56 protein-coding genes and 2 tRNA genes (1 of these 58 running past the window's edge) are annotated in these 57,671 nt (G+C 35.6%); 45 read left to right on the top strand and 13 right to left on the bottom strand.

Annotation, left to right across the window (positions count from 1 at the left end):
• Positions 1 to 215: the end of a saccharopine dehydrogenase family protein gene (locus Q0Y61_RS03725; RefSeq protein WP_297811558.1), read on the top strand. Its footprint begins 1,369 nt before the window's first position; the window shows 215 of its 1,584 coding nt (coding positions 1,370-1,584); its start codon lies beyond the left edge, outside the window; the stop codon is at positions 213 to 215.
• Positions 216 to 369: 154 nt separating this feature from the next.
• Here Q0Y61_RS03725 and Q0Y61_RS03720 read toward each other — a convergent pair whose 3' ends face one another.
• A complete protein-coding gene (locus tag Q0Y61_RS03720; RefSeq protein WP_297811555.1) occupies positions 370 to 540 on the bottom strand; it encodes a S24 family peptidase in 171 nt (56 codons plus the stop codon).
• 334 nt (positions 541 to 874) lie between these two features.
• Between Q0Y61_RS03720 and guaA the strand changes: the two genes are divergently transcribed.
• From guaA to Q0Y61_RS03680, 8 genes are all read left to right on the top strand, one after another.
• Positions 875 to 5,005 carry a glutamine-hydrolyzing GMP synthase gene (gene guaA / locus Q0Y61_RS03715; protein WP_297811551.1) on the top strand — a complete coding sequence of 1,377 codons (4,131 nt, stop codon included), beginning with the start codon at positions 875 to 877 and terminating at the stop codon, positions 5,003 to 5,005.
• 28 nt (positions 5,006 to 5,033) lie between these two features.
• A complete protein-coding gene (locus Q0Y61_RS03710) occupies positions 5,034 to 5,978 on the top strand; it encodes an HTH domain-containing protein (protein ID WP_297811547.1) in 945 nt (314 codons plus the stop codon).
• Between the two features lie 429 nt (positions 5,979 to 6,407).
• Positions 6,408 to 6,590 carry a hypothetical protein gene (locus Q0Y61_RS03705; protein ID WP_297811544.1) on the top strand — a complete coding sequence of 61 codons (183 nt, stop codon included), beginning with the start codon at positions 6,408 to 6,410 and terminating at the stop codon, positions 6,588 to 6,590.
• Between the two features lie 295 nt (positions 6,591 to 6,885).
• Positions 6,886 to 8,295, top strand: a complete 1,410-nt coding sequence (gene cysS, locus Q0Y61_RS03700) for a cysteine--tRNA ligase (RefSeq protein WP_297811618.1) — start codon at positions 6,886 to 6,888, stop codon at positions 8,293 to 8,295.
• A gap of 52 nt (positions 8,296 to 8,347) precedes the next feature.
• Complete coding sequence (locus tag Q0Y61_RS03695; RefSeq protein ID WP_297811541.1) at positions 8,348 to 9,175, top strand: sulfite exporter TauE/SafE family protein; 828 nt, start codon at positions 8,348 to 8,350, stop codon at positions 9,173 to 9,175.
• A 134-nt stretch (positions 9,176 to 9,309) separates the two neighbouring features.
• Complete coding sequence (locus Q0Y61_RS03690; RefSeq protein ID WP_297811539.1) at positions 9,310 to 10,362, top strand: hypothetical protein; 1,053 nt, start codon at positions 9,310 to 9,312, stop codon at positions 10,360 to 10,362.
• Positions 10,359 to 10,877 carry a hypothetical protein gene (locus tag Q0Y61_RS03685; protein WP_297811536.1) on the top strand — a complete coding sequence of 173 codons (519 nt, stop codon included), beginning with the start codon at positions 10,359 to 10,361 and terminating at the stop codon, positions 10,875 to 10,877. Before Q0Y61_RS03690 ends, Q0Y61_RS03685 begins: the two co-directional genes overlap by 4 nt.
• On the top strand, positions 10,874 to 11,404 hold the full coding sequence (locus tag Q0Y61_RS03680) for a hypothetical protein (RefSeq protein ID WP_297811533.1): 531 nt from the start codon (positions 10,874 to 10,876) through the stop codon (positions 11,402 to 11,404). The genes Q0Y61_RS03685 and Q0Y61_RS03680 overlap by 4 nt, the downstream gene beginning before the upstream one ends.
• On the opposite strand, the gene Q0Y61_RS03675 is transcribed toward Q0Y61_RS03680, so the two are convergent.
• Positions 11,401 to 11,925, bottom strand: a complete 525-nt coding sequence (locus tag Q0Y61_RS03675; RefSeq protein WP_297811530.1) for a phospholipase D-like domain-containing protein — start codon at positions 11,923 to 11,925, stop codon at positions 11,401 to 11,403. The genes Q0Y61_RS03680 and Q0Y61_RS03675 overlap by 4 nt on opposite strands.
• A gap of 90 nt (positions 11,926 to 12,015) precedes the next feature.
• On the opposite strand from Q0Y61_RS03675, the gene Q0Y61_RS03670 reads away from it, so the two are divergent.
• From Q0Y61_RS03670 to Q0Y61_RS03650, 5 genes are all read left to right on the top strand, one after another.
• Positions 12,016 to 13,722 (top strand): hypothetical protein, encoded by a 1,707-nt coding sequence (locus tag Q0Y61_RS03670; protein WP_297811526.1) that lies wholly within the window; start codon positions 12,016 to 12,018, stop codon positions 13,720 to 13,722.
• A complete protein-coding gene (gene gmk, locus Q0Y61_RS03665) occupies positions 13,722 to 14,336 on the top strand; it encodes a guanylate kinase (RefSeq protein WP_297811615.1) in 615 nt (204 codons plus the stop codon). The genes Q0Y61_RS03670 and gmk overlap by 1 nt, the downstream gene beginning before the upstream one ends.
• A gap of 64 nt (positions 14,337 to 14,400) precedes the next feature.
• A complete protein-coding gene (carB, locus tag Q0Y61_RS03660; protein ID WP_297811523.1) occupies positions 14,401 to 17,658 on the top strand; it encodes a carbamoyl-phosphate synthase large subunit in 3,258 nt (1,085 codons plus the stop codon).
• Positions 17,658 to 18,170 carry a hypothetical protein gene (locus Q0Y61_RS03655; protein WP_297811520.1) on the top strand — a complete coding sequence of 171 codons (513 nt, stop codon included), beginning with the start codon at positions 17,658 to 17,660 and terminating at the stop codon, positions 18,168 to 18,170. Before carB ends, Q0Y61_RS03655 begins: the two co-directional genes overlap by 1 nt.
• Before the next feature lie 3 nt (positions 18,171 to 18,173).
• The gene (locus Q0Y61_RS03650) at positions 18,174 to 18,638 is read left to right on the top strand and encodes a hypothetical protein (protein WP_297811517.1); all 465 of its coding nucleotides are present in this window, start codon (positions 18,174 to 18,176) and stop codon (positions 18,636 to 18,638) included.
• On the opposite strand, the gene metA is transcribed toward Q0Y61_RS03650, so the two are convergent.
• From metA to Q0Y61_RS03620, 6 genes are all read right to left on the bottom strand, one after another.
• Positions 18,605 to 19,498: a homoserine O-succinyltransferase gene (gene metA / locus Q0Y61_RS03645; RefSeq protein ID WP_297811513.1), complete on the bottom strand. Its 894-nt coding sequence runs from the start codon at positions 19,496 to 19,498 to the stop codon at positions 18,605 to 18,607. The two genes, Q0Y61_RS03650 and metA, sit on opposite strands and share 34 nt — an antisense overlap.
• Positions 19,499 to 19,506: 8 nt before the next feature.
• Positions 19,507 to 20,805 carry an aminotransferase class V-fold PLP-dependent enzyme gene (locus tag Q0Y61_RS03640; protein ID WP_297811510.1) on the bottom strand — a complete coding sequence of 433 codons (1,299 nt, stop codon included), beginning with the start codon at positions 20,803 to 20,805 and terminating at the stop codon, positions 19,507 to 19,509.
• A 249-nt stretch (positions 20,806 to 21,054) separates the two neighbouring features.
• Positions 21,055 to 23,106, bottom strand: coding sequence for a Cache 3/Cache 2 fusion domain-containing protein (locus Q0Y61_RS03635; RefSeq protein ID WP_297811507.1), 2,052 nt, complete (start codon positions 23,104 to 23,106; stop codon positions 21,055 to 21,057).
• Between the two features lie 174 nt (positions 23,107 to 23,280).
• Positions 23,281 to 25,536, bottom strand: coding sequence for a flagellar hook protein FlgE (gene flgE, locus Q0Y61_RS03630; RefSeq protein ID WP_297811504.1), 2,256 nt, complete (start codon positions 25,534 to 25,536; stop codon positions 23,281 to 23,283).
• Positions 25,537 to 25,833: 297 nt separating this feature from the next.
• A tRNA-Met gene (locus tag Q0Y61_RS03625) sits at positions 25,834 to 25,910 on the bottom strand.
• A gap of 44 nt (positions 25,911 to 25,954) precedes the next feature.
• Positions 25,955 to 26,029, bottom strand: a tRNA-Gln gene (locus tag Q0Y61_RS03620).
• A 110-nt stretch (positions 26,030 to 26,139) separates the two neighbouring features.
• Here Q0Y61_RS03620 and Q0Y61_RS03615 point away from each other — a divergent pair.
• Positions 26,140 to 27,174 carry a bifunctional 3,4-dihydroxy-2-butanone 4-phosphate synthase/GTP cyclohydrolase II gene (locus Q0Y61_RS03615; RefSeq protein ID WP_297811500.1) on the top strand — a complete coding sequence of 345 codons (1,035 nt, stop codon included), beginning with the start codon at positions 26,140 to 26,142 and terminating at the stop codon, positions 27,172 to 27,174.
• 235 nt (positions 27,175 to 27,409) lie between these two features.
• Here Q0Y61_RS03615 and Q0Y61_RS03610 read toward each other — a convergent pair whose 3' ends face one another.
• The gene (locus tag Q0Y61_RS03610; RefSeq protein WP_297811497.1) at positions 27,410 to 28,015 is read right to left on the bottom strand and encodes a DedA family protein; all 606 of its coding nucleotides are present in this window, start codon (positions 28,013 to 28,015) and stop codon (positions 27,410 to 27,412) included.
• A 101-nt stretch (positions 28,016 to 28,116) separates the two neighbouring features.
• Between Q0Y61_RS03610 and Q0Y61_RS03605 the strand changes: the two genes are divergently transcribed.
• The 13 genes from Q0Y61_RS03605 to Q0Y61_RS03545 all read left to right on the top strand — a co-directional run bounded on the left by Q0Y61_RS03605 (position 28,117) and on the right by Q0Y61_RS03545 (position 40,343).
• Positions 28,117 to 28,890: a flagellar motor protein MotB gene (locus Q0Y61_RS03605; protein ID WP_297811494.1), complete on the top strand. Its 774-nt coding sequence runs from the start codon at positions 28,117 to 28,119 to the stop codon at positions 28,888 to 28,890.
• A 22-nt stretch (positions 28,891 to 28,912) separates the two neighbouring features.
• Complete coding sequence (locus Q0Y61_RS03600) at positions 28,913 to 29,581, top strand: carbonic anhydrase (RefSeq protein WP_297811491.1); 669 nt, start codon at positions 28,913 to 28,915, stop codon at positions 29,579 to 29,581.
• A gap of 2 nt (positions 29,582 to 29,583) precedes the next feature.
• Complete coding sequence (gene kdsA / locus Q0Y61_RS03595) at positions 29,584 to 30,420, top strand: 3-deoxy-8-phosphooctulonate synthase (protein WP_297811488.1); 837 nt, start codon at positions 29,584 to 29,586, stop codon at positions 30,418 to 30,420.
• Positions 30,407 to 30,877: a 6,7-dimethyl-8-ribityllumazine synthase gene (ribH, locus tag Q0Y61_RS03590; RefSeq protein ID WP_297811485.1), complete on the top strand. Its 471-nt coding sequence runs from the start codon at positions 30,407 to 30,409 to the stop codon at positions 30,875 to 30,877. The genes kdsA and ribH overlap by 14 nt, the downstream gene beginning before the upstream one ends.
• Positions 30,878 to 31,531, top strand: coding sequence for a transcription antitermination factor NusB (gene nusB, locus Q0Y61_RS09465; RefSeq protein WP_366517283.1), 654 nt, complete (start codon positions 30,878 to 30,880; stop codon positions 31,529 to 31,531).
• Between the two features lie 333 nt (positions 31,532 to 31,864).
• Positions 31,865 to 32,554, top strand: coding sequence for an orotidine-5'-phosphate decarboxylase (gene pyrF / locus Q0Y61_RS03580; protein ID WP_297811482.1), 690 nt, complete (start codon positions 31,865 to 31,867; stop codon positions 32,552 to 32,554).
• 122 nt (positions 32,555 to 32,676) lie between these two features.
• The gene (locus Q0Y61_RS03575) at positions 32,677 to 33,324 is read left to right on the top strand and encodes a ferritin family protein (RefSeq protein WP_297811479.1); all 648 of its coding nucleotides are present in this window, start codon (positions 32,677 to 32,679) and stop codon (positions 33,322 to 33,324) included.
• A 177-nt stretch (positions 33,325 to 33,501) separates the two neighbouring features.
• Positions 33,502 to 36,366: a cytochrome c biogenesis protein CcsA gene (gene ccsA, locus Q0Y61_RS03570; protein WP_297811476.1), complete on the top strand. Its 2,865-nt coding sequence runs from the start codon at positions 33,502 to 33,504 to the stop codon at positions 36,364 to 36,366.
• Positions 36,367 to 36,522: 156 nt separating this feature from the next.
• Entirely contained in the window at positions 36,523 to 38,340 is a 1,818-nt protein-coding gene (gene thrS, locus Q0Y61_RS03565; protein ID WP_297811474.1) for a threonine--tRNA ligase, read from the top strand.
• Positions 38,337 to 38,852, top strand: a complete 516-nt coding sequence (infC, locus tag Q0Y61_RS03560; RefSeq protein WP_297811471.1) for a translation initiation factor IF-3 — start codon at positions 38,337 to 38,339, stop codon at positions 38,850 to 38,852. Before thrS ends, infC begins: the two co-directional genes overlap by 4 nt.
• A 25-nt stretch (positions 38,853 to 38,877) precedes the next feature.
• On the top strand, positions 38,878 to 39,072 hold the full coding sequence (gene rpmI, locus Q0Y61_RS03555; RefSeq protein ID WP_297811468.1) for a 50S ribosomal protein L35: 195 nt from the start codon (positions 38,878 to 38,880) through the stop codon (positions 39,070 to 39,072).
• Positions 39,073 to 39,166: 94 nt separating this feature from the next.
• Positions 39,167 to 39,520, top strand: a complete 354-nt coding sequence (rplT, locus tag Q0Y61_RS03550) for a 50S ribosomal protein L20 (protein ID WP_138121801.1) — start codon at positions 39,167 to 39,169, stop codon at positions 39,518 to 39,520.
• A 91-nt stretch (positions 39,521 to 39,611) separates the two neighbouring features.
• Complete coding sequence (locus tag Q0Y61_RS03545; RefSeq protein ID WP_297811461.1) at positions 39,612 to 40,343, top strand: hypothetical protein; 732 nt, start codon at positions 39,612 to 39,614, stop codon at positions 40,341 to 40,343.
• A gap of 37 nt (positions 40,344 to 40,380) precedes the next feature.
• Here Q0Y61_RS03545 and Q0Y61_RS03540 read toward each other — a convergent pair whose 3' ends face one another.
• Positions 40,381 to 41,028, bottom strand: a complete 648-nt coding sequence (locus Q0Y61_RS03540; protein WP_297811457.1) for an HAD family hydrolase — start codon at positions 41,026 to 41,028, stop codon at positions 40,381 to 40,383.
• A 117-nt stretch (positions 41,029 to 41,145) separates the two neighbouring features.
• Between Q0Y61_RS03540 and lysA the strand changes: the two genes are divergently transcribed.
• From lysA to Q0Y61_RS03465, 15 genes are all read left to right on the top strand, one after another.
• Complete coding sequence (gene lysA, locus Q0Y61_RS03535) at positions 41,146 to 42,399, top strand: diaminopimelate decarboxylase (RefSeq protein ID WP_297811454.1); 1,254 nt, start codon at positions 41,146 to 41,148, stop codon at positions 42,397 to 42,399.
• A gap of 11 nt (positions 42,400 to 42,410) precedes the next feature.
• Positions 42,411 to 43,475, top strand: a complete 1,065-nt coding sequence (pheA, locus tag Q0Y61_RS03530; protein ID WP_297811451.1) for a chorismate mutase — start codon at positions 42,411 to 42,413, stop codon at positions 43,473 to 43,475.
• A 56-nt stretch (positions 43,476 to 43,531) separates the two neighbouring features.
• On the top strand, positions 43,532 to 44,071 hold the full coding sequence (fliL, locus tag Q0Y61_RS03525) for a flagellar basal body-associated protein FliL (RefSeq protein ID WP_297811448.1): 540 nt from the start codon (positions 43,532 to 43,534) through the stop codon (positions 44,069 to 44,071).
• A gap of 8 nt (positions 44,072 to 44,079) precedes the next feature.
• Positions 44,080 to 44,439, top strand: coding sequence for a holo-ACP synthase (gene acpS, locus Q0Y61_RS03520; RefSeq protein WP_297811444.1), 360 nt, complete (start codon positions 44,080 to 44,082; stop codon positions 44,437 to 44,439).
• Positions 44,440 to 44,507: 68 nt separating this feature from the next.
• A complete protein-coding gene (gene maf / locus Q0Y61_RS03515; RefSeq protein ID WP_297811438.1) occupies positions 44,508 to 45,062 on the top strand; it encodes a septum formation inhibitor Maf in 555 nt (184 codons plus the stop codon).
• The gene (gene ccoS / locus Q0Y61_RS03510) at positions 45,059 to 45,262 is read left to right on the top strand and encodes a cbb3-type cytochrome oxidase assembly protein CcoS (RefSeq protein WP_297811436.1); all 204 of its coding nucleotides are present in this window, start codon (positions 45,059 to 45,061) and stop codon (positions 45,260 to 45,262) included. The genes maf and ccoS overlap by 4 nt, the downstream gene beginning before the upstream one ends.
• A complete protein-coding gene (locus Q0Y61_RS03505) occupies positions 45,259 to 46,218 on the top strand; it encodes an NAD(P)-binding domain-containing protein (RefSeq protein WP_297811431.1) in 960 nt (319 codons plus the stop codon). The genes ccoS and Q0Y61_RS03505 overlap by 4 nt, the downstream gene beginning before the upstream one ends.
• 78 nt (positions 46,219 to 46,296) lie before the next feature.
• Positions 46,297 to 46,485 (top strand): 50S ribosomal protein L28, encoded by a 189-nt coding sequence (gene rpmB / locus Q0Y61_RS03500; protein ID WP_297811427.1) that lies wholly within the window; start codon positions 46,297 to 46,299, stop codon positions 46,483 to 46,485.
• A 19-nt stretch (positions 46,486 to 46,504) separates the two neighbouring features.
• Positions 46,505 to 47,635 (top strand): potassium channel protein, encoded by a 1,131-nt coding sequence (locus Q0Y61_RS03495; protein WP_297811424.1) that lies wholly within the window; start codon positions 46,505 to 46,507, stop codon positions 47,633 to 47,635.
• Positions 47,628 to 48,818 carry a bifunctional glutamate N-acetyltransferase/amino-acid acetyltransferase ArgJ gene (gene argJ, locus Q0Y61_RS03490; protein WP_297811421.1) on the top strand — a complete coding sequence of 397 codons (1,191 nt, stop codon included), beginning with the start codon at positions 47,628 to 47,630 and terminating at the stop codon, positions 48,816 to 48,818. The genes Q0Y61_RS03495 and argJ overlap by 8 nt, the downstream gene beginning before the upstream one ends.
• 93 nt (positions 48,819 to 48,911) lie before the next feature.
• The gene (locus Q0Y61_RS03485; RefSeq protein WP_297811419.1) at positions 48,912 to 49,139 is read left to right on the top strand and encodes a YdcH family protein; all 228 of its coding nucleotides are present in this window, start codon (positions 48,912 to 48,914) and stop codon (positions 49,137 to 49,139) included.
• Positions 49,140 to 49,385: 246 nt separating this feature from the next.
• The gene (locus Q0Y61_RS03480) at positions 49,386 to 49,946 is read left to right on the top strand and encodes a pyruvate flavodoxin oxidoreductase subunit gamma (RefSeq protein WP_297811416.1); all 561 of its coding nucleotides are present in this window, start codon (positions 49,386 to 49,388) and stop codon (positions 49,944 to 49,946) included.
• Positions 49,947 to 49,954: 8 nt separating this feature from the next.
• Entirely contained in the window at positions 49,955 to 50,353 is a 399-nt protein-coding gene (locus Q0Y61_RS03475; RefSeq protein ID WP_297811413.1) for a 4Fe-4S dicluster-binding protein, read from the top strand.
• A 2-nt stretch (positions 50,354 to 50,355) separates the two neighbouring features.
• Positions 50,356 to 51,573, top strand: a complete 1,218-nt coding sequence (locus Q0Y61_RS03470; protein ID WP_297811410.1) for a 2-oxoacid:ferredoxin oxidoreductase subunit alpha — start codon at positions 50,356 to 50,358, stop codon at positions 51,571 to 51,573.
• Positions 51,574 to 51,583: 10 nt separating this feature from the next.
• Positions 51,584 to 52,528: a thiamine pyrophosphate-dependent enzyme gene (locus Q0Y61_RS03465; RefSeq protein ID WP_297811407.1), complete on the top strand. Its 945-nt coding sequence runs from the start codon at positions 51,584 to 51,586 to the stop codon at positions 52,526 to 52,528.
• Positions 52,529 to 52,836: 308 nt separating this feature from the next.
• Here Q0Y61_RS03465 and hemH read toward each other — a convergent pair whose 3' ends face one another.
• Genes hemH through gap form a run of 3 tightly spaced genes read right to left on the bottom strand, consistent with a single transcriptional unit; the run spans position 52,837 to position 56,228 of the window.
• On the bottom strand, positions 52,837 to 53,886 hold the full coding sequence (gene hemH / locus Q0Y61_RS03460) for a ferrochelatase (protein ID WP_297811404.1): 1,050 nt from the start codon (positions 53,884 to 53,886) through the stop codon (positions 52,837 to 52,839).
• Positions 53,887 to 53,889: 3 nt separating this feature from the next.
• Positions 53,890 to 55,230 (bottom strand): M99 family carboxypeptidase catalytic domain-containing protein, encoded by a 1,341-nt coding sequence (locus Q0Y61_RS03455; RefSeq protein WP_297811400.1) that lies wholly within the window; start codon positions 55,228 to 55,230, stop codon positions 53,890 to 53,892.
• Positions 55,227 to 56,228 carry a type I glyceraldehyde-3-phosphate dehydrogenase gene (gap, locus tag Q0Y61_RS03450; RefSeq protein ID WP_297811395.1) on the bottom strand — a complete coding sequence of 334 codons (1,002 nt, stop codon included), beginning with the start codon at positions 56,226 to 56,228 and terminating at the stop codon, positions 55,227 to 55,229. Before gap ends, Q0Y61_RS03455 begins: the two co-directional genes overlap by 4 nt.
• Positions 56,229 to 56,334: 106 nt before the next feature.
• Here gap and Q0Y61_RS03445 point away from each other — a divergent pair, with 106 nt between their 5' ends.
• Positions 56,335 to 57,051 carry a Bax inhibitor-1/YccA family protein gene (locus Q0Y61_RS03445; protein WP_297811392.1) on the top strand — a complete coding sequence of 239 codons (717 nt, stop codon included), beginning with the start codon at positions 56,335 to 56,337 and terminating at the stop codon, positions 57,049 to 57,051.
• Between the two features lie 22 nt (positions 57,052 to 57,073).
• On the top strand, positions 57,074 to 57,451 hold the full coding sequence (locus Q0Y61_RS03440; RefSeq protein ID WP_297811389.1) for a thiamine-phosphate pyrophosphorylase: 378 nt from the start codon (positions 57,074 to 57,076) through the stop codon (positions 57,449 to 57,451).
• Positions 57,452 to 57,671: the final 220 nt, after the last annotated feature.

The following is a 57,671-nucleotide window of genomic DNA, read 5'->3' as shown; positions in this document are numbered from 1 at the left end:
CTTACAATGCCGAGCGTTTGGAGGCAAACAAGGATATGCCAAAAGGAGGTGAAGCACAAGGTGTGGATTCTAAAAGCGGTGCGGGTGTGTGGAATATGGAGCAAAACGACCCCGACCCCTTTATGCGTGAGCTAAACAAGCAAGGGCTTCCTTATGTGGTGCTTGAAATTGAGTCTAATGGAGAGGCAAAAGTGCTAGAAGATGGGAGAGGGTGAAAAGCATCGCGAATAGTATAAGGGGGGGTATTTTATTTCAAAGTGTAAAATTGATAGATTGAGTGGCTTGTATCTTCGGTAAAATGGTAGTTTGCTCTTTAAAATACTTTGATTTAAAGTGAAGTCTTTTTAAAATACCCTATCACACGCCCTCTCATTCTATGGGTTCATAAGTTTTATTATCAGTAAAAAGCTTCAATCTTGGTTGCTTTTGTAAGCATTTAACATATAGCTCGTCCTCAATACGAGTAATACATATTTGTCCATCATTGACGCTGCCTAATTGCACTAAAAGGTAGCAACTTTCAGGCAAAGTTGGAGACATAGAATTACCTTTCCCTATAATAATAGTAAATTATTGAAAGATATAATGCCAAAATATTGGCGTAAAAAGGATTTGGGGAAGTTTAGCTGTTCGGCTTTTTGCTTCATTATATGCCCCGCTTCCTGCACTCATTCTTACATCTTCATAAAAAGGATAGAGATAATATCATCGTTTAAGGTTTGGAGGAAGATTTCAGATTGGGAGTCAATAAATACTCTATCACAAAATCACAAATCTCAATCACAAAGCTTGAATAAAAGCACTTATAAGCAACTTTTAGCTAAGATTCCGCCACAATTTAACAAATGCAAACCTACTTTGTCAAGGATTCTTTATGCAAGCAAATAATGTCCAAATTTTAGTGCTAGATTTTGGCTCTCAATACACACAGCTCATCGCAAGGCGACTGCGTGAATATGGCGTTTATACCGAGATTGTCCCTTACTTTGAAAAACTAGATTCTATTAAGAGCAAAAATCCTAAGGGCATTATCCTAAGTGGAGGACCTGCAAGCGTGTATGAAAAAGACGCTTATAAGCCTGATAGTGCGATTTTCACGCTTGGGATTCCCATTCTTGGCATCTGCTATGGTATGCAGCTCATCGCCCAACATTTTGGCGGACGCGTCATCAAGGCGGACGCGCAAGAATTTGGCAAGGCGGTGCTAGAGATTATGGAATCTTCTCAAGATTCTAAAGATTCATCTTGTTTTGCATTTCAAGGTGCTTCTCAAGGCATACAAGCACCAATGACGCTCTCTTTTGATATTTTTTCTCATCGCAAGTTTCCTCAAATGCTCACAGCCTTGCTTGATTTATGGGAAGATTCTGTGCAAGCAAGCCATATTTTTTTAACTAAGCAACACATTGCAGAGATTAGACTAGAAGTCAAAGCGGCATTGCAAAGCTCCCAAAACATCATCACTGCGACAGATAAAAAGGACTTTTTGGGCTTTGTTGGTGTGGAAAAGAATAAGATTGAAATGCTTTTTGTCGCATCAAGTGCTTTTAGAAAAGGTATAGGCAAAGCACTACTCAAAGAAGCATTAGAGCGATATTTGAAAGACTATCCTTGCATTTTAGTAGATTGCAATGAACAAAACACGCAAGGTTTGGCATTTTATAAGTCTTTGGGCTTTGAAAAAGTAGGAATGAGCGAAAAAGATTCCGCAGGGAGAGACTTCCCCATCGTGCATTTAAAGGTGAGCAAAGCGATATTAAAAAAAGCACTTGAAAGAGAAACTAGCGATTCTCTGGCAAATGCTTTTGTGTGCGAGAGTGAGCGCGTCTTTTTGCGCCCTTACACGCAGGCAGATTTTGCGGCATTGCATAAAATTGTGAGCGATAAGCAAACAATGTATGCGTGGGGGCAGGGCTTTAGCAAAAAGCAGAGCCAAGAATGGCTGGATAAGCAATTAGCGCATTATCAACAATATGGCTTTGGAATCTGCGCGATTATAGAGAAGCAAAGCGGCGCAATTATCGGCAATGCGGGGCTAAATCATACGGAGATAAGTCTAAAGGGCAAAACTCAAAAAATTGTAGAAATCGGCTATCTTTTGCACCGCGATTTTTGGGGAAAAGGCTATGGAAGCGAAGTGGCTAGAATGTGCGTAAAATATGGCTTTGAAACTTTGGGATTGGAGGAAGTGTATTGTCTCATCAAAGAGGATAATACCGCTTCAATCAAGGTAGCAAAAAGGCTTGAAATGCAAAAAGTGGGGGAATATCCTAAACCTTATAAGGGCAAAAAAATCAGTCATCTTGTCTTTAGGCTTGAAAAAAAAGTATGGCAAGAATTAGAAAATAGCACCACGCAAGGTTTTAAATCTTGCTCACTTTTTAAAGGCATAAAGCAAGATTCTATCGTGTGGATGAGCCACGCGGACAAGGTAGAATCTATCCCGCAAGGATTTAGAGAGCTTGCAAAGTCTGGAAATACGCATTATTGCGCGATTGCGGATTCTAAGCGCAAGATTTATGCCCTGCAGTTTCACCCTGAAGTTGTGCATAGTGAATGTGGTGGGCAAATGTTGCAAAACTTTGCAGTAGGGATTTGCGGCGCGGATACATCTTGGAATATGCGTCATTTCGCGCAAAATGAGATTGAAAAATTGCGCCGTATCGTCTGTGGAAGTGAGATTGTGCATTGTGAAAATCCTATGAGTTTTATGCAGATTCAAGAAGCCTTTAAGCACATTGGCAAAGCACAAACCATACAAAGACTTATTGAAATCTGGGAGGAAGGTGCAAGGGCTACACACAAAGATTTAAGCGAAAATGAAATTGCGGGTATGAGAGAGGAAATACGGGAGGCTATATTAAAATCTAAAAATTTACTTATAGCGCAAAAAAATGAAGAATGGTTAGGTTTTATTGAGATAGAAAAAAATGAAATTGCAATGCTTTTTGTCGCTCCAAAAGCCTTTAGAAAGGGTGTGGGCAAGGCACTGCTCAAAGAGGCATTTATGCGGTATTTAGGTGCATTTGAAGTGATAAAGGTTAATAGTCTTGAGTGGGCTTTAGGATTCTATCAGGCTTTGGGGTTTGCAAAAACAGGAAAAAAGCCTATCCCTGCGGGGAGTGCTGGTGCATTTTCACCCGAACTTATCCCTCTAAGCATTGCGCGTGAGAGTTTGCAAAAGTCTTTGGGGCTTGAGGCGCAAGATTCAAATGAGGGTGTGCGTGAAAAGGTGCGTTGCGCTTGGGCTACCGATAAGGACGAGGCGGCGCGTAAGCTCTATGAGGACTACCACGACACAGAGTGGGGCGAACCACTGCACGAGGATAAAAAGCTCTTTGAACATCTTGTGCTAGAGGGCTTTCAAGCGGGACTTTCTTGGATTACGATTCTTAAAAAACGCGAGGCTTTTAGGGTGGCATTTGATGACTTTGACCCTCACATTGTAGCCAACTATGATGAGGACAAAATCAAAGAGCTAATGCGAAATGAGGGGATTATTAGGAATCGTGCCAAAATAGAAGCAGCGATTATCAATGCTAAGGCATTTATGGCGGTGCAAAGGGAGTTTGGGAGCTTTGATAAATATATTTGGGGCTTTGTGGGAGGTAAGCCGATTATCAATGCCTTTGAAAGCATTGCGGATTTACCCGCTTCCACGCCGCTATCGGATAAAATCGCTAAGGATTTGAAAAAGCGCGGGTTTAAGTTTGTCGGCACTACGACTATGTATGCGATGATGCAGAGTATTGGAATGGTGAATGACCATCTTACCTCGTGCTTTAAGCGCAATTCATCTTTGGGTATGCAATGCGATAAGATTTTGGATTTTTCGCAGGGCACGAACACTAAGTCCGCTAACCTTACAAAAAATCCAAAAAACTTACACAGCCACACCGCAAATACTAGAATTGTGGATTCTCAACATACAGAATCTAGCGACATTAAAGGGCAAAGTCATTTAGAATCTAGTGCAGATTCAGGTTCGGCAGTATCTTTGAGGGATTTTAAGAGTTGTGAAGGTGCGACACGAGGGAGTTACCTTGAGGGTGATGACAGAAGTGGAGTAGCAAACTCTCTTAAAATCACCAAAGAGACAACGAGTAAAGTGTTGTGTGCGGTGAGTGGTGGGGTAGATAGCTCCGTTGTCGCTGCACTTTTATATCGCGCCATTGGGGAGAATCTTATTCCAGTGTTTGTTGATACCGGACTTTTGCGCAAAGGCGAGAGAGAGGCAGTGGAGAAAATGTTTAAAGAAAATCTCAAAGTGCCCCTGATTACTGCGGACGCAAGTGAGTTATTTTTAAGCCGCCTTAAGGGTGTGCTTGACCCCGAGATTAAGCGTAAAATTATCGGCGAGACTTTCATTGAAGTGTTTGAAAAAGAGGCGAAAAAGCATAATACAAAAGGTGAGATAAAGTTCCTCGCGCAAGGCACACTCTACCCTGATGTGATAGAATCTGTGAGTGTGAAGGGTCCCTCTAAGACGATAAAGTCTCATCATAATGTCGGTGGGTTACCTGAATGGATGAAGTTTGAGCTGATTGAGCCATTACGAGAGCTATTTAAGGACGAAGTAAGGGCATTAGGGCGAGAGCTTGGAATGCCTGAATCTATGCTAATGCGCCACCCATTCCCCGGACCCGGGCTAGCCATTCGCATTATGGGAGAGGTGAATAAGGCAGATTTGGATTTGCTGCGTGAGGCGGATTCTATCTTTATAGACGAGCTACACAAACAAAGCTATTATGATAAGGTATGGCAGGCGTTTTGTGTGCTGCTCAATGTGCGGAGTGTGGGTGTAATGGGCGATAATCGCACTTATGATAATACGATTTGTGTGCGAGCGGTGGAAGCGATTGATGGAATGACTGCAACTTTTGCGCATTTACCCCACGATTTTTTAGAGGGCGTGAGTAATAGAATCATCAACGAAGTAGAGGGCATTAACCGCGTGGTGTATGATATCACAAGCAAACCGCCGGGCACGATTGAGTGGGAGTGAATACTAACAGAATTCAAAAAGGAGTAAAATGACTTATAAAGAATTGATTGTAGAGGCTTTAAAACAGACAAAAGAGCCTTTGACAAGTGAGCAAATTTGGTTAAAGGCTTGTGAAATTGGGCTTGGTAAAAAGCTTTCAAGCGTTGGAAAAACGCCTATTAAAACTATTGAGGCTAGGATTTATACAAGCATTAAAAGAAAAGAAAATCACTTCATATTCGCTTACAAAAAGCCTACAACTTTTTGGCTCAAGGCTAGAGAGGGTGAATTAGCTCATTTAAAAATTAATGATGCATTGGCAGATGAAAAAGACAAACAAGAAAAGAATCCATTTCACGAAAGGGATTTGCACCCCTTACTTGTAAAATTTCTCTATGAAAATTCTAATTTTAATCTCCAATGCAAAACTATTTACCACGAAAAAAGCAGAAAAGCAGCAATGGGTAAAGACAAATGGAATTACCCTGATATTGTAGGCGCGTATTTTCCTTATGATGATTACAACAAAGAGACTTTGACACTTTTGCATAATATAGGGCAAAATAGTTACAAATTTTTTTCATTTGAGCTTAAAATCAGTCTTGATTTTTCAAATTTAAAAGAAAGTTATTTTCAAGCCGTGAGTAATTGTAGCTGGGCAAATGAAGGATACTTGGTAGTTTTTAAAGAAATTGATGATGAAGTTTTAAGTGAATTGAGGCGACTTAATCAAAACTTTGGTATAGGGGTGATAAAACTTGAGTGTGACATTTTAGACTCTAAAATTTTGCTTAGTTCCAAAGAAAGAGAGCTTGACATACAAACACTAAATATGCTTTTAGAAAAAAATAGTGATTTTAAAACTTTTATTGAAGATATAAACAAACAAATCAAAGCAGGGTTTGATACAGAAATAAAAGCAAAATTTGATAAAGTTTTTGATGATGAAGAAATGCAAAAATATCTTAAAGAAAAATACATTGGAGTAGGTTAAATGGGAGTGAGGAGCATAAATGATAATACAAACATATTTAGATAGAATCTAGATAATTAACAAGGGAGTTTTGCATATCTAATTCTATTGTGTATCAAAAGGATATAAAAGGAAATGTGGATTAATGAAGGTTAGATATATTTTGTTGCGATGGAATTTAATAAGGCTTATAAAGAAATATATCAGAGTGCCATTAATAATGTCATCAATAGAATTCAGGGCGAAAATAATTTATTAAAATTTGAGCTTATACCTAATTATGGAGCAAAATTCTGATGTTAATATTCCTGATAAAATTTTTAATAAGGATATAATAGAATCAAATATTGTGATAGTGGATATAAGCACAAATAGTGTAAAGAATATGGCTACGCAAAAGGCTTAAATAAGTATATTATTTTAACCTATTCTCAAAAATGGAAGAATGAAATGCTTAAAGAATTTGAGGGTATTTCTAATGGCAAAAAACATTTAAATAAACTAAAAAAGGATTTAGAACAAAAGGTTTTTGATGCGAAAGTTAATCACTGCCCATCGTGGAACGAAAAGAATAAGCTAGAGGAAATACTAGAGAGGGAAATAAAAGAATATTTAAGAGTGAGTTTTTCATAAAAATTTCCAATTAATTTAGATAAATTTAATCTTGAGGGTTATGGTAAAAATATCGCAGTGCTAGATTTTGATTTAAAAACCTTTAGGGATAAAGAAAAAATGAGGAGCAAATCACTAGAATCTTAGAGAGTTTTATTTTGTGCAATAAAAGAGCAAAGCGGAATTGTATTTTTAAAAGAATTGCAAAATTATACAAAATCCAGCCTTGCAGAGATACTTAAAATCCTCATTTTAAATTTTAAAATTCTTACCATTTTTTGCTATACTTCATCTTTGATTTAATGGAGAAATGATGATAAAAATTTATGATAGTAAGTTGAAAGAAAAAGTCGTTTTTGAACCGATTAATCCTAATGAAGTGCGAATGTATGTGTGTGGTCCAACGGTATATGATGATTCACATTTAGGACACGCAAGAAGCGCAATTGTATTTGATTTGTGGCGTAAGCTTTTGCGTGAATATGGCTATAAAGTGATTTTTGCTAAAAACTTCACCGATATTGATGATAAAATTATCAATAAATCCCTACAAACCGGTTTGAGTGTGGAAGTTATCACGCAAACCTATACACAAAAATACCTTGAAGAAATGGAATCTTTAGGCGTGGAAAGGGCAAATATTGAACCAAAAGCTACCCAAAGCCTTCCAAGCATTTGTGCGATGATACAGATACTGCTAGATAAAGGTTTTGCCTATAAAACGCAAAATGGTGATGTGTATTTATCTGTTAGCAAAGATGCGCATTATGGTAGTTTAAGTGGTAGAATCGCAGAAGCAGAGAGCGTAAGTAGAATCCAAAACAATGAGCAAAAACACGATGTGAAAGATTTTACTTTATGGAAAAGCTATAAAGGTGTGGGTGATGTGGGTTATGAATCTCCCTTTGGCAAGGGGCGTCCGGGCTGGCATATTGAATGTAGTGCAATGATTCAGGAGCATTTAGCGGTATCAGGTGAGTATGCAATTGATATTCACGGAGGTGGTGCAGATTTGATTTTTCCACATCATGAAAATGAAGTAGCCCAAACGCGTTGCGCACACGGGCAAGCTTTGGCAAAATATTGGATTCATAATGGGTTTGTAACAATTAATGGTGAAAAAATGGCAAAGTCTTTGGGGAATAGCTTTTTTATCAAAGATGCTTTGAAAAATTATGATGGAGAGATTTTGCGATTCTATCTCTTAAGTACTCATTATCGTGCGGGATTAAATTTTGCCGAAGAAGATTTGCTTGCAAGTAAGAAACGACTAGATAGAATCTATCGACTCAAAAAACGACTTGCACAGGTTCAAGCCTCGCATAATGCGGAATCTCAAGGAGTGCAAGATTCTTTTAAAAAGGAGTTTTTAGGGGCTTTAAGTGATGATTTGAATATTTCTAAAGCCTTAAGTGTTCTTGATGAATTAATTGCAAATGCAAATGAAATGTTGGATAAAAAACAAAAAAATAAAATTCCACAAATACAGACAAATCTTACGCTTGTTGCAAGAGTATTGGGAGTAGGCATTAAGGATTCTTTAGAATACTTTAAGCTTGGAGTAAGCGAAAAAAGACGCGCAGAGATTGAAGCACTCCTTGCAAAACGTGCAGAATACAAAAGCGTAAAGGATTTTCAAAATGCGGATAAAATTCGTGAAGATTTGCGTTTGGAGGGGATTGAGATAATGGACACACCTAGCGGGTGCGAATGGGAGAAAATATAGAATCGCAGAAGTTTGCAAGATTTCACGATTTTATATAAATTTAGGAAGTAAAATGGAAATTTTAGATTTCATTAGCCTTTTTGGTATTGCGTTGGTGGGGGGATTTGGGCATTGCATTGGAATGTGTGGTGGAATCGTGTTGGCTTTCAGTAGTAAGATGGCGAACAATGATACAAGCAAAGGGCGTATTGTAGGATTCCATTTGCTTTATAATCTTGGTCGCATTAGCACTTATGTGTTGCTTGGTGCATTAGTTGGCGGGCTTGGGAGTATGTTTAGCCTCAATGGTACTTTGCGTGGTGCGTTGTTTGTCTTTGTAGGTATTTTAATGGTGCTTGCCGGTTTCTCTCTTTTTGGTAAATTAAAATTCCTAACACTTTTGGAACATTCTGTGCAAAATTCTAAATGGTATCAAATGCAATTTCAGAATGCTTTAAGCCTTAGAAGTCCCTTTAGCCTTTATTTATTAGGAATTCTAAATGGTTTATTACCCTGCGGTTTTGTTTATGCATTTCTCTTTAGTGCAGCGTCTTTTGCAAGTGTTTTTAAAGGTGCATTTGTTATGCTTATCTTTGGGGTCGCCACTCTTGTGCCTTTATTGCTTTTTGGAATCTTGGCAAATACGATTTTATATAAACCTTTTGTGCGTAAATTCGCAATGAATCTTGCGGCTATTTCCATTGTAATTTTTGGTGTTTTGATGATTGAAAAAGGGATAAAATTCTTGCAAAATCCGCAAATGTCGCATAAAATGCACCAAGCAATCACACAAGATTCTAACGCACAACACTCTAAGCACAAAGATTCTGCACGTAAAATGGAATCTTCAAACCAGTTAATGCAAGTAGAATCGTATAATGTAGATTCTAAAAATAATTGAAAATGCGCTAGATTAAAGTTTGTAAATTTTGCTAATTATTTTATGAAAAAATCATAATTTTGGCTTTTAAAAGTCTATTTTTTAAGCCAAAATTGCATACTATATAGCAATGCGAGTTTAAGTTTGGAGTTTCTATGGATTTAATTAAAACGATTCGCCCATTTTTTGCCACAGTGATTGCTGGTGTAGAAGTAGATCATAAATTATGTAGCATTGTGGTAAATTTTTATCGTAGAGGCAAACTCCTACAAACCCAAACAAAAGAATTTAAAACAAATCCTGGCGAACTACCTATTCAAGCAGTCCGCTATATTAAAAAAATCCGTGCTAAAAATCCTTTTACTTATGTCTCAACACTTTCTCGCTCTATTACACAAGGTGTGATTAATTCTGATAAAGAAAGTGATTTTGAAAAACACGGCATTAACTGCAATGAAATTGTTTATAAACGTTTTGATAATAATTGGTCTGTCTATGTCCTTAATCAAGGAATTGCAGAGACAAAAAAATGTTTTTTAAAGTTGGGGGCAGATTTCGTCATTTCCCCTTTTATGGTGTTATATCGTTTAGCAAAAGATACTTTTCAGGATTCTTGTAAGTTGTATGTATTGTTTCAACGTTCCAATATGACTTTAATTGTTACTAAACAAGATGCAGGTGTGCTATTTGGCGGTTATTATGTGCTTGAGAGTGAAATTAACTTAGGCTTATCCGTGATTAAGCATTCTTTAAGTGAAGATGAAGAGGATATACAAAAAACCAATATTGAATCCGATTTACAAAATGAGTTGAGTGGAATTGAAAATGTTTTGGATTTGGATAGCGAGAGTGATGATGCTGAAAGTCTTATCAAGGTTTTGAAAAATGATGATAGAGAGGATGAATTGCACGAAGAGATCAATGAATCTTCTAAAGGAGATGATTTAGACGACTTTTCTCGTATTGATACTGCGGCAAAATTTATTCAATCTGCTTTGAATGAATTTTATAGCAATAGTCTTTATAATGGCGAGTTTATCAGTGAAGTAGTGATTTTTAATGCACACGATATTGCACAAGAGACCCTCCAGCAGATTCAGCAGATTACTTTGCTAGAGGTCCAGGTGCTAACTTGTGATATTGCAAAAGAATTGGCAAATTTAGGTTATGAATCTTATAAGTTTTTTGAATCAAAAGGGAAAGTATGAATTATAGTTTCACGCAACCGGGTAAAAAAACAATCTTAAAGAAAGTTTCGCGTATTTGGTGGGGCTATATTTTCTTGACACTTTTTATCTTTGCTGGTTTTATTGTGATGCTTAAAGTGCAAGGGTATTTTATGCAACAGAACGAAAAAATCGCAATAGAAATGCAACAACAGATGTTAAAGCAAATTAAAGAATATCAAGAAATGATGATTGTAGAAGAAGAAAAAGTGCATTTTGAAGCCTATATTGCAAGTCAAAATAAAATGCTACAAGAGAGTGTTGAAAATCTTTTTAATTTAATTCCAGAACAAATTACGCTCAATAAAATTCAAATGGAACAATACCAATTAACACTTTATGGAGCGACTCCTTCTAAGCAAATTTATACTTTCTTGCTTGAAGTTCCTTTGCGTTCTATTTTTCATCAAAGTCGCGCAGACTTTTATATGCTGCCTAATGGCTGGTATAATTTTGTTTCTATTAGTAAATTAAATCAAGAGGAAGTGCAGCCGTGAGAGCATTTTTTGCACAAATTGATTGGATTCGTAATACTTTCTTTTTTGTCTTTTATTTTTTTATGGTAATTGGAGTTTTTATGGGTGCAGTAAAGCCACAATTAGATGTATTTCGTAAAACAAACACCCAATATCGCAAAGAACTTTATGTGCAAGGCAAAATAGAGGCTCAACGTGATGCAGAAATGCAAAAGCTTGTTAATTATCAGAATCAAAATGCACATACAATTGGGAATTTTGAACACCAAATTACACAAAGAGAAATTGAAGAGAAATTGAAAATTATTTTTGAAAGTGTCGGTGTTGTTGCAGATGGCACACCTATCTTAGAGGGCAAATATTTCAAACAACGCTTTATCGTTAGTGGTCGCTTACACGATATTCATAAACTCAAAGAAGCTTTGAGTTTAACGCAATCTTTGCCTGGTGTGGTGCGTTTTAATTTTCCTATCCATATTGAAAGAGAAGAGGGAGAATTGGTCTTCTCTTTTAGATTAGACACCTATTTTTTGCACAATCTTAATTAATATTTTTCACATTCTTGAAACATTGCTTCAAAAGTTTTTTTTGCTTTTGTAATATGTTCTTTATTTTGTGAGATTAAAAGAGTTTCATAGTTGGTTTCAAAAGCGCTTTTAGACCAATTTGCTGAACCTAAAACTAAGGAATTTTTATCACTAATTGCCATTTTTGTATGCATTAATCCATAAAACTTTTTGTTAGAAGAGAGTTTGCCTTCTAGTAAGCATACTTCTACATTTTTCAACTTTGCCAAATAACCAATGGTGGATTGATTAGTGTTTTGATTGCTTTTTTTATCATAAATGATTCGGACTTGAACACCTCTTTTGGCAATATCGCGGATTGCTTTGCTAATTTCACGATTAGTAAAACTATAAATGGCAATATCTAAGCTTTGCTGTGTATTTTTAATCGTAGAGAGAAGCGCATCGAATGCTTTATTTTGTTCTTGAGGCATAAAATACAGAGCATCTGCCCATAGAAAACCAATAAAAATTCCTAGAATTACGAAAACCTTTTTAAACATTACAAGTTCCTTGTAAAATTAAGATACAAATTGTTAAAATTTTAGCAGTTCTTTGTTTAAAAGACTAAACAAAGCAAATAGGGAGTATCTATGAAATTATATCTCGTTAATAAAAATCCCATTATTAGCAAACTTGTAGCACTAAGCGTATCTAAGCTTGGTATAGAAATGGAAGAAACTCAAGAGATTGATTCAAGCTTAAGTGCAGAAATTGTATTAATAGATGATGAGAGCTTTGAACAAGAATTATTTGATGCTTATAAAGCAGCAAATTCTGAAGCGAAATTTGGTTTGTTTTACGCTAAATCTTCCGAACGTCTAGAGGGTTTTAATGAGTATATTCAAAAGCCATTTTTACCAACAGATCTTGTGAAAACATTAAGTAAAATTTCTGGGATTACCTCTATTGACCATCATACGAGCAAAAAAGATAACGATAATGAAATGTTAGAGATTGAAGGTATGGAATCTTTGGATAATTTGGGAGACGAATTAGACCTTTCAGGTTTTGATGATTTACAATTAGATGATGAGCCTACAATGGATTCTAATACGGGTGATAAACCATTAGATTTTGGCGCAGAAGAGGGCATAGAGGAAGCAGCAGAAGAAGCTTCTAGCACAGGTGATGAACCATTAGACTTTGGTGCGGAGGAAGAAGCGACAGAAAATCTTGATGAACAACTAGATTTTGGCGCAGACGATGAGGAATCGGAAGATTTAAATGTCTTAGACAAAGGCGATGTAAAGGAGATTAAGGATTTGCTTTCAAGTGATGAAGTGCCAAAACAAGAAGATATACCCCTAGATTTAGATAAAGAACTCAATGTTGAAAATTCTAATGCACAAGAAGATTTAGATTTTAGCGATTTGCAAGCTGAACTTGATAAGATTGAAGTAGCAGAGGAAGATAAAGAAGAAGCATTAGATTCCCAAGATGAAACTTCCAATGCATTATCAAATTTAGAAGTTGAAAATATAGAGACAAGTGATGAGGATTCTAAAGAAATGGGCGATTCTGAATTTTCCTTTGATACTATGGAAGCAGGAGAAGGAGAAATAGTAGAGGAAGAACCTCAAGATTTATCCGAACCTATGGAACAAGCAATCGCAGACACAGAATCTAAGCAGGATTCTGTTAATGAAGAGCTGAACTTAGAAGTGATGCAAGATTTAGGAGAGGAATTGGGAGGTTTATCTAGTGATGAATTGCAAGACTCCAATTTTGACACATTAGATGTATCAGAGAATTTAGAATCCCAAGGAGATGAAACAAAAAATGATTTAGATTCCTTGGAGGGTTTAAATGGAATGGAGGATTTGAATGATTCAAACACAGAATTCCAAGAAAAACAAGTCGCTTTTGATATTGGATTAGAAGACGAACTTCAGGGGGAAGAATCCAATCCATTAGAGGAGCAAGAGGATTTGGAGATTCCAAAAAAAATGGAAGAGGAGTTGGATTCCTCTTTGCTAGAGGATATTAAGGCAGAGGAAATAGAATCCCAAGTAACAAAATCCCAATCTGACACAGCAGGTTTAGATGAGTTTGACACTTTAAGTGTAGAGAGTATGAGTGAAGCATTAGGTGAGCCTATTGCTAAAGCCCCTAATCCGTCTCCTATTGTGCCAAGTGCTAGTGAAACCGATTCTAAATTACCAACCAATATTCAAGCAAATTCTTTGGAATCCTTAATTGCTGCATTACAAGCCTTGCAAACGCAAAATCTCAAAGACTTGCTTAGCGGCGCAACGATTAGTATTAACATTCAATTCCCTAAAAGAGATGAGGATTGATGAAGTATAAAGGAGCAATTCTAATCCTCTCTGGTCCTAGTGGAGCAGGGAAAAGCTCATTATATAAGATTTTAGCTCAAGAATTTCCTAATCATTATTTTTCTATTTCTTCCACGACACGCAAGAAACGCGAAGGGGAGACAGAGGGGGTGCATTATCACTTTATTAGCAAAGAAGCTTTTGAAAGTGGAATCCAAAAAGGAGAGTTTTTGGAATGGGCAAAAGTGCATCAAAATTATTATGGCACTTCCAAAGAGCAAGTTTTGCAGGCATTAGAAGAAGATAAGCTTGTAATTTTTGATATTGATGTGCAAGGACAAGCGAATCTTAAAAGGAATTTTCCTTATCACACGACAAGTATTTTTATCACAACACCCAACAAAAGCATTTTAAAAGAGCGTTTAAGTGGGCGGGGGAGCGATACCCAAGAAGTAATCCAAGAGCGCTTAAATAATGCGTTAGAGGAAGTGAGGAATCTACCTAGTTTTGATTATTTAATCATTAATGAGAGCCTAGAAGATTCCGCTAAACAACTGATTTGTATTGCAAGAAGTGCATTTTGTAAGGCAAGTTTATATCAAATGCAACCTTTTTTGCAAAATTGGGAAAAATAAAGCTTTTTAAGTCATAAAACGCTAGAATTACGAAATTTTAACCCAAAACTTCAAGAGAGATTCTATGCCAAAACGAAATGATATTAAGACAATTTTATTAGTTGGTTCGGGACCAATTATTATCGGGCAAGCCTGTGAGTTTGACTACTCTGGCACACAAGCTGCAAAAACACTCAAAGAGTTAGGCTATAAAGTTGTCTTAATTAACTCTAACCCTGCTACGATTATGACAGACCCAGAATTTGCTGACCGCACCTATATTGAGCCAATCACAGAAGAAATTGTTGCAGATATTATCCAGAAAGAACAAGTGGATGCCATTTTGCCCACTATGGGGGGGCAAACTGCGCTGAATATTGCGATGAGTATGTTTGAAAAAGGGTTGCTAAAAGGTGTGCAATTCCTTGGGGCTAAGCCAGAGGCTATTAAAAAGGGCGAAGATAGGCAGGCTTTCAAGGAAGCAATGCTAAAAATTGGTATGGATTTACCAAAATCTCGTTATGCTTATACTCTTGAAGAAGCTCTAGATGCAGCAAGAGAGATAGGATTTCCTCTGATTATTCGTGCAAGTTATACTTTAGCAGGTGGTGGAAGCGGGGTAGCTTATAATATTGATGAGTTTAAAAATTTGGCTCAAAATGGTTTGGAGATTAGCCCTATTGGTGAGATTTTGATTGAAGAATCTTTGCTAGGTTGGAAAGAATATGAAATGGAAGTGATTCGTGATAGGGCGGATAATTGTATCATTGTATGCAGTATTGAAAACTTAGACCCAATGGGAGTGCATACAGGGGATTCTATCACGATTGCTCCTGCATTAACATTAACAGATAAAGAATATCAACGAATGCGTGATGCTTCTTTTGCAATTTTGCGTGAAATTGGTGTAGATACAGGCGGAAGCAATGTGCAGTTTGCTATCAATCCCACCACAGGTAGAATGACGGTGATTGAAATGAATCCGCGCGTTTCACGCTCTTCTGCCCTTGCTTCTAAAGCAACAGGGTATCCAATAGCCAAAGTTGCAACTTTGCTTGCAGTGGGCTATACTTTAGATGAGATTCAAAACGACATTACAGGCACACCCGCAAGTTTTGAGCCAAGCATTGATTATATTGTAACTAAAATTCCACGTTTTACTTTCGAAAAATTCCCCCAAGCCGATTCTACGCTTACAACTTCTATGAAATCTATTGGCGAGGTAATGGCGATTGGAGCAACTTTTAAAGAATCTTTGCAAAAAGCATTGAATAGTTTAGAAACTGGAATCTTTGGCTTTGTGCCAAGAAGTAGTGATTTAGGTGAGATTCAACGTGAGGTGCGCCGACCTAATGCAGAGCGTCTGCTTTATATTGCTGATGCGTTTCGTTGTGGAGTAAGTATAGAAGAGGTGCAAAAGTGGTGTAAAATAGATTTTTATTTTTTAAATCAAATCGCAGAAATGATTGCACTAGAGCAACAAATTTCTTTTGAAAAACTAAATGATGAAGGATTTTTGCGACAGGTTAAACAATGCGGATTTAGCGATAAAATGCTTGCCTTTTTGGTGAATAAAGACGAATCTTTAGAATTACGAGAAGAAGATATTTATGCTTTGCGTCAAAAGTTTGGGGTAATTTTACAATACAATGAAGTAGATACTTGTGCGGCAGAATTTACCACACAAACTGCTTATTTGTATTCCACAACTCCTTTTAAGTGTATGCAACATCAAGAGATTCCACAAAAAGATAAGAAAAAAGTCTTAATTATTGGTGGAGGACCTAATCGCATTGGACAAGGAATTGAATTTGATTATGCTTGTGTGCATGCGAGTTTTGCCTTGCGAGATATGGGTTATACTAGCATTATGTATAATTGTAACCCTGAAACCGTTAGCACAGATTATGATACAAGTGATGTGCTTTACTTTGAACCCATTACCTTTGAGAATGTGCGTAGCGTAATTGAACGTGAAAAACCTGATGGAATCATCGTGCATTTTGGAGGGCAGACTCCTTTAAAACTTGCCAAAAAACTTACAACCATTGGTGCTAAGATTATTGGGACGAGTGCAAAGACGATTGACATTGCTGAAGATAGGGAAAAGTTTGCAAAATTTGTAGAAGAAAATGGACTAATCCAGCCTAGAAATGGCACAGCCTATACCAAAGAAGATGCAATTAATATTGCCCAAGACATCGGTTTTCCTGTATTAGTGCGTCCTAGTTATGTGTTAGGCGGACGCGCAATGCGGATTGTTTATAATATGAATGAATTACAAGATTATATGAGTGAGGCAGTTAGCGTAAGCGAAGAGAGTCCTGTGCTGATTGACAAATTCTTAAATAATGCGATTGAGTTAGATGTAGATACTATTTGTGATGGCACGCAAGTTTATATTGCTGGAATTATGCAACATATTGAAGAGGCGGGAATCCATAGCGGTGATTCTGCTTGTTCGTTACCCTCAATTAGTTTATCAGAGGAAAGGATAAAAGAAATTGAGCAAACGACTGCAAAAATTGCTAGGAATCTAGGTGTAGTAGGACTTATGAATACGCAATATGCTATCTTTGAAAACACGCTTTATCTTATTGAAGTCAATCCTCGCGCAAGTCGCACCGTGCCATTTGTCAGTAAGGCTACAGGGATTCCACTCGCAAAAGTTGCAACTAATGTAATGATAAATAGGGATTTGAAATCTGCATTAGAGCGTTATGATAAGTTTCAAAAAACAGAATTTAAAGACGGATTATATAAGCCAAAAACTTTAAAGCATATTGCAGTCAAAGAATCTGTTTTTCCATTTAATAAATTAAATGGTGCCGTAATGGTTCTAGGACCAGAAATGCGCTCAACAGGAGAAGTTATGGGGATTAGTGAAAGTTTTGGATTAAGTTTTGCAAAAAGTCAGCTTGCTTGTAAAAATTCGCTTCCAACTTGCGGTAAAGTGTTTATTTCTCTATGCAGTTTGGATAAGCCTCAAGCTGTTTCACTTGCGCATGATTTACAAAGTTTTGATTTCCAAATCTGTGCAACCAAAGGCACAGCAGAGATTCTACAAAAGTCTGGAATCCCTTGTGAAGAGGCATTAAAGATTAGTGAAGGGCGTCCAAACATTGGCGATAGATTGGCAAATGGAGAGATAGCACTAGCGATTAATACAAGCGATGAATCTTCAAGCAAAGATGATACAGATAAGATTCGCACACAAGTTTTGCGTAACAATGTGCCTTATTTTACAACTCTTGAAGCGGCACGCGTTGCAGTATGTGCCATTAGCGAATTAAAATTTCAAAATCCAAATGTGGCTAAAGCCATTCAGGATTATTTGACATAATGGAATCACAAATACAAGTGAAAGAATTCGCACCCATTTTTCTAGCTCAAAGCGATACAACAGCGGGTTTTTTATGCTCTGATTTTACCAAGTTAAATGCTATCAAGGGACGCAGTGAATCTCAAAATGTGCTTTTGACATTGGATTCTTTGGTGAAGCTAAAAAAACTTGTAAGGATTCCAAGTAGATATAAAAATAGAATCCGCAAAAGTGCAAAAAGCACTTTTATTTATCAAGGAAGACACGCATTAATGCAAAAAAGCAGTCCAAATACTAAACTTGCGATTCGTGTAGTGAAGCCAGAGAGACTAGAGAAAGCTTCTCACGCAGATTTTTTGCGATTCTTCCCCTTTTTATATTCTAGCTCTGCAAATGCGCATCATCAGTCTTTTAGCTTGAGGTTTGCTTTAAAAAAGGCGGATATTATAGTTTTGGATAAGCGAGGTTTAATGGAATCTAAGCCCTCTAAAATCTATAAAATTGCAAATTTTAATCTTAAATGTATCAGGTGATTTATGAGATTGTTTTCTTCTTTGGCGGTCAGTTTTATGTTGGTTTTCCTCCTATTTTGCGTTTTTTGGGCAACTATTTTTAATGGATACATTCAATATTATGGTATCAATGTATTTTTTAATCCATTTTTTTTCAATGTTTTTAATCCCTATGCCTTTGGAATCTTTGTCGCTGTGTTTGGAATTGGTTTTGCGATTCCTTTGATAGATAAAGTTTTTAAATTTCTTTTTGTCTTAACTTTAATCGGTGTTGTTTTGTTGTTTATTCCTAATCTTGGACGCACAGCAGGGGAAATTTTTTTAGCCAAAGATTATAATTTAATGATTCAAGGTGAAATGCGAACGATTCGTGGATTATATGAAGATGAGCGTTATATTGTCTATTTAAGTGAAGATTCAGAGGATTTTGAGATACGCAAACGGAATCTTGTGTATTATGAAAAGCCTAATATAAAAGGTGTATCTTGATAAACTGCAAAGTTTAGCCAATTTGCAAACAGCATACTTGCAGAGGAGCGCCATACAAATTGAGGGTTGTTGTTTGCATCGTAGTAATCATAAGGTTGTGTGATATTTAAGCCCTTATCTAAATCACGTTTATACTCTAAATCTAATGTTTCTTTTGCATATTCTGGGTGTCCTAAGATAAAGAAATCTTTTTCATCTTTTAAAACAGAAATACCACTTATTTCACCTTCTAACAAAATTTTTAAGTTTTTATTCTCTCTTGCTTGTGCTTGATTAATATCAGAATGGCGAGAATGTGGAATCTTAACAATTTCATCTAACCCATTAAGTAGTAAATCTTTTTCTACCCAAAAATGATTAAACACACCAAATAGTTTGGAACCTAGTGGGATTTTTTGGATTTTGTGAAAATAATGCAATCCTGCCATTGCACCCCAACAAAGGTATAATGTGCTTGTGCAATTTGCTTTTAAGAAATCCATAATGCGTGTGAGCTCTCCCCAATATTTCACTTCTTCAAATTCTAAATGTTCAATGGGTGCGCCTGTAACGATTGCACCATCAAACTTGCGATTCTTGATATTTTCAAAATTTACATAAAAGCGTTCCAAATGGGATTTTGGTGTATTTTTACCTATATAACTTGCCGTAGAGAGCAAAGTAATATTGACTTGCAAAGGGGAATTTGCAAGCAAAGAGAGGATTTGATTCTCTGTTTCAATTTTAGTTGGCATAAGGTTAAAAATCAGCACTTCCAAAGGACGAATATCTTGAGATTTCGCGCGATTGTAACCCATAATAAACGCATTTTGTTTTAAAAGTGAAAAAGCTGGAATATCCTCTGGAATAACTAATGGCATAAGAATCCTTATTTTTCTAATGCTTGTTTTAAGTCTGCAATCAAATCTTGTGGGGATTCCAAACCAATGCTTAAGCGAATCGTGCAAGGAGTGATACCAGCGGACTTTAACTCTGCTTCACTCAACTGCGAATGAGTTGTAGAAGCGGGGTGAATGACAAGAGATTTGGAATCCCCGATGTTTGCCACAATAGCGAAAATCTCTAATGCGTTGCAAACCTTCTTCGCTTCTTCAAAACTTGAAACTTCAAAACTCAAAAGCCCACTAGAGTTGGAATCTGTGAAATATTTTTTCAATAGATTATGGTAAGGATTGCCCTCTAAGGCAGGATAAAATACATTTTTAACCTTTGAATGTGTTTGTAGAAACTTCGCTATCTCTAATGCGTTTTGGCTATGTTTTTTAATGCGCAATTCCAGCGTTTCTAGCCCTTGAATGATTATCCAAGCATTTTGTGGAGAGAGAGTTGCACCAATATTTCTTAACCATTCTGTGATTAATCGGATTCCAAAGATTGGTAAAGCTCCAGCTAGTGAGGCATAGACTAATCCGTGATAGCTTGCATCTGGTGTATTAAATGCGGGATAACGCGGATTATTAACAAGTAAATCATTTAAGCCTTTGCGTTCAATGATAGCACCACCTAGTGCGCTTCCTTGACCATTGACATATTTACTTAGGCTATACACGGATACATCTACTCCAAAATCTAAGGGTTTGTGCAAAAATGCAGTAGCAACGGTGTTATCGCAAATAGTTATGATTCCATATTTTTTAGCAATTTTAACAATTTTTTCTACATCGGCAATCGCAATTTGCGGGTTGGAGAGACTTTCAAAGAAAATAACTTTTGTTTTTTCATTAATAGTAGATTCCAAAGTGCCATCAATATCATCAATATCAAAGACTTGTGAATCAATCCCAAATCGTTTGAGCGTATGCACGATAAGTGTTTGTGTGCCACCATAAATTTTGTTGGAATACACAATGTTATCGCCATTTTGTGCTAGATTAGCCAATGCGTAAAAAATCGCAGAACTTCCACTTGCAGTAGCTACTCCAAATGCCCCTCCCTCTACAGCTGCTAGGCGGTCTCCTAAGATTTTATAAGTTGGGTTTGTCAGTCTTGTGTAGATATTGCCAAGCTCTTGTAAGCCAAATCTTGCCGCTGCTTGTTCTAAAGTTTCAAAACTATAAGCAGTGTTTTGATAGATTGGCACATTAAGAGTGCGTTGTGAATCGTAAGTATAACCTGCGTGTAACGCAAGAGTTTCTTGCGTGTAATTTTGATGAGGTAAATTTGCCATTTTGTTTTCCTTTTTGAAAAATTTGTAGAATTATAACATAAATTTTAAAAAATACAATATGTATTTACAAATTATAAGAAAATTTGAATAAATCAAAGTAAAAACGACTTGGGTGATTTTCAAAGAATTAACCATTTGTGGTTTATTAATTTAAGATTCTATATAAGGAGAGTTAGGCAAACTTTAATGAAGTTTTAGATTCATTAGAGTTGAAATATTTTCAACTCTTTTTTGCAGAATCAATACAGGTTAAAATTGTTTCTTATTTACATCATCAGAAATTTTATTTGCAATCTCATCTACTGCGTTACTAATGTTTTGGGAGTAATTTGCAACTTCTACATTTTGCGTATTGTTGTGTTCTAGTTGTGCAACCGCTTGATTGATTTGTCCGATTCCTAATGTTTGCTCTTTAATGGATTCACTCATATCATTAATCCCTTGCACTAGCACATTCACATTGGCTTCAATCTCACTTAAAGATTTCCCTGTTCTTTCTGCTAGTTTTCGGACCTCATCTGCTACAACTGCAAAGCCTCTTCCGTGTTCTCCAGCTCTTGCAGCTTCAATGGCAGCATTAAGGGCTAGAAGATTCGTTTGGTCTGCAATGTCGCGAATCACTCCTACGATATTGCGAATATCGTTTGCTTGATTGCTTACATCATTGGAACGACTAGAGACATTTTCCATAGAAGAACTGATTTGTTCTAATGTAGAAGTTGTTTCTTTAAGAGCAGTCGCTTGATTATGCGAACTTTCAGTTAGTTTAATGATGGCTTGGTTTAAATCTTTTGCATTAGTTTCTAGTTCTTGGGCGAATTTAGAAGAGGTGAGCAACATTTCTTGAATATTTTCTCCTAATAGATTTGTAGTTGTCTCTACACTCCCCTGTGCATTGGTTACTTTTGCAGTAAAGTTCAAATTAATATAGTTTTGAAATACTTGTAAAATCTCGTTCATATTGCTTCCCACTTTATTTTGCAGAGTATGTAACATTTGATTTAGCACATCTTTAAGTTGAATTAGTTTTGGATTATGAGGGTTTTCTGTGATTCTAGCAGTGAAGTTTCCTTCTTCAACCTGTTTTACAATTTCAATAGAATGTTGAATGACCCTTTCATCCTGTTCTACACCTTTTTGAATATTTTGAATATTTTGATTGATGGCAGCTCTCATCATTCCAAGCTCATCTTCGGCTTTGGGCTTTGTAAGAGTTGGAGGAGTTGATGTTTCGTAATTAAGATACTTCAAAAATTCAAAAAGCAAATCTAAAATCCCATTCAAACGATTTAGTAAAGAGAGTTTCATAATAATGTAAGAAGCAATAAGGATTACTAAAAGGATAATGGCAATACCCAAAGCCATTATAAGTTTCACTTGATTATTTGCCGATGTGAAATCAGATACTAATATTTCTGCTAAGATATATAAATCCAATGAGGAATTATAATCTACATAACTCTCATAAGAGTTGCCATTCATCGTGTATTGGATTAAACTACTAGGTTTAAGATTCTGTAAATAACTATAATCGCTTGGTTTTCCACTTTTGCCTAAAATAAATTCGTCATTGGTTTTGTCCAAAATCACGATTTTTCCATTTTTACCAATTTGAATCTTATTGAGTTTCGATGAAAGTAGATTATAAAAACTTTTTAGATTATAAGCGACAAATAAAATCCCAATCGTTTGTTTGTTTTGATTCACGATAGGTTTATACACAGACATATAATCTTTGCCTGCTAAACGCACTTTTCCGCGAAAAATCGTTGGATTTGTTTTTGTCATTTCAGCAAAAGCTGGGTGTGAAGAATTTAAAGTTGTGCCAATCATTCTATTGCCCGATTCATCTTGAAGGGAAGTAGAAATACGCACAAACTCATTACCATTTCGCACGAATATTGTAGCAACCCCACCTGTTAGTTTTGAGAAGTTATCTACCAAGTCTATATTCTCTATTAGGTTGATTCCATTGTAATAGAGACTTGGCACACTGATTGCGCCAAATTTTACAGAATCCCCGAGCCTATAACTATCCACACTTGCTTTGCCATAGCGTGTAACAAAGTCATTTTCAAAGAAACTTAGAGAGTTATCACTTTCTTTGATAATTTGGTTAGAAATCACTTCAAAATTCCCTTCCACAATAGAAGTGATTTGGCTAATTTGGAATTTCATTTGATTTTTCGTGAGATTATCCATACTATATTGGACAAAAAATATAAAAGGTATTCCAATCATTAGAGCAATAATCATTTGAATGCAGGAGAATTTTTTTGCCACAGAGAGTTTATTCCACATTACTTCCTCCTTTTATACTTCCCCAAATTTCAATACTTCTGCGGGGGGGGGGGGTAATTTTGTCTAAAGCTTTAATTATATATCAAAATAGATTATAAAAAGTTAAAAATCTTAATACTTTTATATTTATAAGGAAAGAGAAAATGGAAGCCCAAAAGCTCAAAAGAGCTAGGCTTATTGTTTTAATTGAAGCAAAGTGTTCAAGATTTGGTCAGAAGTCGTTACAGATTTAGAGCTTGCTTGGAATCCGCGTTGCACAACAATAAGTTGTGTTAAACCCCTACTTAAATCCGTGTTACTCATCTCTAGCTTAGAGGCTTGAATATTGGCTCGTCCGCCTGTTCCTGCTGGACCAAATGTTGGGTCACCAGAGTTTGGGGATTCCGCATAGAGATTGTTTTCTGTTCCTTGCAAGCCTTCATAGTTAGCAAAAGTTGCTACGGCTACTTGTGCTAGAGCAAAGTTTCGTCCATTGTCAAAAACACCTATCATTGTTCCGGTTTGGTCAAAGTAGAAATCTTTGAGTGTTCCTGACGCATAACCATCTCCTGTCATTTTCTGTGCTTCAGATTCTTTTGCAGTGCTTGTCAATCCATCATATCCACCACCTGTTCCGAAGTTTAGGTTAATGGATTGTGGGAATTTTGCACCATTGTTTGGTTTAAACTGAATTGTAGAAGGGTTGAATCCTAGCAATTCTCCTTGATCACCAAAGGTTACATTTCCACCTTCTAAGATATTTGGACGTTGTGCAGTTGCTCCAAGTAACTCCGCTGGTTCTGGCACGATAACACGCCAATTCCATTGGTTTCCTTGCACCTTAGTATATTCAATCTGAAACTCGTGTTTGTTTCCAAGGCTATCAAAAATTTCCACAGTTTGCCCAAAACTTGCCATTCTAAATCCACCGGTGCTAGTTACATTTCCGCCCTCTACTAGCACTCCCGTGTTCATTCCTTTCATTTGATTTTTGAAAAGCACATTGGTTGTGTTGAGTGTGTCATTATAGCCTGAAACAAAGATATTAAGATTATCATATGCACCCCAAGCACCACCATTTGCGATTCCATCTTGTTTATTGTTGATTTCAAATTGTCCTGAATTATTCAAAATCACGCTGACGCTATAACTGCTTTGACCAAAGCCATTTTGAATACCTATTGCTGCGGCTGCAGAATCTCCACCAAAAGCCTTGATTTTATTTGCATCTTGTTGCATTACAGCACGCAAATCTTCTGTGGTTCGGAATTGTCCAGAAGCAGAATCTGCATCGGTTTGTGTTGTGTAGATATATTTAAATGCAGTCGTTACAGTTTGAGAATCTGCTTGTGCTAATAAGTTACCTTGATTATTTGTAAATCCTCCATTATTGAAGATTCCATTATTAAATCCGCTTGCGCGAATGTTTTTGTTAGAGCCATCACCATCTAGTTGGTTAAGGTTTTGTAAAATTAACATTCCATTTTGTGTGAGTGCTTCTACACCTGTTTTGTCTTTTAAATTGTTAATCGCAACTTGTGCGGCAAGTAGGTGAGAAGAGCCAGAGACTGCTGCGTCATTTGTCCAAGTAATGGTTTGTCCATTGATTGTAACAGTGGTTGTAACAGGACCAGCAGCAGGAGTGGGGTCAAGCATTATGCGGTTAGAAGTCGCAGTTTGGTAGCTTACCCAGATTCCTTGTCCTTCTTGGAGCATTAAGGCTTCTCCACTTGCGTCAAACATTACCCCCATATCTTGTTCTACTTCAAGTTGTTTATCGTTTGAATCATAGATTCTATCTAATCCACCCGCAATATAGTTGTTTGCCGCAGAGCTATCTAATGGGCTTGGACAAGTGATATTTTCTGTTTTTCTACCACTTGTGAGGTTGATATTACCAGTTACATTACTTGTAGCTTTGGCAGGCACGGTCATACGAGGGTCAATCGTGATGTTTTTAATCGGTCCTGTGGAATCTACTCTATTGAGTTCGCCACTTCCGCACGCGCAATCTAGCTTAGAAAGGTCTCTTAACCAACCTTGCACGATAAATCCACTTGTAGTTACAAGATTTCCTACTGCATCAAAAGAGAATGCGCCATCACGGGTATACATTTTTGTATAACCACCATTGTTACTAACGACAAATAGACCATTTCCGCTTAAGGCTAAGTCTGCTTTCCTGTCTGTGTTTTGTAAAGAACCTTGTTCAAAGACTTTTGTTGTTGTATTGATACTTGTTCCAAGTCCTACAGAATAATCATTTACCCCACCATATCCTGCATAAGGAATCGTAGCAGAACGGCGAGTTTGACTAACCATTGTAGAAAAATCCGCACGAGAATACTTAAAGCCGTTTGTATTCACATTTGCAATATTATTGGATTCCACATCAAGAGCAATTTGATGTGCTTGCATACCACTTACACCTGACCATAATGAACGTAACATTTGTAATCCTTTATCTGAAAAGTATTTTGCAAAGAGTAAAGCAAGTATCGTTCCACTTTTGGAATATTTTAAAATTTTCCATTTCGTCTTTGTGAGGACTGCAGGGGTGAAGCAATCTATAATGTTGTTAAATAAAGTTTACAATGGAATCTTAAGGGAGATTCTACATTTATAGATGACTTCATTTATTTTATTCATTGATACGAGAAAGCTCAAAGTTGTGGATTGCCACAAAAATTTTTCAAATTTTCTCGTTAAGGAAAGAGTGGAAAATTAAAAGTAAAATTCTAAAACATTTGGTAGCGGGGGGCGGATTTGAACCACCGACCTTTGGGTTATGAGCCCAACGAGCTACCGGGCTGCTCTACCCCGCGATAAAATTTATAAAAGATTATAAATATTTATAGAAGCTAAGAAGTGGCTGGGGTACAAGGATTCGAACCTCGGAATGGTTGGACCAAAACCAACTGCCTTACCGCTTGGCGATACCCCAATAATAAAAAGCGGAATTATATCGGTTTAATTTTTATTTGTCAATATAATTTAAAACTTTTTATGAACTTTGTGATATACTTTGAAATAAAAATAAAATGAGGATTTATTGTGAAGAGTGAAGCAATTTTGCGCGTAGAGGAAGCAATCCAAGCAATTAAAAGCGGAGAAATGATTATTGTTATGGATGATGAAGACCGCGAAAATGAGGGTGATTTAGTAATGGCAGGAATCTTTAGCACGCCAAAGAAAATTAACTTTATGGCACAAGAAGCACGAGGGTTGATTTGCGTTTCTATCACTAAAGAGATTGCGGTTAGATTAGATTTGCCTCCAATGGTTAGTCAAAATAGCTCCAATCACGAAACCGCTTTTACGGTTTCTATTGATGCTAAAGAGGCAAAAACAGGAATCTCTGCGTATGAACGTGATTTGACGATTAATTTAATGTGTAAGCCTAATGCCAAGCCAGAAGATTTTGTGCGACCGGGGCATATTTTCCCATTGATTGCCAAAGAGGGCGGTGTGCTAGAGCGCACAGGGCATACAGAAGCAAGCATTGATATTTGTCAGCTAGCAGGATTGAAGCCCATTAGTGTGATTTGTGAGATTATGCGAGAAGATGGATTGATGGCAAAAAGAGGCGATAAATTTTTAAGTGAATTTGCACGAAAACATCAATTAAAAATTCTCTATGTTTCGGATTTAATAGAGTATCGTTTGCAATTTGAACAACTCATTAAGCCACTCCAAAGAGCAAATATTAAATTTTTGGACACACAAGTAGAAAAAATCCAATTCCAAGACCATTTAAATAGAATCCATACTGCTTTTGTCTTTGGGAAACCACAAATTCCACTTGTGAAATTTCATATTATTAAAGAGGATTTGGAACTTTTGGAGAATGGAAATGCGTTTAACGGGTTGATGAATGCGGTAGATAAGCTGAAAAGTGAGGGGGGGTATTTAGTGTTTTTGCAAACTTGTGATAGTAAAGACATTAAGGGGCTTGGTATCGGTGCGCAGATTCTAAATTCTCTTGAGATTCGGAATTTCAAACTTCTAAGTGTTTCGCAGGTTGCTGAATCAGAATATAGTGCTTTAAGTGGCTTTAATCTCAAAATTTTAGAACGTGTGGAAGTATAGTTGAAGATTTATTATACGAGGTTATTAATGGTGTAGATTATTTTCGTCATTGCGAGGGAGTGAGACAATCTAAACAATGTTGAAGAATGTAGATTATCAAAGGCAAGATTTGAGGTTATAGATTGCTAGTTTGCAACATTATTGCCAAGATTCTACTAACGCGGAATCTGGCAAGACGAGAGATGGATTGCTTCACTGCGTCTGCAAGAACGCGGTAGCACACTTTCGCCTAACCTCAAGAATTCTTGTTTTTGCGCTTTTGGGAAAATACATAAAATGCAATGCCAATTAGCACGAGAATCACAAGCAAAAATGTAATCAAATGTAAATATTCTTTCAAAAGAGATTCATTTTGTCCTAAGAAATAACCAAGTGTGGTTAAAATAATCACCCAAATCCCCGCACCCAAAGTTGTATAAAAACAAAAAAGCGCAAGAGGCATTTTGCCTAGACCTGCGGGGAGTGAAATGTATTGCCTAATAACTGGAATCAAGCGTCCGCTAAAGGTAGAGATATGCCCGTGTTTGGCAAAAAATTCTTCCATTTTTATCATCGTTTTTTCATCAAAAAATACATATTTTCCAAATTTTATCAAAATCTCCCGTCCAAACAAAAGTGCCAAATAATAGTTTAGTAATGCGCCAGTAAGTGAGCCAAGTGTGCCACAAAGAATCACAACAAAAAAATTCATTTGACCAAGATGTGCTAAATATCCTGCAGGTATCATTACGACTTCACTTGGAAAAGGAATGAAACTACTTTCTAAAAACATTAAAAAAAAGATTCCAAAATAACCAAAAGAATGAATAGATTGCACCAAAAAATCAATAATAGCTTGCAAAATTTCCTCGTAAAATTTAAAATTAAATAAGATTATAACGAAAATCAAGTTATAATCGCAGAATTTTTAATCAAAAAAACAGATAAAACTAAGGGGAAAAAGTGGCAAAAAATAAATGTCCAGCTTGTGATTGTCCTCAAGGTGTTCCATTATGGCTTGGGACTTACGGAGATATGGTTACCCTGATTCTTACCTTTTTTATTTTGTTGCTCTCAATGGCAACTTTTGATACGCAAAGAATCGCCTTAGCCATTGGTTCTTTAGAAGGGTCGTTAGCGGTTCTTGAAAAGGGCTCACAAACGCAAATTAATCCACCAGCACCCATTAAAGCTACTCCAATGGAAACAGAAGTGGAAATGGATAATGTTGTCAATATCTTTGCGAGCTTAATTACAGACTATAATGAAGTCAATCGTATTTCAAATGGACCAGCAGTAGAGCTAGAAGAAGCAGAAAAGGGCGTGATTATTAGAATCCCAAATGAGCTACTTTTTGCAAGCGGAAGTGCAGTTTTGGAAAATCTAAGTGGGATTGCATTGCTTAAACGTCTTTCAATGGAGTTTGCCAAGCTTCCTAATGCAGTGTTGATTAAAGCCATAGGGCATACGGATAATACGCCTTTGCGCACAGGGGCAATCTTTGCAGATAATTTGGAATTGTCTGTTGCGCGTGGTGTGAATGTCGCAGAACTTATTATAACGCAAGGGGTGGCAAAGGCGCGTGTATTAGGCGGAGGTGAGGGAGAATTTTCCCCGATTGCTAGTAATGAGATTCCAACTTTACGCGCAAAAAATAGACGCGTAGAATTATATGTTTATAGTGTAGGCGAGGATTTATCCTCTGCGATGGAAAGCCTTACTAAGATTGCACCTTAGACAAACTATTTTAAGGAAAATAATGGCTAAAAAGACTTTAAATTTATTAGAATCTAAGACTTCTAATACGATTGATTTACTTTTTGAAGGAGTGATTAAATTTAAAGAGGAAAACTTTTTAGCCTATAAAGAATTATTTGAAAATCTAAAAGAGGGGCAGAATCCTCACACTCTTTTTGTTGGCTGTGCGGATTCTCGTGTCGTTCCAAACCTGATTACCAACACATTGCCTGGTGAACTTTTTGTCGTGCGAAATATAGCAAATATTGTGCCGCCTTATCGTGAAGCGGACGAATATTTGGCAACGACTTCCGCGATTGAATACGCTTTAGAAGAGCTAAAGGTTGAAAACATCATCATCTGTGGGCATTCCCATTGTGGAGGTTGTGCGGCACTTTATGAGGAATCGCATTTTGTGAATATGCCCAATGTTAGAAATTGGTTGAAGCTAATTGAGTCGGTTAAAATGCAAGTTTTATCTCTCAAACCAAAAACAAAGGCTATGCGTGCCTATCTAACAGAGCAAATTAATATTGAGCGTCAAATTATGAATCTTTTTACTTACCCAAAAGTAAAAGAAAAATATCTTGCACGCACATTAAATCTCTACGGTTGGCATTATATTATAGAGAGTGGAGAAGTGTATAATTATGATTTTAAAAGGCACGAGTTTAATTTATTGAAAGGATAGAAATGATAATAATTGCAGGTCCATGCGTAATAGAAAATGATGAAATTTTAGAGGAAATTGCAGAATCCCTTAAGCCATTAAATGAAAATGAAAAAATTGATTTTTATTTTAAATCAAGTTTTGATAAGGCAAATAGAACAAGCTTGGAATCCTATCGCGGACCAGGACTTGAAAAAGGGCTAGAATCTCTAGCAAAAATCAAAGCAAAATTTGGTTATAAACTTTTAACAGATATTCACGAAGTTTATCAAGCTTCTCCAGCTGCAAAAGTTGTAGATATTTTGCAAATTCCAGCTTTTTTGTGTAGGCAAACTGATTTAATTGTCGCAGCAGCTCATACTAATGCAATGGTTAATATTAAAAAGGGGCAGTTTATGAATCCAGCAGATATGAAATATTCTGTCCTAAAAGCCCTAAAAACACGTGCAAGTGCAAAAAATGAAGAGATTAAAGAGGCAAATTTTAAGGATTCTTTAAAATATGGGATTTGCCTAACCGAACGAGGCAGTAGTTTTGGCTATGGGAATTTAGTTGTAGATATGCGCTCACTAGCGATTATGCGTGAGTTTGCTCCTGTGATTTTTGATGCGACCCACGCGGTGCAAATGCCCGGTGGTTTAAAGGGCAAAAGTGGAGGGGATAGTCGTTATGCACCATTGCTTGCGCGTGCAGCTGCAGCTGTTGGTATAGATGGATTGTTTGCCGAGACACATATTAAGCCAGAAGTTGCTTTAAGTGATGGTCCAAATATGCTCACACCCAAAGCACTTTTAGAGCTTTGTTGGCAGATTTTAGAGATAGAGCAACTTATCACAAAGGAAAGTTATGCAAATCATTGAGGGAAATTTATCCTTATTAGGAGAGGAAAAAATTGCAATTATTTCTAGTCGTTTTAATCATTTAATTACGGATAGATTGGTAGAGGGTGCGAAAGATTGCTTTTTACGACACGGAGGTAGAGAAGAGAATCTCACGCATATTTTGGTGCCGGGAGCTTTTGAGATTCCTTTTGCATTGGAGAAAGTTTTAGCACAAGGTGATTATGATGGTGTATGTTGCTTAGGCGCAATTATACGTGGCTCTACTCCGCATTTTGATTATGTGAGTGCAGAGGCAACTAAAGGAATCGCAAATGTTACGATTCGTTATGGAGCGGCAGTAACCTTTGGTGTGCTAACTACAGATTCCATTGAGCAAGCAATAGAACGTGCAGGGACAAAGGCTGGGAATAAGGGCTTTGAGTCAATGGCAGGTTTAATTGAACTGATTAATCTTTATCGCAAAATCGGGGCTTAAATGGCGACAAGAAGCCAAGTGCGCGAAGTGGTTGTGCAACTTTTATATGCTTATGGAAGCGGGAATGATGGAATTTCTAAATTTGTAGAAGAAATTTTAGAAGAACACAAAATAAAAAACGCACAGCAAGCTTTCGCAAAAGAATTGTTTTCAGGCGTACTTACAAATCTTGAAGTATTGGATTTGCGTATTACACATCAGTTGAAAGGTTGGGATTTTGAACGTATTGGGGATATAGAACGTGCAATTTTGAGACTTGGTGCTTATGAGATACTCTTTAGTAAGATAGACAAAGCAGTGGTAATTAACGAAGCTTTAGAGATTGCTAAACATTTCAGTTATGAATCTTCAACTAAATTCATTAATGGTGTGCTAGATGGAATTGTAAAGAATAGTGGAATGCCATTAGAGGAGATTGCAAAAACCTTAAAAGAGCAGACGAGTAAAGAAGAGGAGCAAGCCCCTAAAGAACTGAAAACAAGGGATATTAAGACTTTCAGTAAGCAAAAAGCTACACTAGAAAAGCCAAAGCCTAAAGCAAATCCACCCAAGCAAGCCAAGTTTAAAAATCTAAAGCCTGAATCAAAACTTTCTAAGCAATCCAAGTTTAAAAAGGATTCTAAAATATCTCACCAATCCTCTAAAAAAGGTTAAGATACCTTTTTATTTGGAGAAAAGTGTTGAGAGAATGCTTTACGAACCCCCTATATTTTAAAAAGAGTTAGGAGAAGTTTGCTTTAAATTCTCTCTTGCCTTTAAGAGATGTAGAGGAGATTTTTAAAAATACTTCTTTAGAATATAAGCTTAGGAGAGCAATAATAAAATATTCTAAACATAGCTATTTATCTTTAAGTTGGATTCTTTTGAAAATTGCTTTGTGGCAAAAATTGCCAAAAAACTCTATGGAATCTTTAGCGCATATAATCCGATTTAAACATTTTTTATCATTTAAAAGGCTATGATTTTGCAAACTTATAAGGATAGATGATGAAACTTTGTATTGCCCTAGATTTACCAAGTGAGCAGGAAAATTTAATTCTTTTAGAATCATTAAAAGACAAAGATTATTTATGGGTGAAAGTGGGGTTGCGTAGTTTTATACGTGATGGTATAGCATTTTTGGAGCAAATCAAAGCCATTAATCCGCTCTTTCGTATTTTTTTAGATTTGAAACTTTATGATATTCCAAATACAATGGGTGATAGTATGGAGGAGATTGCAAAGCTTGGTGTTGATATGGTAACGATTCACGCAAGCAGTGGAAGGGAGGCGATGAATGAGGTGGTGAAACGATTAAAAGGAATCCCAAATCCTCCTCTTATAATGGCAGTTACTGCCTTAACAAGTTTTGATGAAAAAGGATTTTTTGAAATTTATCATACAGGATTGCAAACACAAGTGTTAGAGTTTGCCAAAATGGCAAAAGAATGCGGTATTAATGGCATTGTTTGTTCCTGTGTAGAGTCTAAAATGATCAAAGAACAATTGGGGGCAGGTTTTTTAACCCTTACCCCCGCGATTCGTCCTTTTGGAGAAAGTAGTGGCGACCAAAAAAGAGTGGCGAGTTTAGAGGACGCAAAAGAGGCACAAAGTGATTTTATCGTTGTGGGACGCCCGATATACAATGCGCAGAATCCAAAGTCTATGGTGGAGCAGATTTTAAAAAACTTAGATTGATTGTTTGATATTCAAATGATTAAGATTTTCAATCACAACTACAATGATTTTAATTAATAAACTTTATTAATTAAAAAAATTATGCTACAATTTCAATTCATTTTATAAAAAAGGACTTGTTAATGAGGCAATATGAAACTTATAAATGCCAAAAATGTGGCAATGAAGTAGAAGTGCAGAATGTGGGTGGTGGCACACTTAGTTGTTGTGGAGCAGAGATGACTTGTATTACTCAAGACTTAACAGCTGTTAATTTAATGAAAGCTTTTGCAGGCGAATCTATGGCGCGTAATAAGTATGATTTATTTGCCGATGTAGCGCAAGAGGAAGGCTGGCACGCAGTTGCCAAGCATTTTAGAGAAGCAGCAGAAAATGAAAAATGGCACGCAAGAGCAGAGTTTAAAGCTTACCACAAAATTGTAGATGGGAAAGAATTAGAAATCACTGCTAAAAATTTAATAACAGCTGCTGATGGTGAAAATTATGAACATACGATAATGTATCCAAACTTTGCTAAAATCGCCGAAGAAGAAGGCAAGAAAGATATTGCAAGATTATTTACTGCGATTGGAAAAGTAGAAGTAGAACACGAGAGAGAATATTTAGAACTCAAAAAAATGCTAGATGAGGAAGGATTCTTTGAAAGCAGTAGTGAGGAAGTTTGGGTTTGTGAAATCTGCGGACATATTCATAGAGGCAAAAAGGCTCCGGGTGCTTGCCCACTCTGTAAAGCTTCACGCGAATATTTTAAAAGAGAGTTTTTAGGCTGATAGTATAGCTTGCTTAACTAGAGTTGTAGGGTTTTTCTCTACAATTCTTAAAATTCTAATCTTTTTCTACACGATTCCTAACTGATATAAATTTTTTCTTTTGTTTGCTTTTTGTTAATTAAAACTAAAAAAAGCTTGGGTAAAATGACACTTTAATTTTGATATTTTGGGGAAAGTATGAACCTGATGCAAATGTTTGTCAATGGTGTTATTAAAGGGTTTTGTAGTTTTTTTGTTACATTTGTTTTACTAGTTGCTTATGGAAGTGCCTGTGCGGTCGCAACATTTGTTGAGAATGATTTTGGCACTTCTAGTGCTAAAGCACTCATTTATAATACTGCTTGGTTTGATTTATTGCATTTGCTTTTGGTGTTGAATCTTATTGGTGTATTGCTTTTCTCTCGTGCATTGCAGAGGAAAAAGTATGCTTCTTTTTTATTTCATTTCTCTTTGGTGGTAATTTTTATTGGTGCGGCAATCACGCGTTATTATGGGTTTGAAGGCGTGATGCACATTAGAGAAGGACAAAGAAGCAATGTAATAGAATCGCAAGAAGAATTTATAACGATTTTAGCAAAAATAGACGATAAGATTTATCGTGCTTTTTTTCCAACAACGATTACACCACTGGTGCAAAAGAAATTTAATCAAACTTTGCCATTTCAAGATAGTTATTTGCGTGTAGAATATTTAGATTATATTCCTGCAAAAGATAAAATGGATTCTGATAGGCTAAAAGTAAGAGTGAGTTTGAAAGAGGAGAGCCAAGAAATAGAAATAGTAAAAAATAAGAATAGAGAAAATACAATTCCTTTTTCATTAGGAGGAATAAGGTTTGCATTAGATTGGGGAAGCAGAGTGGTTGCACTACCCTTTTTTGTAGAGTTAAAAGACTTCCAACTTGAACGTTATGCTGGCTCTATGAGTCCTTCTTCTTATGCGTCAGAAGTTGTAGTGATTGATGCTATAAAGAAGATAGAAAAACCTTATAAAATCTTTATGAATAATGTTTTGGATTATGGGGGATTCCGTTTCTTTCAATCTTCTTATGATTTAGATGAGCAAGGAACGATTTTATCGGTTAATCGCGACCCGGGAAAAATTCCAACCTATATCGGCTATACGATGTTGGTTATCGGACTTTTATGGGAATTTTTTGCTAAAAATGGGAGATTTGTGTGTTTAAGCAATTATTTGAAATCTCAAAACTTAGCTATTGTCTTTGCTCTTGGGCTTGGAATGAGTATGAATTTACCACTTTATGCTATGCCTCAAGAAACTCAAAAATCAATAGAAAATACAAACCAACAAAATGTAAAACTTCAGAATACGGAATCTCAAAATCCTCATACACTAGAAGAAATAGAAGCAATGATACCACCCATTACAAATGAGAGTATTTTAGATTTAATTAAAAATTTGCAAGTAAAGAGTGGGACACATTCACAGAAATTTGGACGACTTTTGGTGCAAGATTTTGGTGGGCGTATGAAGCCTGTGGATACTTTGGCAATGGAATATGTGCATAAAATGACAAAGAAAGATGGATTTTTAGGGTTAAATAATATGGAATTATTCTTAGGAATGATGGTATATCCTAATGAATTTAAAAAAGTTAAAATGTTGGCTATTTCTACACCAAAGCTTAAAGAAGTCGTTGGGGTAGGGGAAAATGAGAAATATATTGCTTTTGAAGATTTGTTTGTGGGTAACACTTACAAACTTAGTAATTATTTAGAAGAAGCGAATCGTAAAAAACCCGCTATGCGGGATAAATTTGATAAAGATGTATTGAGTGTAGATGAAAGAGTGAATGTGGCTTATCTGATTTATACCGCACAGGCTTTACGAATTTTGCCAAGTTTTAGTGGAGAAGGAGAAAAGTGGTTTGCTCCAAGTGATGCGATTGCAAGTTTTGATAAAGAAAATGCAAATCAACTGCAAAAACTCTTTGGTGCATATTTTAATAGTTTTCATTATGGATTAGTTGAAAACAAATGGGAAAATGCGGATTTAGCTCTTGAGGCACTAGAGAAGATTCAACAAAAATTTGGTGCGGATTTGATTCCACCACAAATGCAGATTGATTTAGAGATTTTTTTGAATCATTATAATATTTTTGAGAATCTTATGCCGCTTTATTTGATTTTTGGAATCCTATTGTTTGCTGTGGTATTAGTGCAAATTTTTAGGCACAAGGAAGTGAATATTTTAGCAAGCCGTTTGATTTATTGGATAATTTCACTTTTAGTATTGATACACGCTGTTGGGCTTGGTGTGCGTTGGTATGTAGGCGGACACGCGCCTTGGAGTAATGCGTATGAATCAATGATTTATATTGCTTTTGCAGCTGGAATTGCAGGTGTCGTCTTTTTAAAGAGAAGTTACTTAGCACAGAGTATGGCAAGTTTTCTTGCTGGAATTTCACTTTTTGTTGCACACTTGGGATTTATGGACCCTCAAATTGGGAATCTCGTGCCCGTTTTAAAGTCTTATTGGTTAAATATCCACGTTTCTATTATCACTGCAAGCTATGGATTCTTAGGACTTTGCTTTATGCTCGGTGTGCTAACTTTACTGATGTTTATTTTCAGAAGTGAAAAATATCCCGAGCTAGACCGCACGATTTTAACTTTGCATACCATTAATGAAATGGCAATGATTCTAGGACTTGCGATGCTTACGATTGGGAATTTTTTAGGTGGTGTGTGGGCGAATGAATCGTGGGGACGATATTGGGGCTGGGACCCGAAAGAAACTTGGGCTTTAATTTCTATTGTTGTCTATATTATCGTGTTACACGCAAGATTTATTCCAAAGGGCAATAATCCGTATGTGTTTGCTTCACTTAGTGTTGTAGCATTTTATGCTATTTTGATGACTTATTTTGGTGTAAATTTTTATCTTTCTGGCTTGCATTCGTATGCAGCAGGAGACCCATTGCCAATTCCTGTGTTTTTATATTATTTTGTAGGCTTTACAATTCTGTTAATTATCTTAGCTGCGCGTAAAGGAGATTTACCCTCTCCAAAGATTCCATAAATTAAGTTTCAAAGTACTCGCAGGTTGGATATAAATTTGCGTGTGCGAACAACTCTGTGTCGTATGAAAAAAGATTATTAAAATATTTTTAAGTGTTAATTATTTATTTTTTGATATAATCTATACTTATTTTTCTAATTTTAAAGGCAATATTTTATGTCTGTAATCATTGGTATCAAAGCCAAAGAAGTGATTTATGATACACAAAGTGCGGAAGAATTAGGCTTGAGTGGAGAGCCAATTTATTTTGATAATTCTGAAGAATCCCTTGCTATTATGCGTCATACTTGTGCGCATTTGATGGCAGAAGCTATTAAGGCACTCTATCCTGAAGCGCAATTTTTCGTGGGTCCTGTGGTGGAAGAGGGTTTCTATTATGATTTTCGTGTTAATCAAAAAATTAGTGAAGAAGATTTGGGGATTATAGAATCCAAAATGAAAGAAATTGCCAAAAAAGGCGAAAAACTTATAAAATATTCTCTAAAGCGTGAAGAAGCTATTGCAAAATTTCAAAATGATGATTTAAAGCAAGCTGTGATTCGTAAGATTCCATTAGGAGATGGGACTTTAAGTATTTATGCACAGGGAAATTTTGAAGATTTATGCCGTGGTCCGCATTTGCCAACTTTAAAATTACTGAATGCCTTTAAACTTACAAAAATCGCAGGTGCTTATCTAGGTGGAGATGAAAAAGCAGAAATGTTAACAAGGATTTATGGTATTGCCTTTGCTGATAAAGAATCCTTAAACCAGTATTTAAAGCAATTAGAGGAGGCTAAGAAGCGTGACCATAGAAAAGTAGGCATAGAAATGGAGCTTTTTACCTTTGATGAAGAGATTGGAGCGGGACTTCCTATTTGGTTACCTAAAGGTGCAAGACTTAGGAGAAATCTTGAAAATCTCCTAACACAAGCTTTAATTGAGCGGGGATATGAGCCTGTGCGTGGTCCAGAGATTTTAAAAAGTGCGGTGTGGAAAACAAGTGGGCATTACGCAAACTATGGCGAAAATATGTATTTTACTACAATTGATGAAGTGGAATATGGTATTAAACCTATGAATTGTGTAGGGCATATCAAAGTTTATCAAAGTGCATTGCGTAGCTATCGTGAGTTACCTTTAAGATTCTATGAATATGGTGTAGTGCATCGTCACGAAAAAAGCGGTGTCTTGCACGGATTATTGCGTGTGCGTGAATTTACGCAAGATGATGCGCATATCTTTTGCCGTCCAAATCAGATTGCAAGTGAGGTAGAAAATATCATTGATTTCACACAAAAAATTATGAATGCTTTTGGATTTAGTTATGAAATGGAAATCTCTACAAAGCCAGAAAAATCTATTGGAAGTGATGAGATTTGGGAGCAAGCAACCGAAGCATTAAAGGGAGCATTGAATCGTTGTAGAATCTCTTATAAGATTGATGAAGGTGGTGGGGCATTTTATGGTCCTAAGATTGATATTAAAATCACTGATGCGATTGGTCGTAAATGGCAATGTGGCACGGTGCAAATTGATATGAATTTACCTGAACGCTTCAATTTAACTTATACAGATGAAAACAACACTGCGCAGCAACCTGTAATGATTCACCGAGCAATTTTAGGAAGTTTTGAGCGATTTGTTGCGATTTTAACAGAGCATTTTGGTGGAGAATTTCCATTTTTTGTTGCACCAACACAAGTGATTATTATTCCAATCAATGAAGCACAAAATATTTATGCCAAAGAACTGCGCAATACACTTCTTAAGTTTGGCATTTATACAGAAATTGAAAATAAAAATGAGACACTTAATCGGAGGATTCGCAATGCAGAAAAGCAAAGAGTGCCAATTATTGCAATCTTGGGTGCTAAAGAAATGGAAGAAAGAATGGTAGCGATTCGTAATCGTCGCACTAAAGAGCAATTTAACATGAGATTTGATGATTTTATTCAATTTAATAAGGAGAAAATGCGTGAGGTTAGCTTTTGAGTAAGAATGATGATATAGTCCTCAATGAGGAGATAGATTTTCCACAGATTCGTTGTGTAGGAGATGAGGGTGAGCAGTATGGGTTGATTAGCTCTGAAGAGGCTTTAAAAATTGCTGAAAGTAAAGGTTTGGATTTGGTGTTAATTGCACCTGATGCAAAGCCACCTGTATGCAAAATAATGGATTATGGAAAATTCCGTTACCAACAAGAAAAAAAACAAAAAGAAGCCAAGAAAAAACAAAAACAAATTGAGATTAAAGAAATAAAGCTTTCTGTAAAAATTGCAAGTAATGATATAAATTATAAGGTCAAACACGCAAAAGAATTTTTAGAAGAAAATAAACACGTGCGATTTCGTGTGTTTTTGCGTGGGCGTGAAGTCAGTGAGCCACAAGCTGGTTTTGAAGTATTAAACAAGGTGGCTTTAATGCTTGAAGAGGTTGCAAATATTGACCGAGATTATAAAGTGGAAGGACGTTATGTGAATATGCTAGTGACGCCTAAAAAATAGTTTATCTTATGAAAGGAGAAAAGTAATGCCAAAGATGAAAACAAATCGTGGTGCGGCTAAGAGATTCAAACTCAAGAAGAATCTTATTAAACGTGGCTCCGCTTTTAAAAGTCATATTTTGACAAAAAAGCGTCCAAAAAAAATCGCAAATTTAAATGCACCAAAATATGTTCATAATGCCAATATTGAGCAAGTCAAAAAAATGCTTTGTATGGCATAAGTAAAAGAAGTTTCATACATTTTAGTATGTCATTCCCCAATTTTTTGGGCAAGTTTGGTAGAAATACCACACCACAATATGGTAAAGGATTAAAATGGCAAGAGTTAAAACAGGAGTAGTGCGCAGACGACGTCACAAAAAGGTCTTAAAATTAGCACGTGGATTTTATAGCGCAAGACATAAGCATTTTAGAAAGGCTAAAGAGCAATTAGAACGTAGCTTATGTTACGCATTCCGTGATAGAAAACAAAAGAAAAGAGACTTTAGAAAGCTTTGGATTGTGAGAATTAATGCGGCTTGTAGGATTAACGCAATCAGCTATTCAAGATTTATGTTTGGACTTAAAAAAGCAGGAATTGCACTAGATAGAAAAATCCTAGCAGATATTGCAATGAATGAACCAACAGCATTTGCGAAAATCGTTGAAAGCGCTAAAAAGGCATTATAGGGCTTTAATTAGGATTTCTTAATTGAAATCCTAATTGAATTTTTTGAAATTGATAATTGAAAGATAGAATATTAATTTTAGAGGATTTTTGATGTTAAAGAGATGGGCTTTTGTCTTTGCAGTTTGGGTGGGCATAGAAGTAAGTGCTGAAATGTTAATTAAGCAAGATTTGAGTGTAAGTGTAGAGGTAGAAGCTACCAAGTATGTAAGTCTTGTAAATATTAAAGAGAATGAGTCTTTAAGGAAACTCAAAATTTTAAGTTTAGAGGATAAAAACACCATTATTAAAACTTATAATCGTATAAATGAGTTTTTGGGTAGAGAGAGTATTTGCAAAGGCGGGAGCTTTAATATTGAGCCAATTTATGAATATAAAAATGGTAAGAAAGTTCAAAATGGATTTGAAAGCCATTATAGTTTGAGTTGCGAATTTGGTGAAATGCAGAAAGAAGATTATAATAAAATCATTCAAAAAATTGAAAGTGAAGTGAGAAAGAATCCCTATTTATTATTTGCACTTCCAAGCATTGATAAGGTAGTAGATGAAAAATCGTTGCTAGAAATAGAGGAGCAATTAAATGTCAAAATGCTACAACTTGCTTTGCAGAAAGCGAAAGACTATTCTAATCTTTCTAGACAGAAGTGTAGTATCAAAGAAATTAATTTAAATGCAGTGCAAGAGAGAGTAACACCAACTTTAATGAAATCTGCTTTAAATATGACAGCAAAAGATGAAGCAAGGACAATGGAAAGCGTAAGCCTACCTACTGCAAAAAATACACAAAAAACAACAAGAGGCAATGTTATCTTTAGCTGTCGTTAAAGGCTTGTTTGCTCCACACTTTGAAATTTAAGGGATTCTATAAACTTTTGATATTTCTCACCGCTTCTAGCGAATCTTTGACGATATTATTTGTGTATTGTTGTAGTAATTCTAAACTTGCATAGCCACTTAACACACCTATACTTTTTATCTTTGCATTGTTTGCTGCTTGAATATCTAAAGGTGTGTCCCCAATCATATAAATGTTGTGTTTAGAAATATTAGCTGGCATAGATTTTAGAGCTAATAAAATGGGTTCAGCATTTGGTTTGGCTTCTTTGACATCTTCTCTGCCTACAACACAGGTAAAATAATCCAATATTTTGAGATATTCTAAGATAATTTTAGAAAACTTTCCTGTTTTAGTGGTTACTACGCCTAAGTGCGCAAACTGATAGGCTTCTATAATTGCTTTTTGTGCATTTTCTAGCAAATGAGTTTTAGCATTACAGATTTTCCCATAATGCTCTCTATAAACTGCGATAAATTCTGGAATCTTAGAGGATTCTACTTGAAAAGCACTAAACATATCTTCAAGTGTATGTCCAATTTGTGAGCTGATTTTTTCATAGCTTGGGGTAGGATAATGAAAAGTTTCACAAGCTTTGCAAATTCCTTCATAGACTGCTTGTGTAGAATCAATTAATGTACCATCTAAATCAAAGAGGATAATTTTATTTTTCATTTTATTTAACCTTGTATATAGTGAAGTTAAAAGTGTAACTCATTTTAGTTTAAAGATTTAAGGCATTTTTGATTATAATTACAGATTTAACTTTAAAAAAGATAAAAGAGCAAAAAGATGAAAAATACACATTCCCTTAATACTCCTAAATTGAGTGGAAATTTTGATAAAACTTTGTTGCAAAGGGTTGCAAGGGAATTCGGCACACCTTTATATGTCTATGATTTTGATAGAATCCAAGAGAAATATGAGCAGCTAAAAGTAGCCTTTGGTGGAAGAAAAACAATGATTTGTTATGCGTTAAAAGCAAATTCCAATTTAAGTGTAATTAAAAAATTAGCAAGTTTGGAGAGTGGGGCAGATTGTGTGTCTTTGGGTGAAATTAAACGCGCTATTTTGGCTGGGATTCCAAAATACAAAATGATTTATAGTGGTGTGGGTAAGCAAGAATTTGAGATTAAAGAAGCTTTAAAAATCGGAATCTTGTTTATTAATGTAGAGAGTAAGGAAGAAATGTTGCTTGTGGAATCTTGTGCGAAAAAATTGGGAATTCCTGCTAGAATTTCTGTGCGCGTGAATCCGGATATTGACCCGCAAACGCACCCCTATATTTCCACAGGATTAAAAGAAAATAAATTTGGTGTAAGTATTGAGGAAGCCAAAGGTATGTATTTATTGGCACATCAATCTAAGTATTTAGAACCGATTGGGATTCATTTTCATATTGGTAGTCAATTAACAAAGCTAAAGCCTATCGCAGAATCTGCACAGAAAATTGCACAATTAACCCATAGCTTACTTGCCCTTAAGATTGACATTAAGTTTTTTGATATTGGAGGTGGAATTGGAATTACTTATAGTGATGAGGCTACGATTAATCCTTATGATTATGCACAAGCAGTTTTAGGGGAATTGCACGGATTAGATTTGACGATTATTTGTGAGCCAGGTAGGTTTATTGTAGGAAATAGTGGAATATTTTTAACCAAAGTGCTTTATCAAAAGGAACACCAAAGCAAGAGATTTGTTATTGTAGATGGTGCAATGAATGATTTAATTCGTCCAAGCCTTTATAATGCTTATCATCAAATAATATCCTTAGTAGAATCGCAAAGTGTAAGCCCAGCAGATGTTGTAGGTCCAATTTGCGAGAGTGGAGATTATTTGGGTAAAAATGTTTCTTTGCCACCTTTGCAAAATGGAGATTTGTTGGCTATTCTTAGTGCCGGAGCGTATGGGTTTAGTATGGCAAGTAACTATAATACGCGTCCGCGTTGCGCAGAGGTCGCAATAGAAAATGGGCAAATACGTTTGATTCGTAAAAGGGAGAGTATAGAGGATTTGGTTGCATTGGAAAAAGATTATCTATAAAGGAATCTTAAATGAATTTACAAAAATTTAGAGCAGAAATTGATAGCATTGATGATGAGATTTTGGCATTATTAGAAAGGCGTATGGAAATTGTTAAACGCATTGGTAAAACAAAATTGCAAAATAATGCGCCAATTTATCGTCCAGAACGTGAAAAAGAGATTATTGATAGATTGAGTTCTAAAGGCTCTTTACTACTTAATAAATCGGCGATTGAAGCAATTTATTTGGAAATTTTTGCAGTCAGTCGGAATTTAGAATTACCAGAACGTGTTGCTTATCTTGGTCCGCTTGGAAGTTATACACACCAGGCAGCTGAGAGTAGATTTGGAGCGATGTGTGAGTATTTTTCTCATAATACGATTACACAGGCGGTTCAAAGTGTGGAAAATGGACGTGCAAGTTATGCAGTGATTCCGATTGAAAATAGTCAAAACGGAGTAGTTGGTGAGACTTTAGATTTGTTGCGAAACACAAATTTAAAAATCGTTGCTGAAATTTATATGCCGATTCATCATTGTTTTGCAAGTTGGACGCGAAAGATTCAAGAAATTGAAATTATTTATTCTAAGGATATTGCCTTTGGGCAATGTTCTAATTTTTTAAGTGAGCATTCTTTAGACCATATTCAAAGAATCGCAGTAGATTCTACAGCACGTGCAGTGCAACTTGCAGGAGAAAATCCAAAATGTGCAGCGATTTGCTCACCTATTGCAGCAAAACTCTACAATACACCTATTTTGTTTGAAAACATTGAGAATAATTCAGATAACAAAACGCGTTTTATTGTGGTAAGCAATTTCAAAAATCAATCTTGTGGTAAGGATAAAACTTCATTGTTTGCAATTTTGGCAAATGATGATAAACCCGGTGCTATTTATCGTTTGCTTTATGATGTTAAAGAGTTAAACATCAATATGACTTTTTTTCAATCTCGTCCAAAACTTACAGGAAGCGATTTTGACTATTGTTTTTTCATTGATATTGATGGACATATTGATGATGCAAATGTGAGCGAATTGTTTGAACGTTATCCTAATGAATTAAAATGGCTTGGAAGTTATTTAAAAATATAAAACTTGAAAATTTAAAAAAAGATTTTATATAATAAAGTTTTTATTAAGGAGAAAATATGGCAGAGGAAGAAACCAAAAAAGAATCCAAGCTTGAAGGCTTGAAACAGAATAAAATGCTATTATTCATTATTATTGGCGTCGTAGCATTATTATTGATTATTCTAATTATTGTTGCGATTTTGATTTTTAGCGGAGGGGACGAACCAGAGGAGCAAAATACTGCGGCACCACAGCAACAAAGTGCAGCAAATAAGGGGAGTGCAGCAAACCCTAATAGCAATCTTTTAAGCGTTGGACCTATGTATCCTTTAGACCAGTTTATTGTCAATCTTATGACTTCAGGTGGAGGGAAACGTTACCTTAAAACTTCTATTGCATTAGAACTTAGTATCGCCGAAATGCAAAAAGAATTGGATACAAAAAGGGATATTTTACGTGATGTGATTATCTCAATCCTTAGTTCAAAAACTTTTGAAGAAGTTCAAACAGCTAAAGGCAAACAAAAGCTCAAAGAAGAAATTATGGAACGTTTGAATGAGTTTTTAGTAGATGGTAGAGTTGCAAATATGTTTTTTACTGAATTTGTTGTGCAATAAATGTGCCTATGTTTGAAGTGGGAGTTGATATTGTCAAAATTGAACGTATAGAATCTTTGTTGGCAAAATTTGGCAACAAAGGAATCGCAAGATTTTTGAATGATTCTGAAATAAAAATTGCTAAGGATATTCAAAGTCTTGCAGGATTTTGGGCGGCAAAGGAAGCTTGTTCTAAAGCTCTTAAGTGTGGAATTGGTAAGGAATTAGGATTCCACGATATGTGGATTTCTAAAGACAAAAGAGGTGCACCAATCTTGCATTTGAATGCTAAGAAATTGGCGTATTTTAAGATTCATTCTTTAAGTCTTTCTATCTCGCATGATGGTGGATTTGCTGTTGCGGTTGTGGCAGTGAGTCTTAAAAGCTAAAAGTCTTATTAAAATATAATCTTAATAAAACTATAATTATAAGTTTATTTCAAGATTTAAGGAATTTTATGTTGCGTTTATGTTCTACTTCTATAGTGCGTAAGCAAATTTTAAAAGCTCATAAAATCCCTTTTATTCAATGTGATAATGGGTTTGATGAGGAACAGCTCCCGTTAGATAAACCTAAAAATTTCGTTTATCAAGCAGCACTTGGTAAACATAAAAGTGCATTAATGTTGTATGGGTTGGAATCACCTCTTTTAATTGTAGATAGCGTGATTGATTGTGGAGGAATCTTGCAACGCAAGGCAAAAAATGAAGCAGAGGCACGTGAGTTTTTGGAAGCGCAAAATGGTAAAACATTCAAGATTCTGACTTGTGCGATTCTGCATTGTTCGAAGTTTTTTTATGTGGATTTGAGTCAAACTTGTTTTGAGCTTTTTCCCTTTGTTCCACAAGATTTAGAATCTTATTTGAAAAGTGGTGCGTGGAAAAATAAAGCAGGTGCAGTGATGGTGGAAGGTTTCCATCAAAATTATATTAAATGTCAAATAGGGACAACTTCTAATGCAATGGGATTAAACATAGAATCCCTTTTACCCTTTTTAAGGAATGTAATATGAATGCAACAATGGTTGCTGTAATGCTTGCGACTTCTATTGTGATTGGATTGATTGGTCTGATTGCATTTTTGTGGGGGTTGAAAAGTGGGCAGTTTGATGATGAAAAAAAAATGATGCAAGGCGTGTTGTTTGATAGTGAAGAGGATTTGCGTCACGCAGCAAACGATAAATCAAAAAATAATTTAAAGGATAACCAATGAAAGAAATTTATGATATTGCAATTGTTGGGGGCGGTCCTGGTGGAATCGCGTCAGCAGTAGAATCAATGGTTTTAGGCATTAAAGATGTGATTTTGTTTGAAAAAGGTGAAGGACATTCTACAACGATTCGCAAGTTTTATAAAGACAAAAAACGTGTGGATAAGGATTATAAAGGTCAAAAGATTGAGTTAAATGGAAATATTTATTTTTGTGATGGGACAAAAGAAAGCACTTTAGATTTGTTTGATAAAATTATTCAAGAAAATGGGTTTGAAGCACAATTTCAAACTGAAGTAGAATCCATTGAAAAACAAGAAAAATTTTTCATCATTCATACTGCAAAAAATACAAAATTTAAAGCGAAGTTCGTTGTAATCTCTATTGGCAAAATGGGGCAACCTAATAAGCCTAACTATGCGATTCCAAATAGTATAAAGGATTTTGTAAATTTTAATGCAAATAGTTGTGTAGATGGCGAAGCTATTTTAGTGGTGGGAGGCGGAAATTCTGCGGTAGAATATGCGTGTGTGCTTAGTGAAACGAATCCTGTAACATTAAATTATCGCAGAAAAGAATTTTCAAGAATCAATGAAATGAATCAAGAAAATTTAGATTGGTGTTTTAAGAATGGAAAAATTCAGCCTAAACTTGGAATTGATATTCAGAGTTTAGAAGACAAGGAGGGTAAAGTGCAGGTCAATTTTACAGACAAGACAAGTGCAGTGTATGACCGCGTAATTTATGCCATTGGTGGAATCGCACCTGTTGATTTTCTGCGCAAATGCGGTGTAGAATTAGATGCCGATGGTGTTCCACTAACAGATGATAAACATCAAAGTTCTGTTCAAGGTGTTTATATTGCTGGAGATATTTTATACAAAAATGGTGGTTCTATTGCAGCTGCATTAAATCACGGGTTTGACATCGTGCAAGAAATTAAAAAGCAGCTTCATTAAGTGGTTTAAACTTTCTATTATAATGTTTGAGATAGAATCCCAAGTTTATTTTATTAGCACTATTTTAAGGATTAAAAAATGGCAAGAAAATGTTTTTTTACGGGTAAGGGTCCAATGGTTGGAAATAATGTAAGTCACGCAAACAATAAAACGAGAAAACGTTCTTTGCCTAATCTAAGAATGGTTAGAATTAAATTAGAAGATGGCAGGACGATGAAAGTTAGAATCGCAGCTTCTACTTTGCGCACGATGAAGAAACGCTCTTAGTCCTTGCTTAGGTTGGGCTGTGGCTTTTGATAAGCTCAAAAAATTTCTCCATTGGGAAGGTGCGCAGAAGCCAGACATTGATATGTCCGGCTTACTTTATGAGCAATTAAAACCTTTCCGCGCGTCTTTTTTATTAATTTTTGCAGGTTTAATACTTAGCACGCTTGGTTATTTAGTCGTTACAGATTATAGCTTAATTGATGCATTTTTTCAGGCTTCTTATACTTTTACCACAACAGGTTTTGGCGCATTAAAAGAAGATGAGTTTGATGGCTTAAGTATATTTTATACCGCATTTGTTATGTTGGCAGGTTCATTGGTTCTAAGCTTTTGTGTTGTTAGTGTGATTGATATACTTAGTCGGGGGAAACTTATTCCAATTATTAAGGAACGTAATATGATTTACAAAATTGCGCGTTTAAAAAATCATTTTATTATTTGTTATCATAATGAATATGCAATACAGCTTTCTCAACAATTTCGTGAGGCTCATATTCCTTTTGTTGTAGTAGATCGTAACGATTCTTTAGAGGATATTGCGCAAAAGTATCATTATCCATTTTTTATTAATGAAGATCCTCATACGGAAATTGCAATGTTAAAATGTCATTTATCTAGTGCGCGTGGTGTAATTACATTGTCTAATAATATTGCAGATAATATTGCACAAATTGCTTCTGTTAGGCTTTATGAAAGAGAATTAGGGCGAAAGCCTTATTTCGTAATAGGAAATGCGAATAATAATGAAGATGAAGAAAAATTAAAAAAGCTTGGAGCAGATTCTGCCGTCTCACCTTCAAAATTATTTGCTCAAAGAGTGAATGCAATGGCAACGCGTCCAGATATGGAAAACTTGTTAGAACGTTTTGCATATCAAAAGGATACTCCATTAGATTTAGAGGAAATTATTGTTCCACGTTATTCTTGGCTTGTGTTAAAAAAACTTAAAGAAGCACACGTTCGTGAGATTACTCAAACTTCTATTGTAGGAATTACGCAAAAAGATGGCAAATTTATTTCTATGCCTAATGGGGATACTTTAGTAACAAGTGAGTGTAAGTTACTTGTAATTGGCACTTCACACGGTGTGCGTTTAACAAAGCAACTGATATCCAAAAAGGATAAACCAGAGGAGTTGAAATATGTTTAGTTTCTTTCCGATTCAAGGTGGAGTTATAGCAGCAGAGGGTTTCTATTGTGATGGCGTTTGTGCGGGATTAAAGAATCAAGGGGCATTAGATGTTGCTTTCATCTATGCAGATTCTTTGTGTGAAGTAGAAGCAATTTTTACACAAAACAGGTTTTGTGCTGCACCGATTTTGCATTATAAAAAATATGATAAGAACTTCAAAACGAATTTTGTTTTAATTAATTCTAAGAATGCGAATGCGCTGACAGGTGATGAGGGTGTAGCAAATGTAGAAGAAGTATTAGAAAATCTCCAAAACAGATTTCCCACTATTCAAAATCCAATTATGAGTTCTACTGGAGTGATAGGTGTGCAGTTGCCCAAAGCAAGGATTATAGAATCGTTTGCAAGATTTGATTTGAACCAAAGGGAGGATTTGTGCGCTGCAGAAGCAATTATGACAACAGATAGATTTAGTAAAAGCATTGCGTTTGAAGTTGTATTAGAAGATAAAACGAGTTTTAGAATTGGTGCGATGTGCAAAGGTGCAGGAATGATTAATCCCTCATTAGCAACAATGTTATGTTTCATTACAACCGATGCACAGATTCCAAAATCTGATATGCAAGAGCTTTTGCAGCAAGCAGTGAAAACAACTTTCAATGCCATTAGTGTTGATGGTGATACTTCCACTAATGATACGATTTTGCTTTTAAGCAATGGTAAAAGTGGGGCATATAGCAAAGAAGCCTTTGGTTTTGTGCTAGAAAAATTAATGCACAAGTTAGCAACAGATATTGTGCGTGATGGTGAAGGCTCAACTAAACTTGTTGCTTTTGAGATTAAAGGAGCCAAAACAATCCAGGAGGCACAAAAGGCAGCTAAGGCTTTAAGTCAATCTTTGCTTGTAAAAACTGCCTTATTTGGTTGCGACCCTAATTGGGGAAGAATCGCATCAACGATTGGAGCAAGTGGGATTGAATGCGACCCTAAGACATTGGAGATTTATTTTGATACAGTGTGTGTCTATAAACAAGGAGTGATTTATTTTGATGATGAAAATGAAAAAAAAGCCGCAGAAGTCTTAAAGAAAGATTCTTTTAGAATTGTTTGTGAAATTGGTAAAGGTGTGGAATCTTTTGTGGCTTATGGTTGTGATTTAGGCTATGAGTATGTTAGAATTAATGCGGATTATCGCTCTTAAAAAGGTTAAAATATTTATTAAATTTTATAAAATGGTAAGTATTAAGGCAATTTTGTCTATAATTAACCTTTAGTTTAACTTTAAGGAGAGTCAATGTTACACGAATATCGTGATGAAATCAGTGTATTAAAGCAAGAAAATGCGCATTTTGCAAAAATCTTTGATGAACATAATGAATTAGACCAAAGAATTCAAGATATTGCAGAGGGTAGAGAACACGCTTCAGATATGGAATTAGCCGAACTAAAACGTAAAAAACTAGATTTAAAAGATGAAGCATACGCTATGGTTATGGAATATATAAAAGAAAATAAAAAATAATATAAAGCCTTTTTTTGAGGGCTTTATCAATCTCAAGCTATTTTTCACAAGTTATTTTTCTTAAAACTTTAAAGTTTATCTCTAGTTTTACTTTTCAACAATAATTTCTTCTAGTGTTACGATTATGCAAAATGGGTTATTTTTACACATTATTTAGTTTTTTACGATGTTGTAGCATATAAAAGCCATTTGTTTAAGCGCGGTTTTTTTATAATTAAAGTTGTAAATTAAAATTTAGGAGGCATTATGCTTGAAATCAGATGGCATAGCCGTGCAGGACAAGGCGCAGTTACCGGAGCAAAAGGTTTGGCAGATGTGATTGCAGGAACAGGTAAGGAAGTGCAAGCTTTTGCATTTTATGGTTCAGCAAAAAGAGGCGCGGCAATGACGGCATATAACAGAATTGACGATACCCCGATTCTTAATCACGAAAAATTTATGAATCCAGATTATATTTTAGTCATTGACCCTGGTTTAGTGTATATCACAGATATTTGTGCGAATGAAAAAGATTCTACAAAATACATTATCACGACACATTTGAGTAAAGAAGAATTCTTAGAATCCAAGCCAGAACTTAAGGGTAAGGAAGTTTATATTTTAGATTGTATTGGATTATCTTTAGAAGCTTTTGGTAAATCGATCCCTAATGCACCAATGCTTGGAGCATTTTTGAAAATTTCAGGCACACTAGAATTAGATTTTTTCTTAGAATCCTTTAAAAAAGTATTGGGTAAAAAACTTCCACAAAAAATCATTGATGCAAATATGGAAGTAATTAAAAAAGCATATAATGAAGTGAGATAGGAGTAAAGATGGATTACAAAGGTTGGAATGAATTTGAAGCAGGTTCAGTGTTATTCCCTTTTGATAAAAGCGGAAATGAAATGGTAGAAAAACATGCAGATTCTAGAAAGTATCGTCCAGATAGTTCTTATGTCGCAAGTGTGGCACATTGGCGTGTAGAAAAGCCAGTATATAATGTAGAGCATTGCATTAATTGTTATTTTTGTTGGATTTATTGTCCAGATTCTTCAATTTTAGTGAGAGATGAAAAGATGAGTGGCGTGGATTATGTGCATTGTAAAGGTTGTGGTGTATGTGTAGATGTATGTCCAACTAATCCAAAATCACTTTTAATGTTTAGTGATTATGAAAGTAATGAAAATGCTCTTAGTAAGTGGCCTCTTAAAGAAGAAAAGAAAAAGGATTGATAATGGCAGAAGTTTATGAATTACAAGATGTAGAAGTTTGGGACGGAAATATGGCGGCAAGCCACGCAATGCGACAAGCACAAATTGATGTCGTATCTGCTTATCCTATTACTCCTTCTACACCCATTGTGCAAAATTATGCAACTTTTTTATCTAATGGTTATATTGATGGTGAGTTTGTTATGGTGGAATCTGAACACGCTGCAATGAGTGGTTGTGTAGGTGCAGCAGCGGCAGGTGGGCGTGTAGCAACTGCGACTAGTTCGCAAGGGTTTGCTTTAATGGTGGAAGTGCTTTATCAAGCTTCAGGTATGCGTTTGCCTATTGTGTTAAATGTCGTGAATCGCGCCCTTGCAAGTCCATTAAATGTAAATGGAGACCATTCAGATATGTATTTGGGACGTGATGCGGGGTGGATAAATCTATGCACTTATAATCCACAAGAAGCTTATGATTTCAATCTTATGGCTTTTAAAATTGCAGAGGATTATGATGTGAGATTGCCTGTGATGGTGCATCAAGACGGATTTATTTGTTCTCATACTGCACAAAGTGTGCGCCCACTTAAAGATGCAGAGGCTTATAAGTTTATCGGCGACTATAAGCCAAAAAATGCAATGTTAGACTTTGACCGTCCAGCGACTTATGGAGCGCAGACAGAGGAAGATTGGCATTTTGAACATAAGGCACAATTACATAATGCAATTATGAATTCTTTAAAAGTGATTGAAAAGACTTTTGAAGAATTTGCAAAATTGACAGGACGCAAATATAATATTGTAGAAAAGTATAATATGGAAGATGCAGAAGTCGCGATTGTTGCACTTGGCACAACTGTGGAATCCGCAAGAATTGCCGCTAAAGAGTCAAGAAAAAATGGTATTAAAGCAGGAGTTGTTAGTATTCGTTCTCTTAGACCATTTCCTTATTCAGCATTTTGTGAAAGTTTAAATCAAGTTAAAGCGGTGGCATTTTTAGATAGGAGTTTGCCAGCAGGCGCAATGGGAATGCTTTACAATGAGGGTGTAGCTTCACTTTATCAAAGCTCGAATAAACCCGTTGTGAGCAATTATATCTATGGGTTAGGGGGAAGAGACTTGACACAGATTCATTTGCAAGAGATTTTCAAAGAATTACAAGTTGATGCAAAAGCAGGTAAGCTAACACACCCAACGCAACAATTTATTGGACTTAGAGGTCCAAAACTCGGATTTAATTAAGGAGCGTAAGATGAGTGAAATCAAAAATTTAAAACAATATTCAAAAGCAAGTGAGAGATTTGAGGGTGCGCATCTTTTATGTCCGGGTTGTGCGCACGGAATGATTGTGCGCGAAGTATTAAACGCTACCAATCACCCTTTGCTTATAGCGACTTCCACAGGTTGTTTAGAAGTAAGCACTGCGGTTTATCCTTACACTTCTTGGGATACACCTTGGATTCATATTGGATTTGAAAATAGTTCCACTGCGATTGCTGGCGCAGAGGCAATGTATAAGGCATTGAAACGCAAAAATAAGCTTTATAGCGAAAAAGAACCAAAATTTGTAGCTTTTGGTGGTGATGGCTCTACCTATGATATTGGGTTCCAATTCATTAGTGGCTGTTTTGAGCGAGGACATAATTTTACTTATGTTTGTTTAGATAATGAAGTGTATGCAAACACAGGAGGGCAAAGGAGTGGTTCTACTCCACTTGGAGCTTCTACAACTACTACTCCAGCAGGACGTGTAAGTTATGGTAAAAAGGATAAAAAGAAAGATTTGCTTTTCATTATGGCAGCGCACGGCGCACCTTATGTTGCGCAAGTTGCTCCCAATAAATGGAAAGATATGAGTAAAAAAATCAAAACTGCGATTGAGATAGAGGGTCCTACTTTTATTAATGCAATGAGTGCTTGCACCACAGAGTGGAGATTCCCTGCAAATCAAACCATTGAAATGAGTGATTTAGCAGTAGATTCACTCGTCTTTCCACTTTTTGAAATCATCAATGGACGTGAGCTGAAAATCACTTATCGTCCTAAAAATATCGTGCCTGTTCGTGATTATCTAGGCGCACAAGCAAGATTTAAACATTTGTTTAAACCGGAGAATGAATATTTAATCACAGAATGGCAAAAAAGAGTTGATGAATATTGGGAATATTTACAAAGACGCGAAGAAGCAAAAGTATAGGGCAGTTTTTAAGGTAAGGTTACTGAGAATAAAAGCAACTTTGCCTTTGGAATCGCAGTATGTTTATGTGCTTGTGATTCTGCCTTTTATTTTAGTTCTTACTTCCTCCTTAATTAATATATAAGTTCTAATCTTATAAATTTTGATTGTAGTCGTTACGCTTATGCCTACAATGCAAGACTTTTTTATTAAATGGGTTTATTGTAGATATTATAGAGGTTCTCTACCATCATTTCTTGTTTTCCTTACGATTTCTAGCAAACTAACTATTATTCTACGAAGTCAATATGAATATTGCCCTTGTTTGTCTAAATCCTGAAGATTGTGTTTTGCGCAGTCTGTATTACTTCTCTTTTTTTGGATTCCATAGTTTTCTTAAATATCTCTAAAATACACTGCGCAAAGCTTGGTGTTGCGTTCAAACATTTTGCCACACGATAATCTTTGATTCTGATATTTTGTGCAAGTGTGCGATATTGTATGCTTAGCTCAAAATCTGTTTCAGAATTATCTATTGTAAAGGCGATAGGGTAAATGAGCAGTTTTTTATTCTTGTATTTTGGTAATATATCTTGCAAGTTTGGCTCCAGCCACTTTATAGGTCCAATTTTGGATTGGTAAGCAACTTTTATGCTTGCAAACTCTATGCCTTGTGCCTTTAGCATAGATTTTAGAATCTCAACATTTTCTAGGATTTCTTTTTGATAAGGGTCACCCCTTTCTATATTTTTCTGTGGCAAGGAGTGTGCAGAAAAAATGAGATGAAATTCCTTAGAATCCTCGCCATTTAAGGCTTCTAGGATTCTATTTAGAATCACAAGATTATAGGATTCCTCCTTATAATAACGTTCTACAATTTGAACTTTTGGAGAAAAATTCTGTGTTTTTAGAGCGGACAAAAAATCTTGCACAGAGGACGTTGTGGTGGTGTAGCTAAAATGCGGATACATACTAAAAAGCACAATTTCTTGAATGCCCTTTTGCTTCAAATCTTGCACGACTGTAGTTGCAAAAGGTGGGGTATAGCGCATAGCATAAGTGAAGTAGTATTGGTTATCAAGTTGTTTTAATATTTCACAAAGTGCAAAGGTATGGGAAACAAGAGGAGATTTTCCACCAATTTTTTGATAGTTATTTTGGGATTCTTCTAATCGTTGATTTACAATAAAACTTCCAATGATTTTACGCAAAAAATCACTTTTAATCGGCAGAATATAAGGGTCGGCAAACATATTTTGTAAAAACATTTTTACTTCAAAAAGGGAATTTGGTCCCCCCATATTTAATAGCACAATGGCAGTTTTTTGAGGGAGAATTTTTATGTTATTTAAAATATTTTCATGTTTTAAATCACTCATACTTTATTCTTTAGCGCGTAAATTAATCATACCACAGAAATTTTTACCTTGGTAGATTTCTACGCGAAATAAACTTTTTGCGCGGTCTAAAGAATATCTTTTGTCAATCTCTATCTGATTAATTAAAAGATTGTGTTCGCTTATTACTCCTTTTTTGGCATAACCGATGACATTTACGCGCGCACCTTCTTTTTTGCGCACTAAGAAATTTTGCTGAAAGTCTAAAGTCTCGCCGAAATTAGCCTTTGTTGTTTTGCCATCTAGCTCTATTTCTATCTCTTTTAAATTGCATTGCATAGGAAAAGTATCTGGTTTTAAAAGGCTAATTTTTTTGTGTCCAATATAAATTTCATATCCTTGTTTTGTTTTTTTAGCGCGTCCTAATGGGTGTGTGAAATCAAAAACATTATTCTTTACCAAAAGGGGTGTAAAGTTTATCGCGCTACGGACATCACTCAAATCAAGATGAATATTATTATTAATTTTTACACTACCAAAGTCATTAATTTTTTGTGCAACATTTTCTAGATTTAATTCAAATTTGCGTTCAAATTCAATACCTAAAATTTCCATTAACGCCTCAATGGAACTTAGTTGATAGAGAGTTTTGAGTGGCAGTTCCGTGATATTTTTGCTTGTTTCAATTGCTATTGCAGGTTTTAGATGGGTAATTGCAAAGAATGTGAGAGAATTTTGTTGCTCTTCATCTTTGATTCTTGTCTCTGTATTACGCACACCAAAAGTATGGAAGTCATAATGCAAACGTTGGTTGAGTTTAGATTCTATTTGTTTGGCAATAGAATCTAAATCCCCAAAAGGCACATCGTCTAAAGTCTTTTGGTCAATTACATAAGTTTGTCCCCAAGCTTTGGGGTTGAAAATAGAGTTTTCCCACTTTTCTCTATAAAATCCGTGTCCATCGTGTAGATTAATGATGAAATCCACTTCTTCATTTGTAATAAGTTTTTTGATAGATTGGACATTATCAAAGTCTGGATCATCGTGTTTAACCTCTGCAAATTTACGATTCATATCTTTATAGATTCCACGTCTAAAGGCTAAGATACTATCTGGATTCAAATTTGGAACAACAAGAACTTTGCCTTTTTTGATTTCATAAAAATCTATCAACAAAGCAGGAGAAAAAAATCCTCCTGGTTCATCTCCGTGGATTCCACCAATAACCAATAAGGTTGCGCCCTCTTGTTTGCCTTTTAACTCATAAATATCAAAAGGAGTATTTTTTTTCTGCATTTCTTTTACATTCGCTTTTTGTGCAATCGCAATTTCACATAATAGGCATATACCAAGCAAAATACGAATGAAAATTTTTATATTTTTCAAATTTTATCCTTTAAAATATAGCAAGCCATTTCCAAGATTCTGTGAGAATAGCCCCATTCATTATCATACCAAGTCATAATTTTTGCCATATTTCCGCCAATTACAAAGGTCAAATCTAATGCCACTACACCACTCAAAGGACAATTAACAAAATCTTGCGAAACACCAAAATTCGTATCTATTCCTAAAATCCCACGAAGATCACCCTTTGCGGCTTCCTTAAATATCGCATTAATTTCCTCCGCATCAGTTTTCTTTAGTAGATTAATGTTTAAATCTACCATAGAAACATTTGGCACAGGCACACGCACACTATGTCCGTGCAATTTGTTTCTCATTTGCGGTAAGACTAAATGCAATGCCTTTGCTGCACCTGTTGTGGTTGGGATAATATTGATTGCAGCTGCACGAGAGCGGCGTAAATCTTTCTTATGATACGCTGCATCAATGAGATTTTGGTCATTTGTATAGCTGTGAATGGTTGTTAAGATTCCCTTTTCTACCCCAAAAGAATCATCAAGTAACTTCACAACAGGTGCAAGTGCATTGGTAGTGCAACTAGCATTAGAGATAATTTGCTCTCCTTTATAATCTGTGTGATTGACACCTAATACAAAAGTTTTTGTATCATCTTTTGCGGGAGCAGAAAAAATCACGCGTTTAGCTCCTTTTTTCAAATGCGATTCTACTTCCTTTTGAGTTAAAAATAATCCGCTAGCCTCTATGATAACATCAGCATTTAAAATATCAATTTCTTCTGGTGTTTTGCATTGAGAAAAAGGAATCTTGACTCCATTAAAAATAAAATCACCCTCGTGCGTAATTTGTGTATTTTGATGCACAGAATCGTGTGTTAAAAGATAGCTTAGCATTTCAAAATTTGCAAGGTCATTGATGCCAATAATTTCAATTTTATCTTGCATTTCACAGAGTGCGACTCGTGCGATACAGCGTCCAATCCTGCCAAATCCATTAATAAAGACTTTAATTTTTTTCATTAGATTTCCACTAAGATTTAAATAAATTCAAAATTGTAGCATATTTAATGCAATTCTTAATTAATTAAGATATAATTGCAGACTTAAAAAATAAAAAGGATTTAAAATGTCGTTATATGATAGAAAAACCTTAAAAAATTATGATGGTTATCCAGCGGATACAAGTAGCGAAAGTTTTGCACAAAGTGATGTTGCGCTAATCAATTTTGTTAAGCAAACTTATCAACTTTTTGCGGGTTCTTTACTTGCGGCAAGTGTTGGTGCATATATTGGAATTTCTGCATTTGGAGATTTAGTTTCACAATATTATATTGGTTTTGTGATTTTAGAATTTGCTTTATTGTTTGGTTTAATGTTTGCCAAATCTAAACCGGGCATTAATTTGCTTTTACTTTTTGCTTTTACTTTTACAACAGGTTTAACTCTTACTCCGATTCTTAGCAGGATTCTAGGCTTACCAGGTGGAGCGGCGATTGTTGCACAGGCATTTTTGCTAACAACAGCGATTTTTGGAGTGATGAGTATTTTTGCATTACGCACAACAAAAGATTTAGCAAGTATGGGCAAAATGCTTTTTATTGCACTCATTGTTGTAGTGGTTGGTTCTTTGATTAATTTATTTTTGGGAAGTCCAATTCTGCAAGTTGCTTTAGCTGGAGTGGGCGCAATTTTGTTTAGTATTTTTATTGCTTATGATACGCAAAATATCGTGCGTGGTTTATATGATAGTCCTGTGATGGCGGCAGTTAGTTTGTATTTAGACTTTTTAAATTTATTTATTTCTTTACTTCAAATTCTTGGAATCTTTAACTCAAGAGAATAATTTAAGCTATGATTCGCACACTTTGCGAATCATAGACGCAAATCTTAATCGTTTGCGTGAGGGAATCCGCGTGATTGAGGATATTTTGCGTTATGGGTTTAATCATCAGAGTTTTTCTCTAAAACTCAAAAAAGTTCGTCATCAATGTCGTTTAGAGCTTTATTTTAATTTGTTAGAAACACGTGATACTAGCAATGATGTTTTGAAAAATTCTATTCAAGAAGAACAAAATCGCACAAACTTTCAAAGTATTTTTATTGCAAACTTTAAACGGGCGCAAGAATCAGCTCGTGTGCTAGAAGAAGTTTTAAAGCTAAATTCTATTCAAGAGAGCGAAAAGTTTAAAGAGATTCGTTACACGCTTTATCATTTAGAAAAGCAAGTGCTTTTGGATATTTAAAGTAATTTTTACCTTTTGTTTTACTTACTCTTGTAAGAACAAAAATTAAATTTAAGCTAATGCAAAGTTATAGATTGCCACGAATTGATAAATCAATTCTCGCAATCACGCAATGGCAGAGTAGTTAGTCTTCTGTCACTGCAAAAAATAAAATAAAACAGAGGACAATTCACTCCAAATACTCTCCAATCTCTTTTTTAGAAGTTTTCCATTCCCCAAT

The sequence above is a fragment of the uncultured Helicobacter sp. genome (assembly GCF_947367035.1).
Classification (GTDB): Bacteria; Campylobacterota; Campylobacteria; order Campylobacterales; family Helicobacteraceae; genus Helicobacter_D.
The sequence above is the reverse complement of the archived record's forward strand: the minus strand, read 5'-3'. Positions and strand labels throughout refer to the sequence as shown.

What these genes read in the sequence shown, in the direction of transcription:
- Q0Y61_RS03720 (WP_297811555.1), bottom strand. Translation starts at nt 540, where the DNA reads ATGTCTCCAACTTTGCCTGAAAGTTGCTACCTTTTAGTGCAATTAGGC.
- guaA (WP_297811551.1), top strand. Translation starts at nt 875, where the DNA reads ATGCAAGCAAATAATGTCCAAATTTTAGTGCTAGATTTTGGCTCTCAA.
- Q0Y61_RS03710 (WP_297811547.1), top strand. Translation starts at nt 5,034, where the DNA reads ATGACTTATAAAGAATTGATTGTAGAGGCTTTAAAACAGACAAAAGAG.
- Q0Y61_RS03705 (WP_297811544.1), top strand. Translation starts at nt 6,408, where the DNA reads ATGCTTAAAGAATTTGAGGGTATTTCTAATGGCAAAAAACATTTAAAT.
- Q0Y61_RS03695 (WP_297811541.1), top strand. Translation starts at nt 8,348, where the DNA reads ATGGAAATTTTAGATTTCATTAGCCTTTTTGGTATTGCGTTGGTGGGG.
- Q0Y61_RS03690 (WP_297811539.1), top strand. Translation starts at nt 9,310, where the DNA reads ATGGATTTAATTAAAACGATTCGCCCATTTTTTGCCACAGTGATTGCT.
- Q0Y61_RS03685 (WP_297811536.1), top strand. Translation starts at nt 10,359, where the DNA reads ATGAATTATAGTTTCACGCAACCGGGTAAAAAAACAATCTTAAAGAAA.
- Q0Y61_RS03675 (WP_297811530.1), bottom strand. Translation starts at nt 11,925, where the DNA reads ATGTTTAAAAAGGTTTTCGTAATTCTAGGAATTTTTATTGGTTTTCTA.
- Q0Y61_RS03670 (WP_297811526.1), top strand. Translation starts at nt 12,016, where the DNA reads ATGAAATTATATCTCGTTAATAAAAATCCCATTATTAGCAAACTTGTA.
- gmk (WP_297811615.1), top strand. Translation starts at nt 13,722, where the DNA reads ATGAAGTATAAAGGAGCAATTCTAATCCTCTCTGGTCCTAGTGGAGCA.
- carB (WP_297811523.1), top strand. Translation starts at nt 14,401, where the DNA reads ATGCCAAAACGAAATGATATTAAGACAATTTTATTAGTTGGTTCGGGA.
- Q0Y61_RS03655 (WP_297811520.1), top strand. Translation starts at nt 17,658, where the DNA reads ATGGAATCACAAATACAAGTGAAAGAATTCGCACCCATTTTTCTAGCT.
- Q0Y61_RS03650 (WP_297811517.1), top strand. Translation starts at nt 18,174, where the DNA reads ATGAGATTGTTTTCTTCTTTGGCGGTCAGTTTTATGTTGGTTTTCCTC.
- metA (WP_297811513.1), bottom strand. Translation starts at nt 19,498, where the DNA reads ATGCCATTAGTTATTCCAGAGGATATTCCAGCTTTTTCACTTTTAAAA.
- Q0Y61_RS03640 (WP_297811510.1), bottom strand. Translation starts at nt 20,805, where the DNA reads ATGGCAAATTTACCTCATCAAAATTACACGCAAGAAACTCTTGCGTTA.
- Q0Y61_RS03635 (WP_297811507.1), bottom strand. Translation starts at nt 23,106, where the DNA reads ATGTGGAATAAACTCTCTGTGGCAAAAAAATTCTCCTGCATTCAAATG.
- flgE (WP_297811504.1), bottom strand. Translation starts at nt 25,536, where the DNA reads ATGTTACGTTCATTATGGTCAGGTGTAAGTGGTATGCAAGCACATCAA.
- Q0Y61_RS03600 (WP_297811491.1), top strand. Translation starts at nt 28,913, where the DNA reads ATGGCTAAAAAGACTTTAAATTTATTAGAATCTAAGACTTCTAATACG.
- kdsA (WP_297811488.1), top strand. Translation starts at nt 29,584, where the DNA reads ATGATAATAATTGCAGGTCCATGCGTAATAGAAAATGATGAAATTTTA.
- ribH (WP_297811485.1), top strand. Translation starts at nt 30,407, where the DNA reads ATGCAAATCATTGAGGGAAATTTATCCTTATTAGGAGAGGAAAAAATT.
- nusB (WP_366517283.1), top strand. Translation starts at nt 30,878, where the DNA reads ATGGCGACAAGAAGCCAAGTGCGCGAAGTGGTTGTGCAACTTTTATAT.
- pyrF (WP_297811482.1), top strand. Translation starts at nt 31,865, where the DNA reads ATGAAACTTTGTATTGCCCTAGATTTACCAAGTGAGCAGGAAAATTTA.
- Q0Y61_RS03575 (WP_297811479.1), top strand. Translation starts at nt 32,677, where the DNA reads ATGAGGCAATATGAAACTTATAAATGCCAAAAATGTGGCAATGAAGTA.
- ccsA (WP_297811476.1), top strand. Translation starts at nt 33,502, where the DNA reads ATGAACCTGATGCAAATGTTTGTCAATGGTGTTATTAAAGGGTTTTGT.
- thrS (WP_297811474.1), top strand. Translation starts at nt 36,523, where the DNA reads ATGTCTGTAATCATTGGTATCAAAGCCAAAGAAGTGATTTATGATACA.
- rpmI (WP_297811468.1), top strand. Translation starts at nt 38,878, where the DNA reads ATGCCAAAGATGAAAACAAATCGTGGTGCGGCTAAGAGATTCAAACTC.
- rplT (WP_138121801.1), top strand. Translation starts at nt 39,167, where the DNA reads ATGGCAAGAGTTAAAACAGGAGTAGTGCGCAGACGACGTCACAAAAAG.
- Q0Y61_RS03545 (WP_297811461.1), top strand. Translation starts at nt 39,612, where the DNA reads ATGTTAAAGAGATGGGCTTTTGTCTTTGCAGTTTGGGTGGGCATAGAA.
- Q0Y61_RS03540 (WP_297811457.1), bottom strand. Translation starts at nt 41,028, where the DNA reads ATGAAAAATAAAATTATCCTCTTTGATTTAGATGGTACATTAATTGAT.
- lysA (WP_297811454.1), top strand. Translation starts at nt 41,146, where the DNA reads ATGAAAAATACACATTCCCTTAATACTCCTAAATTGAGTGGAAATTTT.
- pheA (WP_297811451.1), top strand. Translation starts at nt 42,411, where the DNA reads ATGAATTTACAAAAATTTAGAGCAGAAATTGATAGCATTGATGATGAG.
- fliL (WP_297811448.1), top strand. Translation starts at nt 43,532, where the DNA reads ATGGCAGAGGAAGAAACCAAAAAAGAATCCAAGCTTGAAGGCTTGAAA.
- acpS (WP_297811444.1), top strand. Translation starts at nt 44,080, where the DNA reads ATGTTTGAAGTGGGAGTTGATATTGTCAAAATTGAACGTATAGAATCT.
- maf (WP_297811438.1), top strand. Translation starts at nt 44,508, where the DNA reads ATGTTGCGTTTATGTTCTACTTCTATAGTGCGTAAGCAAATTTTAAAA.
- ccoS (WP_297811436.1), top strand. Translation starts at nt 45,059, where the DNA reads ATGAATGCAACAATGGTTGCTGTAATGCTTGCGACTTCTATTGTGATT.
- Q0Y61_RS03505 (WP_297811431.1), top strand. Translation starts at nt 45,259, where the DNA reads ATGAAAGAAATTTATGATATTGCAATTGTTGGGGGCGGTCCTGGTGGA.
- rpmB (WP_297811427.1), top strand. Translation starts at nt 46,297, where the DNA reads ATGGCAAGAAAATGTTTTTTTACGGGTAAGGGTCCAATGGTTGGAAAT.
- argJ (WP_297811421.1), top strand. Translation starts at nt 47,628, where the DNA reads ATGTTTAGTTTCTTTCCGATTCAAGGTGGAGTTATAGCAGCAGAGGGT.
- Q0Y61_RS03485 (WP_297811419.1), top strand. Translation starts at nt 48,912, where the DNA reads ATGTTACACGAATATCGTGATGAAATCAGTGTATTAAAGCAAGAAAAT.
- Q0Y61_RS03480 (WP_297811416.1), top strand. Translation starts at nt 49,386, where the DNA reads ATGCTTGAAATCAGATGGCATAGCCGTGCAGGACAAGGCGCAGTTACC.
- Q0Y61_RS03475 (WP_297811413.1), top strand. Translation starts at nt 49,955, where the DNA reads ATGGATTACAAAGGTTGGAATGAATTTGAAGCAGGTTCAGTGTTATTC.
- Q0Y61_RS03470 (WP_297811410.1), top strand. Translation starts at nt 50,356, where the DNA reads ATGGCAGAAGTTTATGAATTACAAGATGTAGAAGTTTGGGACGGAAAT.
- Q0Y61_RS03465 (WP_297811407.1), top strand. Translation starts at nt 51,584, where the DNA reads ATGAGTGAAATCAAAAATTTAAAACAATATTCAAAAGCAAGTGAGAGA.
- hemH (WP_297811404.1), bottom strand. Translation starts at nt 53,886, where the DNA reads ATGAGTGATTTAAAACATGAAAATATTTTAAATAACATAAAAATTCTC.
- gap (WP_297811395.1), bottom strand. Translation starts at nt 56,228, where the DNA reads ATGAAAAAAATTAAAGTCTTTATTAATGGATTTGGCAGGATTGGACGC.
- Q0Y61_RS03445 (WP_297811392.1), top strand. Translation starts at nt 56,335, where the DNA reads ATGTCGTTATATGATAGAAAAACCTTAAAAAATTATGATGGTTATCCA.